Consider the following 55,139-nt stretch of genomic DNA (forward strand, 5'->3'; position numbering starts at 1 on the left):
CCCGAGGCGAGCTTCGACGACCGCATGTAGGTGCCGTCCGACCACAGCGCGCCGCCCGTGCCGGGGCCGCCGCCGGAGCCGTAGACCACGAGGTTGCCGTCGTCCTGCACCAGGAAGTAGGCGCCGGAGTGGCCGTTGGTGTGGGTGGACCACAGGGCGGTGCCGGTGCTGGAGTAGACGACGAGGTTGCCGTCGGCCTGCATGTACGCGTAGGCGCCGGAGTGGCCGGAGGTGCCGGTGGACCAGATCGCCGGGCCGCTGCCGCTGGTGCCGTTCGTCTTCAGGTACGCGACCAGGTTGCCGTCGCTGCCCATCGTCAGCGTGATGTCCGCGCTGCTCAGCTTGTGCCCGGCGGTGAGCTTCCGGCCGGGCTGGAGCGCGTTGACGGCGTTCGCGCCGGCCGCGAAGGCGGCGGTTCCGTTGGGCGTGCCGAGGCCGGTCGGGCCGTCGTAGCCGGTGCCCGCGGCGCACAGGTAGCCGGGGGAGCAGGTGCCGTCGCTGCCCGTGGTGACGTCGTTCAGGGCGGAGCTGTTCCCGTAGGGGTACGTCGACGGGTAGCTGTTCGCGGCAGGGGTGCCGGCGAGGGCGTAGGTGGCCGCGATGATCGGCGAGGAGGCGCTGGTGCCGCCGTAGACGTTCCAGCCGGAGGAGCCGCCGTAGGTGTCGTAGACGGCGACGCCGGTGGCCGGGTCGGCGACGGCGGAGACGTCGGCGACCGTGCGGCGGGAGCAGCCGGTGTCCGTCTGCCAGGTGGGCTTGGCCTCGTCCGCGGAGCAGCCGGAGCCGGTGCCCTCGGTGCTGCTGGTGGACCACACCGACTCGCTCCAGCCGCGGGCGCTGCCCGAGCGGGTGAGCGAGGTGCCGCCGACCGCGGTGACGTAGGGCGAGGAGGCCGGGTACTGGACGCCGTAGCCGTTGTCGCCCGAGCTGACCGTGATGGCGACGCCGGGGTGGTTGAAGAACTGGTCGTCGGCGTAGGCCTCGGTCGGGTCCTCGGGGCCGCCGAAGGAGTTGGAGACGTACTTGGCGCCGAGGCGGACGGCCTCGTTCTCGGCGATGCCGATGTCGGTCGTGCTCGTGGAGGAGGCCTCGACCAGCGTGATGTGGCACTGCGGGCAGACGGCGCTGACCATGTCGAGGTCGAGGGAGATCTCGCCGGCCCAGCTCGCGTTCGGGGTGGGGTAGTTCGTCCCGCCCGTCTGGTCGACCTTGTGGAAGCAGCCGTTGGCGGCGGTGCAGGCGGGCAGCCCGTACTGGGCCCGGTAGGCGGCGAGGTCGGACTCCGCGTTGGGGTCGTCCAGGGCGTCCACGATGGCGACGGTCCGGCCCGAACCGGCGCTGGCCGACGGCAGGTTGTAGGCGCTCTGCAGGTCCGCGGGGCCGTAGCCGGACGGGGTGGTGTCCGGGCTGACGGTCAGGTGCTGGACGAGGTCGGTGCGGGCCTCGGCGAGGCACGCGACATGGCCCGGCGTCGTGGCGTGGGAGCACAGGTGCTTGACGTGGGCCGCGCCCTTGGCCGCCGGTGCGGCGGAGGCGGTCGCCGTGAGCCATCCGGTGGACAGCGCGGTGGATATGAGTGCCGTGGTGGAAAGGACGGCGGCGGCGGATGCCGCCCGGCGTCTTCCTGAGAGCAAGGAAGTGCCCTTCTGGTGGATGGCGTTGCGGACCGGGTGGGTCTGCGGACAGTCGAATGCTGCCGACGCGCTCCGACCCCGGACAATGAGCCGGGAGTAAATCCTTGATCAGTTTTCCTTGATCACGTTTGCGGCGGTCAGGTCTCACGCGCGCAGCCGGCGGGCGATCTCCAGCGGGCGGTCCCCGATCGGCCGTCCGTCCGCCACGTGCCACAGGGCGTTCTGCAGCAGCCGGCCCAGCGTCCAGGCGCGGGCCCGCTCCCGGTCCAGGCCGAGGACGTCGGTCATCGCGTCGAAGCGCCAGGCGACCTCGGCCGCCTCGAACCGGTTGACCAGCGCGGGCCACAGCTCGAAGCCGGGGTCGCCGACCAGCGGTTTGGGGTCGATGGCGAGCCAGTCGGCGCGGTCGGCGGCGAGCACGTTGTCGAAGTGCAGGTCCCAGTGCAGCAGCCGGTCGCCGGGCTCGGCGGCGACCTCGCGCACGGCGGCCGCGCAGTCGGCGACGGCCTGGCGGGTGCGGGGGTCGGGTATCCGCTCCAGCGCCCACGGGGTCCGCTCCAGCATGGCGGCGGCGATGTCGCCGAGCCGGCGCAGGCCCGGCGGCGCCGGGAGGGCGGTCAGACGGGCGAGCAGCCCGGCGACGACCTCGACGGCGGCGCGCGGGCCGGCCGCCGAGGAGAGCGTCCGGGACGCGTCCAGGCGCTCCAGGAGCAGGGTGCCCGTCTCGGGGTCGTGGTCGAGCAGCCGTACGGCGCCGTCGCCGTTCCAGGCGCGCAGCGCGACCGGTTCTCCCTCGTTCTCCTCGTCCGGCAGCTGGAGTTTGAGCACGGCCGGGGTGCCGTCCTCGCGGGCGACGGGCAGGACCAGGGCGCCGACGCCGTGCATCGAAGGGCCGTCCGGCCGCAGCCGCCAGCGCGTCAGGAAGTCCGCCGCCAGCCGGGGCAGCGAGGCGATGAAGGCCCGGCCCGCCGCGCCGTTGTACCTCGCTTGCGCCTCGGCCAGGCCGGCGGGAATGTCGATCACGGACGGGACGATACCGGCGTGCGTGAATCGGCTCATGCGAATCAAGCCGGGCCTGAACAGAGTCCTGGGGAGAGCGTGGGACTGGATCCGCAGCGCTCCCGGCACGTATCTGTGGCTGGTGGTCCTGTTCGTCACGACCGTCGCGCTGCACCGCATGTCGCCGGAGTTCGAGCAGCACTTCCTGCGCCAGCGCTCGACCAACATCCACGAGCTGTCGCACAACCCGGTGCGGGTGCTGGTGGCGAGCGCGTTCTGGATCGACAGCGGGCACTGGATCCCGTACGCCTTCCTGTACACGGTGTTCCACGCGCCGGCCGAGCGCTGGCTGGGTACGGCCCGCTGGCTCGCGGTGTGCGCGGCGGCGCACGTGCTGGCGACCCTGATCAGCGAGGGCGCCCTGCTGATGGCGATCCGGGGCGGCATCGCACCGCACTCCGCCGTCAACACGCTGGACGTCGGCGTGAGTTACGCGCTGGCCGGGGTCGTCGCGGTGCTCACGTACCGGATCGCGCGTCCCTGGCGTTACGCGTATCTGCTGGTGGTGCTGGTCGTCTTCGGACTGCCGCTGGCCGAGGGGCGGACCTTCACCGATCTGGGCCACTTCGCCTCCGTGCTGATCGGACTGGCCTGCTTTCCGCTGGTCCGGGGGCGCGGAAAAGCATGGAATCCGAAGGAGACACCGGCGGGGAGGAGGGGTTAACGTCCGCGCATGAGCAGCTCGGCAAGCAGTGCCGTCCCCGGGTGCGCGGGCGGTGTCGTCAACGGCGGGATCTCCTTCTGGTACGCGGACGACGGTCTGCCGGCGGTGCGCGAGCCGCTGGCGGGGGACGCCACGGCCGACGTCGTGATCGTGGGCGGCGGGTACACGGGCCTGTGGACGGCGTACTACCTGAAGAAGGCCGCGCCCTTCCTGCGGGTCACGGTCCTGGAGCAGAAGTTCTGCGGCTACGGCGCCTCCGGACGCAACGGCGGCTGGCTCTACAACGGCGTCGCGGGCCGCGACCGGTACGCGCGACTGCACGGGCGCGAGGCCGCCGTACGCCTGCAGAAGGCGATGAACGACACCGTCGCCGAGGTGATCGCGGTGGCGCAGGCGGAGGGCGTCGACGCGGACATCCACCGCGGCGGGGTCCTCGAAGTGGCCACCACACCGGCCCAGTTGGCGCGGCTGAAGGCCTTCCACGAGCACGAGCTGTCGTACGGCGAGAAGGACCGGGAGCTGTACGGCGCCCGCGAGACGGCCGAGCGGATCAGGGTCGCGGACGCGGTCGGCTCGACCTGGACCCCGCACGGGGCCCGGCTGCACCCGGTGAAGCTGGCCAAGGGCCTGGCGGCGGCGGTGGAGGCGCTCGGGGTCACGATCCACGAGTCGACCCCGGTGACGGAGATCCGCCCGAAGCACGCCGTCACCCCCTACGGCACGGTCCGCGCCCCCTACGTGCTGCGCTGCACGGAGGGCTTCACGGCATCCCTGAAGGGCCAGCGGCGCACCTGGCTCCCCATGAACTCCTCGATGATCGCGACGGAGCCGCTGAGCGAGGAGCAGTGGGCGTCGATCGGCTGGGCGGGCCGCGAGACCCTGGGCGACATGGCGCACGCGTACATGTACGCGCAGGCCACCGCCGACGGCCGGATCGCGCTGGGCGGACGCGGAGTGCCCTACCGCTTCGGCTCGCGCACGGACAACGACGGCCGCACACAGCGGGCCACGATCGAGGCCCTGCGCGAGATCCTGACCCGCTTCTTCCCCTCCCTCGCCGGGGTCCGGGTGGCCCACGCCTGGTCGGGGGTGCTCGGCGTCCCCCGGGACTGGTGCGCCACGGTCACCCTGGACCGCTCGACGGGCCTCGGCTGGGCGGGCGGTTACGTCGGCTCCGGCGTCGCCACCGCCAACCTGGCCGCGCGCACCCTGCGCGACCTGGTCCAGCGGGACTCCGGCCAGGCCGGCCGCACCGAGCTGACGGACCTGCCGTGGGTGAACCACCGGGTCCGCAAGTGGGAACCGGAACCCTTCCGCTGGCTGGGCGTCCACGGCATGTACGCCACCTACCGCACCGCCGACCAGCGTGAACGCCTCCGCCCCGGCACGGAGTCCTCCCGCCTGGCGAAGGCCGCGGACCGGGTGGCGGGCCGGCACTGAGGGCGCCTCGGGGCAGCCCTGGGTCAGCCTCGCGCCATGATTCGTACCGCGACCCCCGCCGACGTTTCCGTCATCCACACGCTGATACGCGAACTGGCCGAGTACGAGAAGGCGTTGGAGGAGGCTCGGGCGAGCGAGGAGCAGCTGCGGGAGGCCCTGTTCGGCGAGCGCCCGGCCGTGTACGCGCACCTGGCGGTGGACGACGACAGCGGCGAGCCGGTCGGATTGGCCCTGTGGTTCCTCAGCTTCTCCACCTGGCGCGGGGTGCACGGCATCTACCTGGAGGACCTCTACGTCCGCCCGGCCGCCCGCGGCGCGGGCCACGGCCGGGCACTGCTGACCGAGCTGGCGCGGATCTGCGGGGAGCGCGCTTACGGCCGGCTGGAGTGGTCGGTCCTGGACTGGAACCGGCCCGCGATCGGCTTCTACGAGTCCCTGGGCGCCCGCCCTCAGGACGAGTGGACGATGTACCGGCTGTCGGGCGGGGCGCTGGCGGAGCTGGCCCAGGCGGCCCGCTGACGTCCCGGGGCAGGGCGATTGTCAGTGGCGGGGTGCAGCATGGGGGCATGGCGAGGAGAGCGACAGGTACGGGCGGGAACCGGCTGAGGCCCGCTCGGCGGCCGGAGCTGCGGCTGCCGCCGCTGGAGCCGTGGAGCGGCGGCGGGCTGGCCCCGGACGGGGACTACGACGGGCTGGAGTTCCGGGACGCGGACCTGGCCCGGCAGGACGGGGCCGGGGCCCGGTTCATGGACTGCGCGCTGCGGGAGTGCGCGGTGGGCGAGACCCGGCTGCGGCACGCCCGCGTCCTCGACACCGTGCTGCACGGGCTGCGCGGGGTCGGCACGGACCTGGCCGAGGCGACCCTGCGCGACGTCGAGCTGACCGATCCCCGCCTGGGCGGCACCCAGCTGCACGGCGCCACGCTGGAGCGGGTCGTCGTCCGCGGCGGCAAGGCCGACTACCTCAACTTCCGTGCGGCCCGCCTCACCGACGTCGTCTTCGACTCCTGCGTCCTCGTCGAGCCGGACTTCGGCGGCGCCACCCTGAACCGGGTCGAGTTCGTGAACTGCTCCCTGAAGGGCGCCGACTTCAAGGGGGCGACGCTGACGGACGTCGACCTGCGCGGGGCCGCCCCGCTGGAGATCACCCGGGGGCTGGACCGGATGTCCGGCGCGGTGATCAGCACGGGCCAGCTGCTCGACCTGGCACCGGCGCTGGCGGCGGCGCTCGGACTGCGGGTGGAGTAGCGGGCCGTACGGCCACCGGGCCGGCCTCGGCCGTAGGGCTACGGCACCCGGGGGAAGCGGGCCTGGAGGGTCCAGATCGCCGGGTTCTCGGCCAGGTCCTCATGGAGGTCGGTGAGGTCCGCGATCAGGTCGTGCAGGAAGTCGCGGGCCTCGCGGCGCAGCTCGGCGTGGCCGAAGCTGAGCGGCGCCTCCTCGGCCGGCATCCAGTCGGCCTCGATGTCCACCCAGCCGAAGCGGCGCTCGAACAGCATCCGGTCGGTGGACTCGGTGAAGTCCAGCTCCGCGTGCTGCGGCCGCGCGGCGCGCGAGCCCATCGGATCCCGGTCCAGCTGCTCCACGATGTCGCACAGCGCCCACGCGAAGTCCAGCACCGGCACCCATCCCCAGGCTGTGGACAGCTCACGGTCTGTCTCGGTGTCCGCGAGGTAGACGTCGCCGCAGAACAGGTCGTGCCGCAGCGCGTGGACGTCCGCGCGGCGGTAGTCGGTCTGCGGGGGGTCCGGGAACCGGGTGGAGAGGGCGTAGCCGATGTCGAGCACGCACCGATGGTGTCACGGGGCGTCCGCGGTCCCCGCGCGCCCCTTGACTTCCGACCGGATAAGTAAGACAGGCGCCCCATAGGATCGCTGGCGTGCCCCGATCCGTACGCCTCGCCGTGGCCGCCCCGGCCGCTGCGGCCCTGCTCACGTTCAGCCTGGCCCTGACCGGGACGGCGGCCGACGGTGTCCCGCACGGCACCCCGGGCGGCTCCGGTGTGCACGACCCGTACTTCCCGCTGGCCGGCGACGGCGGCTACCACGTCGAGCACTACGCGCTCACCCTCGACTACACCCCGGCCGCCCGCCGGCTCACCGGGACGGCGGTCATCACCGCCCGCGCCACGCAGGACCTGTCCGCCTTCGACCTCGACCTCGCCGGGCTGCACGTCGACTCGGTCGCCGTCGAGGGCAGGGCGGCCCCCTTCGGCCGGTCCGGGCAGGAGCTGACCGTCCGCCCGCACACGGACCTGAACGCGGGCGAGACGTTCCGCACGACCGTCCGCTACTCGGGCGTCCCGCAGACCCTCACCGACCCCGACGGCTCCAAGGAGGGCTGGCTGCCCACCGCCGACGGCGCGCTCGGCCTCGGCGAGCCGGTCGGCTCCATGGCGTGGTTCCCGGGCAACCACCACCCCTCCGACAAGGCGTCCTACGACATCACGGTCACCGTGCCGAAGGGCCTGCAGGCCGTCTCCAACGGCGAGTTGGCGTATCGGCGCACCCGGGGCGGCCGTACGACGTACCACTGGCACACCCCCGAGCCGATGGCGAGCTATCTGGTCACGGTCGCGATCGGCCACTACACCATCAAGCGCAGCTCCGGGCCGCACGGGCTGCCGGTCCTCACCGCCGTCCACCCGTCCCAGGCGGACGGCAGCGCGGACGTCCTGGCCAGGCTCCCCGACATCCTGAAGTGGGAGGAGGACACCTTCGGCCCGTTCCCCTTCTCCTCCGCCGGCGCGATCGTCGCCCCCGAGGGCGCCTCCGGATACGCCCTGGAGACGCAGGACCGGCCCACCTACCCCGGCGCCCCGGACGTCGGCACGGTCGTGCACGAACTCTCCCACCAGTGGTACGGCGACTGCGTCACCCCCAAGTCCTGGCGTGACATGTGGCTCAACGAGGGCTTCGCCACCTACGCGCAGTGGCTGTGGATGGAGGACCACGGCGGGCCCAGCGCCCAGCAGACCTTCATGGACACGTACAACGGGGACGACGACTCGGTCTGGGCCTATCCGCCGGCGAAGCCGTCGAGTGCCGAGCACATCTCCGACAGCCCGGTCTACCAACGCGGCGCGATGGTCCTGCACAAGATCCGGCAGAAGGTCGGCGACAAGGCCTTCTTCGCCCTCCTGCGCAGCTGGCCCGCCTCGCACCGCTACGGCAACGCCGACACGGCCGACTTCACGGCGTACGTGGAGAAACAATTCCCCGGCACGGACTTCTCCGGGATCTGGAAGGACTGGCTGTACGGCGACGGCAAGCCGGCCCAGCCCTGACGCCCCGGGCGCGGCCGCTCGGGACGGCGGGAGCCCCGCCCCGTGGGCCGGGGCTCCCGTCCGGTGCGCGGGTGTCAGACGTTCACGCCGAAGTCCTGGGCGATGCCGACCAGGCCCGAGGCGTAACCCTGGCCCACCGCGCGGAACTTCCACTCCGCGCCGTTGCGGTACAGCTCGCCGAAGACCATGGCCGTCTCCGTGGCCGCGTCCTCCGAGAGGTCGTAGCGGGCGATCTCGGCGCCGCCGGCCTGGTTCACGATGCGGATGTAGGCGTTGCGGACCTGGCCGAAGTTCTGGCCGCGGTTCTCGGCGTCGTAGATGGAGACCGGGAAGACGACCTTGTCGATGTCGGCCGGGAGGGCGGCCAGGTTGACGTTGATGGTCTCGTCGTCGCCCTCGCCCTGGCCGGTGCGGTTGTCGCCCGTGTGGACGATCGAGTTGTCCGGCGTCTGCTTGTTGTTGAAGAAGACGAAGTGGGCGTCCGAGTGGACCTTCCCCTGGGCGTTGACCGCGATGGCGGAGGCGTCCAGGTCGAAGTCCGTGCCGGTGGTGGTGCGGACGTCCCAGCCGAGCCCCACGGTGACGGCGGTCAGGCCCGGAGCCTCCTTGGTGAGCGAGACGTTGCCGCCCTTGGACAGGCTTACAGCCATTCTGGGAGTCCCTTCCCTTGGTTCGGTACGGCGGAAAAGCCACAGCTACCCCTATGAACGCCGGGCGGGGCCGGGAAGGTTCCGACTTCCTTTACTTTCTTTACCCGGCATATTTCGCGTGACGTGGACCTGCTCGCCGCGCGACCATGGGGGACATGTCCGGTCCCTACGTCATCCGTGGCTCCGTCTCGCTTCCCGAGGCCGAGCTGATGTGGCGTTTCTCCAGGTCGTCGGGGCCCGGCGGACAGCACGTCAACACCAGTGACTCGCAGGTGGAGCTGCGCTTCGACCTCGCGCGCACCGAGGCCCTGCCTCCGGTGTGGAAGGAGCGGGCGTTGCGGCGGCTGGCCGGCCGGCTCGTCGACGGAGTCGTCACCGTCCGCTCCTCCGAGCACCGCTCCCAGTGGCGCAACCGCGAGGCCGCCGCCGTACGCCTCGCCGCGCTCCTGGCGGAGGCCAGCGCGCCCCCGCCCAAGCCCCGCAGGCCCACCCGCATCCCGCGCGGCATCAACGAACGCCGGCTGCGCGAGAAGAAGCAGCGCTCGGACACCAAGCGCGGCCGCTCGGGCCGGGACTGGGGTTGAGCGGGTCCGTCACACTTTCCGGCCGCCGTACGTCAGGGTCGCAGACCCTGTACGGCGACGGAGAGGCTGGACGGAACGATGAGCGAGCACGAGCGGCGGCACGACCCCGACGCCCTCGCCGAGCGGTTCGAGGAGTACCGGGGCCATCTGCGGGCCGTCGCCCACCGGATGCTGGGCTCGGCCGCGGAGGCCGAGGACGCCGTGCAGGAGACCTGGTTCCGGCTGAGCCGGTCCGACGTGCGCGAGGTGGACAACCTCGGGGGCTGGCTGACGACCGTCGTCGGCCGGGTCTGCCTCGACATGCTCCGCTCCCGCCGCACCCGGGGCGAGCGGCCCCTGGACGCCTGGCAGCCGGCGGCCGCGGCCGGGCCGGACCCCGCGCAGGACGCCCTGCTGGCCGACTCGGTCGGCACGGCGCTGCTCGTCGTCCTCGACACGCTGGGCCCGGCCGAGCGGCTGGCGTTCGTGCTGCACGACCTGTTCGGGGTGCCGTTCGAGGAGGTCGGCGGCATCCTCGGGCGCACCCCGGCCGCGGCCCGGCAGCTGGCCAGCCGGGGCCGGCGCAGAGTGCGGGGCGCGGCCGTGCCAAAGACCGATCTGGCCCGGCAGCGCGAGGTGGTCGACGCCTTCCTGGCGGCGGCGCGCGACGGCGACTTCGAGGGACTGCTGGCCGTCCTCGACCCGGACGTGCTGGCCCGCGGCGCCGCCGGTACGACCATCGGCGCGAGCGGCGTCGCCTCCGGCGCGAAGAACTTCGCCCACCTGGCCGCCGTGGCCCGCCCGGCCCTGGTGGACGGCGCGACAGGCCTGGTCGTACGCGTCGGGGACCGGCTGGAGCGTGTGGTGACATTCACTTTCGTCGGTCGCCGGATCGCCACGATCGATGTCGTCACGGATCCGGCGCGGCTGGCGGAGCTGTCGGTGGAGGCGGTGTAGGCGGTGACGGTCTTCCCACGTCACCCGCGAGCGCTCCCCCGGCGGGCCACGCCGGCGCCTAGCCCACGTGCCGGTACCGCCCGCGGAAGTACAGCAGTGGACCGCCCTCGGCGCTCGGTACGTGGGCGGTGAGGACGCGGCCGATGACCAGCGTGTGGTCGCCGGCGGTCACTCGCTGCTCGGTGCGGCACTCCAGGGTGGCCAGGGCGCCGCCCACCAGGGGCGCGCCCGTGACCTCGCCGCGGACGTAGGGGATGTCCTCGAAGAGCAGCCGGTCGCTGATGCGGCCCTTCATCGCGAAGCGTCCGGCGATGTGCCGCTGGCTCTCGGCGAGGACCGAGACCGCCCACAGGGGCTGTTCGGCCAGCAGGTCGTCCATGCGGGAGCCCTCGCGCAGGCTGACCAGGACCAGGGGCGGGTCGAGCGAGACCGACAGGAAGGCGGTGGCGGTCATGCCGACGTCCTCCACGCCCGGCGCCTGCGGGTCGTCCGGGTCGAGCGGCGGTTCCTGCGCGGTCACCAGGACCACGCCCGCGGCCAGCCGGGACATCGCGGCCCGGAACTCGTCGTTGCTCACCCCCTCAGCATGCCCGGAAGCGGGGAGGGTGGCGGTGGAGGCGGTGTTCAGCACGTCCGAAACGCTAACCGCCGCCCCGCGCCGGCCGCATCGGGCCCGCGCCCGAGCCGGGTCCTAGGACCAGCGGACGACACACGGCAACTTCGTGCATCATGTGCGCACGCTCGCAAAGCTTGCGTTCAGTAAACGCACGGGGTAATCGCAGAAACTCCACTCAATTGTTCACGTTTCCTTGTGACTTGAGTCACAAGGGGCAGTAATTGTTGACCCTGTGTACCGAGTGGGCAGCGCGCTGTGATTCAGTGGCAAGGAAGCTGAGAGATCCCTGATTCGCTGCGAGGTCGCGGGGGGAGAGCGAGCATGGAGACCGAGTCGGAGCCGTATGTCCGTCTTGCGTCCCTGCGGCAGCTCCACCAGGTCATGGCCGACATGAACACGGCGCGCAGCCTGGCGGACACACTGCAGACCGTCGCCGACGGCGTCGTACAGGCCCTCGGCTACGAGATGGCGTGCGTGAACCTCGTCCGCCAGGACGGTGACCTCGTCGTCGCCGCGTTCTCCGGCAACCCCGCCGCCGAGGCCCTGATCACCGGCCGGGTCGGCTCCCGCGAGTCCTGGGACCGGCGGCTGCACATGGGCGAGCGCTGGGGCGACCTGATCTTCATCCCGCACACCGAGGGCTGGGTGCTGGACGACGACGACGTCCCCCAGTGGTACACGGACGGCCCGGCGCCCCGCTTCGAGGACGAGTGGCACCCCTCGGACCGCCTCTTCGCCCCCATGTACACGCCCGGCGTGCAGGGCGGCTCGTGCGGTGAACTGCTCGGCGTCCTGTCCGTCGACCGGCCGCGCAACGGCCGCCGGCCGGGCGCCTGGGGCCGCGAGGCCCTGCAGATGTACGCGTTCCAGGCCGCCATCGCCATCAGCAACGCCCGGCTGCGGGCCAACATGCAGCGCGCCCTGGTCCGCCTGGAGCGCGAGCAGCAGGCCCTGCGCGCCAGCGAGGAATCCTTCCGGCAGGCCTTCGAGTACGCCCCCTCCGGCATGGCCATCGCCGAGATGGGCGGTGACCAGCACGGCCGCATCCTGCGCACCAACGACGCTCTGTGCCGCCTGCTGGGCCGCCCGGCCTCCGCGATGCGCCGCTACTCCTTCTCCGACCTCGTCCACCCCGAGGACATCGGTACGCTGCTGCGGACCTCCGCCGAGGGCGGCCGCGCGGAGCTGCGCCTCGGCCGCCGCGACGGCACGTACGTCTGGGTCTCCCTGCGCAACAGCGTCGTGGCCGACGCCGCCGACGGCCCCCGCTTCCTGCTCACCCACGTCGAGGACATAGAGGAGCGCAAGCGCCGCGAACTGCAGCTCGCCCACCGCGCCTCCCACGACTCGCTGACCGGCCTGCCGAACTCCGCCGAGCTGCGCTCACGCCTGTCGGCCCGCCTGTGCCAACGCCCCGCGCAGCCCGGCGACATGGAGTCCCTGGACGCGGCCTACGGCCACCCGGTCTTCGACGCCCCGGGCAGCCACGGCAGCCACGGCGGCTTCGACTTCCGGCCGGGCACGGAGGGTTACGACGCCTTCGACCACCACGTGCACACCGTCGCCCCCGAGGACGGCCGCGACGACGGCACCAAGGGCCTCGCGGTGCTCTTCTGCGACCTCGACGGCTTCAAGTCCATCAACGACCGCTTCGGCCACAACGCGGGTGACGCGGTGCTCATCGAGGTGGCCCACCGGCTGTCCCGGGGCGTGCGCGACGGCGACACGGTCGCCCGGCTCGGCGGCGACGAGTTCGTGATCCTCGCCGACGGACTCGGCCGCGCCGACGCCCAGGACCTCGCCGCACGGCTGCGCAACGAGATCATCCAGCCCATCCGGGCCGAGGGACGGGCCGTCCGGGTGGGCGCGAGTTTCGGCATCGGGTGGGCACACTGCGGGATGACGGCGGACGAGGTGTTGAAGTCAGCCGACGAGCGGATGTACGTAGAGAAACGATCTCGTCCCAAACAGCACCGGCGTGCTGGATGAGCCGCAGGTCAGCGAGTTGATGCGGTCCTGGTCACCTGTTTGGCTCAGCCAGAGCGGGTAGGCTCGCTAGTCCATACCCCCTATCGCATCCGCCCGCACCTGCTGAGGAGTACCAGGGATGACGCCCGGCGACAACGGCGCGAGCACGCCCGAGGACGACGACCCGTTCGGCTACCTGTACGCCGACGGCCAGGCCAGAGGAGCCCAGCCGCCGTCCGGCGGTTACGGCTACCCGAATTCGGTCAGCAGGGTGCGTACGGTCGGCGAGCGCCAGTACGGCCAGCAGCAGCCCGCGTACGGCCAGGGCGTGCCCCAGGGCGCCTACACCCAGCCGAACGCGCACTACCAGGCCCCCGAGACGCTCCCCGGCGGTCCCCAGGCCGGCGGCCGCGCGCCCCAGCCCGCCCCGCCCCGCCGCGGCCCGAACACCAAGGGCCTGCTGATCGGCGCGATCGCGGTGGTCGCGGCGGTCGTCATCGGCATCGGCGTGGCGATGCTGAACGACAGCTCGGGCGGCAAGAAGACCGACAACCAGGCCGACACCACCCCGACGCAGTCCCAGAGCAGCGGACCGAGCCCCTCGGGGAGCGCCTCGGCGGCGAGCGGGCCGTTGCAGACCGACGCGGGTGCCCTCCAGCTGGCGGGCGGCGCGGCGAAGACCTCGGCCGTCCAGGGCGCCAAGTCCTCCGACGGCAGTTACGTGGGCAACCTCAACCAGCCCGGTACCTCGATCACCTGGTCGGTCGACAACATCCCGGCGGACGGCCCGTACACCCTGTTCACGTACTACAGCGCGACCGGCGCCGATCAGGCGATGTCGGTGACCGTGAACGGAACCAAGTTCGGCAGCCCGCTGGGGCTGAGGAACTGGACGGGCGCCAAGGACGGTGACTTCGCCCACGGTTGGACCCGCTCCTACGTGTGGCCGACTCTCAAGAAGGGCCACAACACGATCTCCGTCTCCTGCGAGCCGGGCGACAAGTGCAACGTCCTGATCAGCAGCTTCAAGCTCAAGCAGGGCCAGGTCACGAGCGACAGCTAGTGCCCGGGCAGGCGACGTTCGCCCCGTCGCGACGCCCGGCACGCTCCGCCGCTGCGCGGGAGGTGCCCCCACTCGCCGCACCGGCCGAAAGCCCAAGTACGCCAGTACGAGGACTTCCGGCCGGCACGCCGACAGCACGCACCGGACGCCGCTCCTTGACGGGCAAACGTTGCCTGCCGGGGCACTAGGCCGCGCTGGTCCAGCCGTTCACCGTCACCTGGTCCAGCAGCTCCTCGTAGGCCGCGCGGTCGAACTCGCCCGCTGCCGTGGCCCGTACGGTCGCCGCCGACAAGGCGACCGCGCGGGCCAGGCGCTGCGGCCAGGGGAGGTGTTCCACCAGGCCCGACAGCAGGCCGGCGACGGCGGAGTCGCCCGCGCCGGTCGGGTTGCCGTGGAGCGGTGCGGGCGGGGTGGCGCGCCAGCGGCCCTCCGGGGTGGCGGCCAGCAGGCCGTCCGGGCCGAGGGAGGCGACGACCGCGTGGGCGCCGCGCCGGCGGGCGTCCTGGGTGGCGCGCAGCGGCTCGTGGGAGCCGGTCAGCTCGGCCAGTTCGTCGGCGTTCGGCTTGACGATGTCCGGGCGCGCGGCGACCCCGCGGCGCAGGGCTTCGCCGCTGGTGTCCAGGAGCACGGGGACGCCCGCGGAGCGCGCGGCCCGCACGAGGCCCGCGTACGCGCCCACCGGCACGCCCGGCGGCAGGCTGCCGCACAGGGCCACCGCCGAGGCGGTGGGGAGCAACTCCTCGTAGCGGTCCAGGAAGGCGCCCCACTCGGCCGGTGTGATCTGCGGACCCGGCTCGTTCAACTGCGTGGTGTCGCCCGACAGCTGGTCCACCACGGCGATCGTGCGCCGGGTCGCCCCGGCCACCGTCAGCAGCGCGTCCGTCAGCAGCGGGACACCGGTGAGGTGGTCGCGTACCTCCCGGCCGGTCGCCCCGCCCGCGAAGCCCGTGACCGTCACCTCGTGGCCCAGCGCGGCCAGCACCCGGGCGACGTTCACGCCCTTGCCGCCCGGTCGCTCGATGACCTCCGAGACCCGGTGCGAGGCGTGCGGCCGCAGCGACCGTACGCGATAGGTCAGGTCGAGAGCCGTGTTCAGCGTGACCGTGAGGAGCACCCGGGCCGACCTCCCTCGAAGTCCGTGTGACCGGCGATGTGCCCGTCGTCGATTTCCGGGGCCTGATCATGCCAAACAGACGGCGGCCGGCCCAGTCGCCGGTCGGCCGCCCTCCAGGGAAAAGACGGTCACATCAGGCCAGTTGGGGCGGTACCACCACCCATTCGCCGTGTCGCATCACGCCCTTCAGGGCGAAGTCCGCGTCGAGCACGACCAGGTCGGCGTCCTTGCCGGGTTCCAGGGAGCCGATGCGGTCGGACAGCCCGAGCAGGCGGGCCGGGTTCACGGACAGGGCCGTCACGGCGTCCTCGACCGAGAGCCGGTCGACGGTGACCGCCCGCTGGAAGGCGCGGTCCAGGGTCAGCGTGGAGCCCGCGATCGAACCGCCGTCCACCAGCCGGGCCACGCCCTCGCTGACCTCGACCTCCAGCGGGCCGAGCATGTAGCGGCCGTCGCCGATGCCGGCCGCGTCCATCGCGTCCGTGATGAACGCGACCCGGTCCGCGCCCGCGTGATGGAACGCCAGTTCCAGCGCGGCCGGGTGCAGGTGCGTGCCGTCGTTGATCAGCTCCACCGTGACCCGCTCGTCCTCCAGCAGGGCGGTGATCGGGCCGGGGGCGCGGTGGCCGAGCGGGGGCATCGCGTTGAAGAGGTGGGTGGCGACCGTGGCGCCCGCGTCGATGGCCTCGACCGTCTGCTCGTACGTGGCGTCCGTGTGCCCGATCGCCGCGATCACGCCGTGCTCGGCGAGCAGCCGTACGGAGTCGATGCCGCCCGGCAGCTCGGTGGCGAGGGTGACCATCCTCGCCCTGCCGCGCGCCGCGTCGATCAGCTTGCGGACCTCGGCCGGGTCCGGGTGGCGCAGCAGCTTCTCGGAGTGGGCGCCCTTGCGGCACGGCGAGATGAACGGCCCCTCGAAGTGGATGCCGGCGATCTCGCCCTGCTCGGCCAGCTCGCTCAGCAGCCCGGCCTGGGTCGCCAGGAGGTCCATCTCGTCGGTGACGGTGGAGGCCACCAGGGTGGTGGTGCCATGGGTGCGGTGGGTGTGGACGGCCTTGAGGACGTCCTCGGCCGTGCCGGAGAAGGAGGCGCCGCCGCCGCCGTGGTTGTGGATGTCGACGAAGCCGGGGACCAGCCAGCAGCCGGTGAGGTCGACGGCCCGGGCGCTTTCGGGGGCCGCGGCGGAGATCTTCGTACCCTCGACGGACACGCGCCCGCCGTCGACCACTCCGCCGGGCAGCACCACCCGAGCACCTGTGAGAACCAAGCTGCGAGCCATCAGGCGCTTACCTCCGGAGTCGTAGAAGCGGTCGTCGTCAGCAGATCCCGGGCGAGCAGACCCGCGCCCAGGCAGCCCGCGGTGTCGCCGAGGGCGGCGGGGACGATGGCCGGCAGTTTCTGGAACGTGACGCGGCGCCGGACGGCGTCGCGCAGCGGCGAGAACAACACTTCCCCGGCCTCGGCCAGTCCGCCACCGATGATCAGCGTGCGTGGGTCCAGCAGGGTGAGCGCCGTGACCAGGCCGTCGGCGAGCGCGTCCACCGCGTCCTGCCAGACCCGGACGGCGTTCGGGTCACCGGACGCGACGGCATCGGCGCAGCCGGCGGCGTCCGCGTCCGGGTCCGCGCTGGCCGCCGCCCAGGCCTCGCTGACGGCGGAGGCGGAGCCGTACCGCTCCAGGCAGCCGTGCTGTCCGCAGGGGCACGGGGTGCCGCCCGGCCGTACGACGATGTGGCCGATCTCGCCCGCGAAGCCGTGTGCGCCCGCCTCCACCCGGCCGTCGATGCCGATGGCGCCGGCGATCCCCGTGCCGAGCGGGACGAACAGGAAGCGGTCGGCGCCCCGGCCGGCGCCGATCCGGCCCTCGGCGAGCCCGCCGGTGCGCACGTCGTGCCCGAGGGCGACGGGGACACCGAGGCGTTCGGCGAGCAGGGCGCGCAGCGGTACGTCCCGCCAGCCGAGGTTGGCCGCGTAGGCGGCGACGCCCCGCTGCTCGTCGACGATGCCGGGGACCGCGATGCCGGCGGCGCGAGCGGGGCTGCCGTAGCGCTCGACGCCGTACGCGCGCAGCTCGGCGGCGAAGTCGAGGATCGTCGCGACCACCGCGTCCGGTCCGCGCTCGCGGCCGGTGGCGCGGCGGGCGCGGTGGAGCAGGGCGCCGTCGTCGCCGATGAGGGCGGCCTTCATCCCGGTACCGCCCACGTCGAGGGCGATGACATGTCTCACCACGGCCCTAGTGTGGCCCGCCCACCCGCGAGAGGTCTAGTCCACTCGCGTGGTGTAGACCTTGTGAGTCCACATATTGAACGGTCAGACGGCAGGGTTGGGGCGTTGAGCGTGCGTCGGCGTACGGTAGGAATGATCGCGGCAGTGTCTGCCATGGGCATGACAGCGATCCTGTGTGGCTGCGGGAGCACGGGGGCGTCCGGCGTGACCCTGAGACTCGTCGCCGCCGACTACGGCGACTCGCCCGCCAACAGCTCCAAGAAGTACTGGGACTCCCTGGCCAGGGCGTACGAGGCCCAGCACTCCGGGGTGAAGGTCGACGTCAGCGTCTACTCCTGGAACGACGTCGACGCCAAGGTCAAGGAGATGGTCGCCGCCGGCCACGCCCCCGACCTGGCGCAGATCGGCGCGTACGCCGACTACGCGGCCGCCGGCAAGCTGTACCCGGCCTCGGACCTGCTCTCCATCCGCACCCAGGCCGACTTCCTGTCCCAGCTGTCCGACGCGGGCCAGTGGAACCACACGCAGTACGGCATCCCCTTCGCCGCGTCCACGCGCGTCCTCTTCTACAACAAGGACCTCTTCGCCAAGGCCGGCATCAACCCGCCCACCACCTGGGACGAGCTGGCCTCCGACGCCAAGGCGCTCAAGGACAGGACCGGCGTGAAGTACCCCTTCGCGCTGCCGCTCGGCCCCGAGGAGGCCCAGGCGGAGACGATGCAGTGGCTGCTCAGCGGCGCCACCCCCGGCAGCGGCGGCAACGGCTACACCGACGACGTCGGCACCTACACCATCGACTCGGCGCAGAACGTCGACACCTTCACCTGGCTCAGGGACGACCTGGTCGGCAAGGGGCTGACCGGTCCGGTCGCCCCGGGCAAGCTCAACCGCGCGGACGCCTTCGCCGCCTTCGCCGACGGCCAGGTCGGCATGCTCAACGGACACCCCACGCTGATCCAGCAGGCCGAGAAGAAGGGCGTGAAGTTCGGCATGGTGCCGATGCCGGGCCGTAACGGTGCCGCCCGGGCCTCGATGGGTGTGGCCGACTGGATGATGGCGTTCAAGCAGAACGGCCACCGCGACCGGATCGGCGACTTCCTGAACTTCGTCTACAGCGAGCAGAACGTCCTCGATTTCTCCCGCGACTACGGCCTGCTGCCGGTCACGGGCTCGGCGTCGACGGCGATGAGTGCGTCGAACGCCGCCCCCGACAAGGCCCTGCACCCCTTCCTGGACCAGCTGCCCACCTCCGAGCTGTACCCGGTCGGCAAGACCTCCTGGGCGGCGGTCGCCGCGGCCGTGAAGCAGAACATCGGCCAGGCCGTCGCCCCCGGCGGCGACCCCTCCGCCGTCCTCACCCGCCTGCAGGCGACGGCCACGGCGGCGGACAGCGGCGCGAAGGACTGAACGGCCGGTTGTCGGTGCCGGGCGTTACGGTGACTGCCATGGCACACATGGCGGAGCTGGGCACCCGGGAGAAGTCCGTCCTCGCCCTGGAGCGCCGGAGCTTTCCCGGCCCCGGCGCGAAGGAGCGGGCGATACGCGAGGAGCTGGGCCTGGCCCCCGTGCGCTACTACCAGCTCCTGAACGCCCTCCTGGACGACGAGCGCGCCCTGGCCCACGACCCGGTCACGGTGAACCGGCTGCGCCGGGTGCGGGAGCGGCGCCGCTCGGAGCGCTGAAACGGGGTCGGGGTTCCGGCACCAGGAGTGGCGGCGGGCCGCGCTGGATAGTGTCGGTTCATGGACCCTTTGCCGACCCCGGCCACCCCTGCCGGCCGGGAGGGGCTCGCCGCCCTTCTCGCCAAGCCGAGCGCAGCGGTGGTCGGCCTCGACTTCGACGGCACACTCGCCCCCATCGTCGCCGACCCCGAGCAGGCCCGCGCCCACCCCGACGCCGTACCGGCCCTCGCCGCGCTCGCGCCCAAGGTCGCCTCGATCGCCGTGATCACCGGCCGGCCGGCCGGGGTCGCGGTCCGCTACGGCGGCTTCGCCGGCGTCCCCGGCCTGGACCACCTCACCGTCCTCGGCCACTACGGCGCCGAACGCTGGGACGCCGCCACCGGCGCGGTCACCGCCCCCGCCCCGCACCCCGGCGTCGCCGCGGTCCGCGCGGAGCTGCCGGGCGTCCTGGAGCGGGCCGGTGCCTGGCCCGGCACCTGGATCGAGGAGAAGGGCCGGGCGGTGGCGGTGCACACCCGCCGCGCCGCCGACCCCGAGGCCGCGTTCGAGGCCCTGCGCGGCCCCCTCACCGGTCTCGCCGCCCGCCACGGCCTGATCGTCGAGCCCGGCCGCATGGTCCTGGAGCTGCGCCCGCCCGGCATGGACAAGGGCGTCGCCCTAGGCGAGTACGTCCGCAGGACAGGCGCCGGCGCGGTCCTCTACGCGGGCGACGACCTCGGCGACCTGCCCGCCTACGACGCCGTGCAGCGGCTGCGCGCCGACGGCGTCCCCGGCGTGCTGGTGTGCAGCGGCAGCACGGAGGTCACGGAACTGGCCGACCGCGCGGACCTCGTGGTCGACGGTCCCGCGGGGGTCGTTCGTCTGCTGCGCGGCCTGGCCGGTCAGCTGGGCTGAGGCTCGCCGGACCGCTGGGGCGGGGCGGGGTGGTGGTTGTCGCGGCGAGCCTTGTGGGGCTGGCGCAGGGCGCGGGTGTCGTGGTCGACGGTCCCGCGGGGGTCGTTCGTCTGCTGCGCGGCCTGGCCGGTCAGCTGGGCTGAGGCTCGCCGGACCGCTGGGGCGGGGATGGGCGGTGGCTGCCGGGGCAGAACGTTGTCCGCAGGGGGTCGTCCCCTGTTGCGCGGCTCGGCCGGTCAGCTGGGCTGAAGCTCGCGAAGTGCCCGCAGCTGGTCCACGAACCACTGGGCCGGGGGCAGGACGGTGGCCGCCGCGGCGAGCCGCGCGGAGCGTGCCGCCCGGTCCCGCGGGTCCAGGGACAGCGCCTCGTGCAGGGCCCGCGCGGTCTGCAGCACGTCGTAGGGGTTCACCGCGAACGCGTCGGCCCCCAGCTCCTCGTACGCCCCCGCCTCCCGCGACAGCACCAGCGCGCACCCCGCGTCGGAGACGACCGGCACCTCCTTGGCGACCAGGTTCATGCCGTCCCGGATGGGGTTGACCAGGGCCACGTCGGCCAGCCGGTACGCGGCCAGCGAGCGCGCGAAGTCGTCCTTGACGTGCAGCACCACCGGTGTCCAGCCGGGCGTCCCGTAGCGGGAGTTGATCTCCTCCGCCACCCTCCGCACCTCGGCCGTGTAGTCCCGGTACACCGCGAGGTCCTGCCGGGAGGGGTACGCGAACGCCACGTGCACGACCCGCTCGCGCCACTCGGGACGCTCGTCCAGCAGCTGCCGGTACGCCAGCAGCCCGCGCACGATGTTCTTGGACAGCTCGGTGCGGTCCACCCGGACGATCGTCCGGCGGCCGGCGCCGATCTCCTCGCGCAGCGCCGCCATCCGCTCGGCCACGTCCGGCTCGTGCGCCCGCTTGCGCAGGAAGTCCGCGTCCGCGCCGAGCCCGTGCACCCCGATCGCCGTGTCCGAGAGGCTGCCGGGGCCCAGCACCGCCGTACAGCACGCCGTGAACGCGTCCGCCCAGCGCCGGGTCAGGAAGGCCGTCCGGTCCGCACCCAGCATGCCGGTCAGCAGCGCGGCGGCGATGTCGTCGGGCAGCAGCCGGAAGTAGTCCGGCGGGGCCCACGGGGTGTGCGAGAAGTGGCCGATGCGCAGGTCGGGGCGGAGCGCGCGGAGCATGCCGGGCACCAGGCACAGGTGGTAGTCCTGCACCAGGACCGCCGCCCCCTCGGCCGCCTCCTCGGCCAGCGCCTCGGCGAACGCCCGGTTGTAGGCCTCGTACGACGCCCACTGCCGCCGGAACTCCGCGTCGAAGACCGGCTCCAGCGGGGTCTGGTACAGCATGTGGTGGACGAACCACAGCACCGAGTTGGCGATCCCGTTGTACGCGTCGGCGTGCACCCGCGCGTCGATGTCCAGCATCCGCACCCGCTGCCCGCCGGTGTCCTCGGCCGGCAGCAGCCCGCCGCCCGCGCGCCGCACGGCCTCGCGGTCGCCGTCGCCGAGCGCGGCGCACACCCACACCGAGCCCGCGTCCGGGCCGATGGCCGACAGTCCCGAGACCAGCCCGCCACCGCCCCTCCTGGCGTGCAGCGAGCCGTCCTCGTCCGCCGTGTACGAAACCGGGCCGCGATTCGACGCGACCAACACCTCGGCACCGTGCGGGGAAACCGTGGAAACCATGGTCCTCAACCTAGCCCGCCCCGGAAACGCTCAAACGTACGGCCACGCCCGAGGGCACGGCCGTATACGAAGACCCGCCGGACTCAGGCCACCCGGCGCTCGGCGTACTCGGCGATCTCCACCATGGGCGGTCGTTCCTCGGTGTCGACCGAGTAGGTGCGCGGCTCGAAGCCGTCCTCGCCGCGTTCGAACTGGGTGAGGGAGGGCCGGATCAGGTGGCCGCGGGCCAGCCGCAGCTGTGCGGTGCGGTAGATCGCCGCGGCCATCCGGCCGAGCGCCTGCCCGTCCTGGTGGCGGTGCTTGCGCACCCCGACGTCCACCTGTGCCAGCGCGTCCAGCCCCACCAGGTGCAGGGCGTCCACCAGCATGCCCAGCTCCACGCCGTACCCGACCGGGAAGGGGAGCTGTTCCAGCAGGCTGCGCCGGGCCGCGTACTCGCCGCCCAGCGGCTGCACGAATCCGGCGAGCTGCGGCCAGTGCATGTTCAGCAGCGGGCGGGCCATCAGCTCGGTGACCCGGCCGCCCTGGCCGGCGGACCCGGCGAGCGGGCGGTCGTACATCGCCTTGACCAGGTCCACGCCCGGCTCGGTGAGCAGCGGGCCGACGATCCCGGAGACGAAGTCGGAGGAGAAGTCGCGCAGGTCGGCGTCGATGAAACAGACGATGTCCCCGGTGGTGACCAGGAGCGAGCGCCACAGCACCTCACCCTTTCCGGGAACGGCGGGGACGCGGGGCAGGATCTCGTCCCGGTGGACGACCCGCGCGCCCGCGGCGGCGGCGACCGCGGAGGTACGGTCGGTGGAGCCGGAGTCGACCACCACGATCTCGTCGACGAGCGGTACCTGCTCCACGAGGTCGTGGCGGATGACCGCGACGATGTCGCCGACCGTCTCCTCCTCGTTGAGCGCGGGCAGCACGACGGAGACCGACTGGCCGGCGCGCTGCTTGGCCGCCAGGATCTTGTGCAGCGGGCGGTCGGTCACGGACCAGGAGCGGGTGGCCAGCCAGCGCTCGACTTCTTCCAGCACAGTCAGCGGCTCCTCACGTGTCTCGCGGTTCGGACGACTATCTCAACTGTCCTGGCCTTCGGTTACAGTCTTGAACAACGCCGATGACCATCGCATGTCGGGGGTCGCGCGCGGACACAACCGCTCATACAACCGCATACCGCTCATCCAGAGGGGCAGAGGGACACGGCCCGATGAAGCCCCGGCAACCCTCCAGTCGGTTCTTGTCACGTTGACGTGGTGAGGCTCCCGGCTAGGGAAGGTGCCAAATCCGTCTCACGGCGAGATGCGCCGTGAGGAAGATGAGGAGAAAGGGCCTCGCCTCCATGGCTGTGCAGACCGTCGCAAGCACCTCCGCCTCCCCCGTCGACCTCGGCCCCGCCGCGGCCCTGAGCTGTCGCGAGTGCGGTCACCGCGTCCCGCTCGGCCCGGTCTTCGCGTGCGAGGAGTGTTTCGGCCCGCTGGAGATCGCCTACGACTTCTCCGGCTACGACGCCGAAGAGCTGCGGGCCCGCATCGAGTCCGGCCCCGCGAACATCTGGCGGTACGCGCCCCTGCTGCCCGTCCCGGCCGACGTCGCCGACAAGCCGAACCTGAACCCCGGCTGGACCAAGCTCGTCAAGGCCGACCACCTCGCCGCCGAACTCGGCGTCACCGGGGGCCTGTTCGTCAAGGACGACTCCGGCAACCCGACGCACTCCTTCAAGGACCGGGTCGTCGCCCAGGCCCTGGAGGCCGCGCGCGCCTTCGGCTTCACCACCCTGTCCTGCTCCTCCACGGGCAACCTGGCCGGTGCCGTCGGCGCCGCCGCCGCCCGCGCCGGCCTGCGCTCCTGCGTGTTCATCCCGCACGACCTGGAGCAGGGCAAGGTCGTCATGGCCGCGATCTACGGCGGCGAACTGGTCGGCATCGAGGGTAACTACGACGACGTCAACCGCTTCTGCTCCGAACTGATCGGCGACCCGGCCGGCGAGGGCTGGGGCTTCGTCAACGTCAACCTGCGGCCGTACTACGCCGAGGGCTCCAAGACGCTGGCGTACGAGATCTGCGAGCAGCTCGGCTGGCGGCTGCCGGACCAGATCGTGGTCCCCATCGCCTCCGGCTCCCAGCTGACGAAGATCGACAAGGGTCTGCAGGAGCTGATCAGGCTCGGCCTGGTCGAGGACAAGCCGTACAAGATCTTCGGCGCGCAGGCCGAGGGCTGCTCGCCGGTGTCGACGGCCTTCAAGGCCGGGCACGACGTGGTCCGCCCGCAGAAGCCGAACACGATCGCCAAGTCCCTCGCCATCGGCAACCCGGCCGACGGCCCGTACGTCCTGGACATCGCCCGGCGCACCGGCGGCGCCGTGGAGGACGTGACGGACGAGGAGGTCGTGGACGCCATCAAGCTGCTGGCCCGCACCGAGGGCATCTTCGCCGAGACGGCGGGTGGCGTGACGGTCGGCGTGACGCGCAAGCTGCTCAAGGCCGGCGTCCTGGACCCGGCGAAGACCACGGTCGTCCTCAACACCGGCGACGGCCTGAAGACCCTCGACGCGGTGGCCGGCACGGGGCTCACCGCCACCATCCGTCCGAACCTGGACTCCTTCCGAGAGGCTGGCCTCGCATGAGCGTGACCGTTCGCATCCCCACCATCCTGCGCACCTACACCGGCGGTCGGGCCGAGGTCGCCGCCGAGGGCGCGACCCTCGCCGAGGTCATCGAGGACCTGGAGAAGAACCACACCGGGATCGCCGCGCGCGTCCTGGACGACCAGGGCAAGCTGCGCCGGTTCGTGAACGTGTACGTCAACGACGACGACGTGCGCTTCGAGCAGGGTCTTCAGACCGCGACCCCCGACGGTGCCGGTGTCTCCATCATTCCGGCGGTCGCCGGCGGCTGAACCCGCGGCGATCCGCGGCGATCATTACCGTCGGTAACCGCGGTTACCGACTGTTCATCGAATGGCCCTCTCCGGGATAGAACCGGAGGGGGCCATTCAGTGTGATTGAGCGCGGTACAGTTGGGGAACGCGTGCCGCACCAGCGGGTCGCGTCTCCCGGATTTCACGCCGCGCACCCGATGAGAAGTGGCCAAAGTGCCCGGCCCATCCGCGGCTTTCGTTCCATTTTGCACGGCCCGACTTGCCCTGAATTCGGCGTAATTCTAGGGAGATTCCGGACCGGGGTCGTCCAGAATTCTCGTCCGATTGACCTGTTGCAGACGGCAGTTGGACAGATACATTCAGCCGCGGTCGACGCGTTCCGGCGCACGCCCCCGACCGATGGGGGGTGAGGTCTGACCCGGGTCCGCGAAGTGTGGATCTGTGCAAGGGCCAGTAATAGGGGAGTTAGGCATGGCTCAGGGCACCGTCAAGTGGTTCAACGCGGAGAAGGGGTACGGCTTCATCGCGGTCGACGGTGGTGCGGACGTCTTCGTCCACTACAGCGCGATTCAGATGGACGGCTACCGCACCCTGGAAGAGGGCCAGCGGGTCGAGTTCGAGATCTCGCAGGGTCAGAAGGGCCCGCAGGCCGACATGGTTCGCGTCACCGCCTGAACGTTTCTTGTCCGAAGGGCCCGCACCTCACCAGGGGTGCGGGCCCTTCGCCGTGCCCGGGGAGCCCCCGGCTCCGCTTGTTCGCGCGCGGCTGACGACGGTCCCCAGGACCCGAGAGGCGCTTGCGCCCGCCCGTCGCCCGACCATCACCCCTCCACGAGCCGGCTTCGCGGGCGCTGTCTTGCACTCGGGCATGCCGAGTGCTAATCATTGCGTTAGCACTCTGAAGGTGAGAGTGACAAAGAGGGACCGGGTCGGTGAGGCCCGGCGGCCAGGTGGGGCAAGGAACCACAGGCCGTCGAGCCGTCCGTCGCGGGCGCGGGCGCGGTCCGAAGGAATCACCCCCAGTCCTGGAGGGACCACTTCACATGGCCAAGATCATCGCGTTCGACGAGGAGGCGCGGCGCGGCCTCGAGCGCGGCATGAACCAGCTCGCGGACGCCGTGAAGGTGACGCTCGGCCCCAAGGGCCGCAACGTCGTCCTCGAGAAGAAGTGGGGCGCCCCCACGATCACCAACGATGGTGTCTCCATCGCCAAGGAGATCGAGCTCGAGGACCCGTACGAGAAGATCGGCGCCGAGCTGGTCAAGGAAGTCGCCAAGAAGACGGACGACGTCGCCGGTGACGGTACGACCACCGCGACCGTGCTCGCCCAGGCCCTGGTCAAGGAAGGCCTGCGCAACGTGGCCGCCGGCGCCAACCCGATGGCCCTCAAGCGCGGTATCGAGAAGGCCGTCGAGGCCGTCTCCGCCGCCCTGCTGGAGCAGGCGAAGGACGTCGAGACCAAGGAGCAGATCGCCTCCACGGCCTCCATCTCCGCCGCCGACACCCAGATCGGCGAGCTGATCGCCGAGGCCATGGACAAGGTCGGCAAGGAAGGCGTCATCACCGTCGAGGAGAGCAACACCTTCGGTCTGGAGCTCGAGCTCACCGAGGGCATGCGCTTCGACAAGGGCTACATCTCCGCCTACTTCGCGACCGACATGGAGCGCATGGAGGCGGTGCTGGAGGACCCGTACATCCTCATCGCCAACTCCAAGATCTCCTCGGTCAAGGACCTGCTCCCGCTGCTGGAGAAGGTCATGCAGTCCGGCAAGCCGCTGGTGATCATCGCGGAGGACGTCGAGGCCGAGGCCCTGTCCACGCTGATCGTCAACAAGATCAAGGGCACCTTCAAGTCCGTCGCCGTCAAGGCCCCGGGCTTCGGTGACCGCCGCAAGGCCATGCTCGGCGACATCGCCATCCTCACGGGCGGCGAGGTCATCTCCGAGGAGGTCGGCCTCAAGCTGGAGAACGCGACCCTGGACCTCCTGGGCCGCGCCCGCAAGGTCGTCATCACCAAGGACGAGACCACCATCGTCGACGGCGCCGGCTCCTCGGAGCAGGTCAACGGCCGCGTGAACCAGATCCGCGTCGAGATCGAGAACAGCGACTCGGACTACGACCGCGAGAAGCTCCAGGAGCGCCTGGCCAAGCTCGCGGGCGGCGTCGCGGTCATCAAGGCCGGTGCCGCCACCGAGGTGGAGCTGAAGGAGCGCAAGCACCGCATCGAGGACGCCGTGCGCAACGCCAAGGCGGCCGTCGAGGAGGGCATCGTCGCCGGTGGTGGCGTGGCCCTGCTGCAGGCCTCGGCCGTCTTCGAGAAGCTGGAGCTGGAAGGCGACGAGGCGACCGGCGCGCAGGCCGTGAAGCTCGCGCTGGAGGCCCCGCTGAAGCAGATCGCCGTCAACGCCGGCCTCGAGGGCGGTGTCGTGGTGGAGAAGGTGCGCAACCTGACCCCGGGCCACGGCCTGAACGCCGCGACCGGCGAGTACGTCGACCTGGTCGCCGAGGGCATCATCGACCCGGCGAAGGTGACCCGTTCCGCGCTGCAGAACGCCGCCTCCATCGCCGCGCTGTTCCTCACCACCGAGGCCGTCATCGCCGACAAGCCGGAGAAGGCCGCCGCGCCGGCCGGCGGCGGCATGCCGGGCGGTGACATGGACTTCTGATCGGCCTCACGGTTGATCGCCTGTCCCGGTACCGAGGGCGGCACTCCCAGCTTCCGGCTGGGGGTGCCGCCCTCGGGCGTGTCCGGGGTCACAGACGGGCGGTGTCCCCGCTGGGGAATGTGGGCCACCCCATAGGGTGTTACTTCAGGTGCTGCAATAATGCGCAATCACATACCGATCGGTTAACCGAGCCGTACCGCACCGAGCCGTATCCCCCACCGAGCCCTTCCCCAGGAGCCCTCACGTGACCGCCACCCCGCCCCCCGCCTCCCGCGCGGCCCAGATCCTCTCCCGTCCGATCACCCTCAACGGCCTGACCGTGCCCAACCGGATCGTGATGGCGCCGATGACCCGGATGTTCTCGCCGGGCGGGGTGCCCGGTGAGGACGTGCGCGGCTACTACGCGCGCCGTGCCGCCGCCGGTGTCGGCCTGATCGTCACCGAGGGCACCTACGTGGGCCACGAGTCTGCGGGCCAGAGCGACCGCGTCCCGCGCTTCCACGGCGAGGAGCAGCTGGCCGGCTGGGCGAAGGTCGCCGAGGACGTGCACGCGGCGGGCGGCACCATCGTCCCGCAGCTGTGGCACATCGGCATGGTCCGCAACGACGGCGACGCGCCGTACCCGGACGCCCCCGCGATGGGCCCCTCCGGCCTGGTGACGGCGGGTGCCGAGCAGACCGGCAAGGCGATGACGCAGGCGGACCTGGACGACGTGATCGCCGCGTTCGCCCGCGCCGCGGCCGACGCCGAGCGCATCGGCTTCGACGGCGTGGAGATCCACGGCGCCCACGGCTACCTCCTCGACCAGTTCCTGTGGGAGGGCACCAACCGCCGCACCGACGCCTACGGCGGCGACCCGGTCGCCCGCGCCAGGTTCTCCGCCGAGATCGTCGCGGCCGTCCGCGAGGCCGTCTCGCCCGAGTTCCCGATCCTCTTCCGCTACTCGCAGTGGAAGCAGCAGGACTACTCCGCCCGCCTCGCCGAGACCCCCGAGGAGCTGGAGGCGATCCTGACCCCGCTCGCGGCGGCCGGTGTCGACGTCTTCCACGCCTCCACGCGCCGCTACTGGCTGCCGGAGTTCGACGGCTCGGACCTCAACCTGGCCGGCTGGACGAAGAAGCTCACCGGCAAGCAGGTCGTCAGCGTGGGCTCGGTCGGTCTCGACGGCGAGTTCATCAAGGCGTTCCAGGGCGAGGGTTCGCAGGTCAAGGGCATCGACGACCTCCTGGACCGGTTGGAGTCCGAGGAGTTCGACATGGTCGCCGTCGGCCGTGCGCTGCTCCAGGACCCGCAGTGGGCGGCCAAGGTGCTCGCCGGCCGCTTCGACGAGCTGAAGCCGTACGACGCGGCGTCGCTGAAGTCCCTCAGCTGACGGCCCGCTTCCGGGCACTTGTGATCGCCGCCGCGCGTTCCCCTGATGAGTGGTCATGCCGAAGTCAGGGGAGCGAGCGATGACGAAGAGCGGGTCCGGCCCTGTGGTGCGCACCGCGTCCGGCGCGGTGCGCGGGCGGTGCGAGCAGGGGCTGTCGGTGTTCCGGGGCATCCCCTTCGCCGCGCCCCCGGTCGGCGAGGACCGCTTCCAGGCCCCGCGCCCGCCCCGCTCCTGGGACGGCACACGCGAGGCGTACGCCTTCGGCCCGCCGCCCCCGCAGGACGCGGGCTTCCTCGGCGGCGCGGCCCAGCCCCCGCAGCCGGAGGGCGACGACTGGCTGACGGTGAACGTCTGGTCCCCCGACACCGACCCCGCAGCCGCCCGCCCGGTGCTGGTGTGGATCTACGGCGGCGCGTACAAACTGGGCCACGGCGGCCAGCCGGGCTACGACGCGCAGCGCATAGCCCGCGAGGGCGACGCCGTCGTGGTCACCTTCAACTACCGCGTGGGCATGGAGGGTTTCGCCCTGTGGGACGGCGCCCCCGCCAACCGGGGCCTGTTGGACCAGGTGGCGGCCCTCCAGTGGGTCCAGGAGAACATCACGGCGTTCGGCGGCGACCCCGCGCAGGTCACCGTCTTCGGGGAGTCGGCGGGCGCGGGCTCCGTCGCCTCCCTCCTGGCCATGCCGAGAGCGCGTGGCCTCTTCCGCCGCGCGATCGCCCAGAGCGTGCCCGGTACGTTCTTCGCGCCGGACCTGGCCCGCGACATCGCCGAGGCCCTGGCGGCGGAGGCGGGCCGTACGCCGACCGCGGCCGACCTCGCGCAGACGGACCCCCGGCAGCTGACGCGGGCGGGGGCGACGCTGGGCACCAGGATGCAGGCGTACGCCCGCTGGGGCCAGGCGGCCCCCACCTCGGTCCCCTTCTCGCCGGTGGTGGACGGCGAGGTGCTGCCGCAGACGCCCTGGGCGGCCCTGGCCTCCGGCGCCGCCCGGGACGTGGACCTCCTGGTGGGCCACAACCGCGACGAGTTCCGCCTCTTCCTGGTCATGGCGGGCCTGCCCGGCATGATCACGGACGACATGGCGGCTGACACCCTGCGCCTGTACGCACCGGGCGGTGAGACGGGCGAGAAGGCCTACCGCTGCGCCTTCCCCGAGGCGAGCGCGGAGCGGCTCTTCGAACGCGTCCAGACGGACTGGCTGTTCGCGCTGCCGACCCTGCGCCTGGCGGAGGCCCAGCGGACGGGCGGCGGCCGCGCCCACTTCTACGAACTGACCTGGCCCGCCCCCGACCCCGCCGGAGTGCTGGGCGCCTGCCACGCCCTGGACATCCCGCTCCTCTTCGGCACGTTCGCCGCCGACCTGGGACCGCTGCTGTTCCCCGGCGGCGAGCCCACCCCGGAGGCGGAGGAGCTGTCGGCGTTCGTGCGGGGCGCCTGGACGGCGTTCGCGCGGACCGGCGACCCGGGCTGGCCGCAGTACGACACGGACGCCCGCCTGGTGCAGATCCTGGACGCGGGGGAGGCGCGAACGGTGGCGCCGTACCCGGAGGAGGCGAGCCGGCGCATCTGGGAGGGGTACCAGTTCGGCGCCCTGCCCCTCCTGTAGGCGCTCGGGGCTACAGATTGCCCATCGGCTCGATGTCGACGCGTACGGGGGTGCCCCAGACGCGGAGCACCTCGTAGTCGGTGAACTCGTGCACGAGCCGGTAGGCCATGGCGGGCCGGGACGAGCGCCGCTGCGCGGCGAGATACGCCTCGGCCTCGCGCCGGTCCCGGCGGGGCGTGCCGCACAGCTGCCACTCCTGCCCGTTCCAGGCCTCGGGCAGCCAGCGCTGCTGCGGCTGGGGGCGGTCGGCGCGGACGCCGTAGCGGGAGGGGGCGGTGGCGACGGGTTCGGGCTCCGCCCGCCCGCTCTGGTACTCCGACCGGCGGGCCGCCCGGCGCCGGGTCTCGCAGAGCAGACACAGGTCGGGGGCGCTCTCGTCCACGGGCCCCTGCGGGTGCTCGGGGCAGCGGGTGGTGGGCGCGCCGGCGGTGACACTCTCGTCCAGCAGATCGAGCGCCCGGCGCAGATCCGCCTTGATCTCGTGCAGTCGGGAGTCCGGGGTGTCGCCGCTCAGCGCCTCCCCGTGCTCCCCGATCAGCCGCAGCGCGCGGCCGAGGGAGGTGAGCTGGGCGTGGTTCATGTCAGTCCGCGTAGTCCTTCAGCTTCTCGGTGTCCAGGGTGATGCCGACTGGGGGCGGCAGTTCGACGGTAGCGTCCCAGGGGTAGCGGGGGGACAGGAGGTAGCGGCCTTCCTTGGGCTCGCTGAAGACGGTGAGGGTCTGGTTGTCGCGGTCGATGAGGAGGTAGACCGGGATACCGGCTTCGGCGTAGCCGACGGGCTTGTCGATGCGGTCGCGCTGGTTGGTGTCGCGGTCGCGTGACGTGATTTCCACGGCCACCTCTGGGACCACAACGCCCACTACCACCGCTGGCTGCTGCGGCGGTTGCCGCGCCGGTTCGGCAGCGCGCTGGACGTGGGGTGCGGGAGCGGGGAGCTGGTGAGGCGGCTGGGCGGGCGGGCCGCGCGGGTGCTCGGGGTCGACGCCGACTCCGGGATCCTGGAGCGGGCGCGCGAGGCGACACCGGCGGACGCGCCCATCGCCTACGCCCTCGCCGTCGCCCCGCAGGACCTGCCGCCCGGCCCCTACGACGTCATCACCTGCGTCGCGGTACTCCACCACCTGCCCTTCGCCGAGACCCTCGCCCGGTTCCGGCGGGAGCTGGCGCCCGGCGGCACGTTGGTGGTCGTGGGGTGCGCGCGGCCGCAGGGGGCCCTCGATCACGCGATCGGGCTGACGGCCGTACCGCTCAACCTGCTCATGGGGTGGGTGAAGAACCGGGGGCGGGCCACGGCGCACCGGCCGGTTTCCATGACCGCCCGCGTGCGGGATCCGGAGATGACCTTCGCGGAGGTTCGTCGTGAGGCCCGCCGGATACTGCCCGGTGCCCGGCTCCGCCGCCGGCTCTTGTGGCGGTACACCCTGCTCTGGCGGGCGCTGTAGGGGGCGGCCCTCCGAGGCCGCCGAAGAGGTACGTCGCCGCGAAGCCCACGGCGTAGCCGGTCAGCAGGCCGCCCGCGTAGACGGCGACGGCCGTGCCCGCGCCCCTGTTGCCGGTCAGCAGCGGGAACAGGGCCCAGCCCGAGGGGCCGATCGCGGTCGCGCCGACCTTGGTGCCGAGCATCGCGAAGAAGCCGACGAACGCCCCGCCCGCCGCGCCGCCCGCGCAGGCCGTCAGGAAGGGGCGGCCGAGCGGGAGGCAGACGCCGTAGATCAGGGGCTCGCCCACGCCGAGCAGGCCCGCCGGGAGGGCCGAGCGGATCGTCGTCCGCAGGGTGGTGTCGTGGCGCAGCCGGACGTACACGGCGAGCGCCGCGCCCACCTGGCCCGCGCCCGCCATGGCCAGGAGGGGAAGGAGGACGGTGTAGCCCTGCTGGGTGATCAGGGTGGTGTGGACGGGGATGAGGGCCTGGTGCAGGCCGAGCATGACCAGGGGGAGGAACAGGCCGCCCAGCAGGAGTCCGGCCGCGGCGCCCGCCGTGCCCAGGAGCCAGTTCGCCGCCGTGCCGATCGCGCCCGCCACCGCTCCGGCCGCGTACATCAGGCCGTACAGCGTCACGAGGCCCGGGACGAGCACGGTGAGCGTCGGGGTGAGCAGGACGTCCAGCGCGCCCGGCACCCGGCCCCGGACCCACTTCTCCACGCGGGTCGCCAGGAACGCGGCCGCCAGCGCGCCCAGGACACCGCCCTGGCCCGGTGCCAGGTGGGCGCCGAACGCCGTCACCTTCGCCACGCCCGGGTGGACGACGACGGCCGCCACGGCCCCGCCGAGCACCGGGGTGCCGCCGAACTCGCGCGCCGTACTGACCCCGACGAACACCGCGATCAGCGCCAGGAAGGCGGAGGCGACGGCGGACAGGGCGGGGGTCAGGCCGGGCAGCCAACCGGCGTTCAGCAGCAGCCCGTGGAGACCGGAGAGGATGCCGCAGCCGATCAGGGCGGGGATCAGGGGGACGAAGACGTTCGCGATGCGGCGCAGGGCTGTTCTCAGCCGGTTGCCGTCCTGGGTGCCGGTGCCGGTCGGCTGTGGCGGCGGCGCGGCGGTGACCCGCTCCGCCACCTCCTCCGCCACCTTCTCCGTGACCTCCTCGACCACCCCGGGTCCGAGGACGATCTGCCAGCTGGGCCCGGCGACCACCAGGCCGAGCACCTCGGGCACCGCCCGCAAGGCCTCCTCGTCCGCCGCCGCCGGGTCGGCGAGGGTCAGCCGCAGGCGGGTCATGCAGTGGGTGACGGCGGTGACGTTGGCCGGGCCGCCGACCAGGTCGAGGACGGCGGTTGCGGTGGAGGCGGGGTCGATGCGCACGCCCCGAGCGTGCGGGTCAGCGGGGCGCGTGCGCCAGCGCGGCGCGCAGATGGCCGCCGGACTCCTCCAGAAGGCGGGCGGCCGTCGGGCCGTCGACGCCGGCGAGGAGGGCGAGGATCGCGTTCTTCACCTCGCCGCCCGACTCGGCGAGAGCCCGCCCGACCTCGTCGTCGGCGGCGCCCGTGGCGAGCGAGACGATCCGGCGGGAGCGGGCCCGGAGCTTGTCGTTGGAGGCCCGCACGTCGACCATCAGGTTCCCGTACGTCTTGCCCAGCCGGATCATCGTGATCGTCGAGAGCATGTTGAGGACCAGCTTCTGGGCGGTGCCCGCCTTCAGGCGCGTGGAGCCGGTGAGCAGCTCGGGGCCCACCACGACCTCGATGCCGTGCTCGGCGGCGGCGGCGAGCGCGCTGTGCTCGTTGCAGGCCAGGCCGATGGTCAGGGCACCCTGGGCGCGGGCGTGTTCGACGGCGCCGATCGCGTAGGGGGTGCGGCCGGAGGCGGAGATCCCGACGACGCTGTCGTCCGCCGTGAGCCCCAGCGCGTCCAGGTCCTGGTGGGCCAGCTCCCTGGAGTCCTCGGCGCCCTCGACCGAGGTGACCATGGCCGGCGGGCCGCCCGCGATCAGGCCGACGACCTGGGCGGGGTCGGTGTTGAAGGTGGGCGGGCATTCGGAGGCGTCCAGCACGCCGAGCCGTCCCGCCGTACCGGCGCCGGCGTAGATCAGCCGTCCGCCGCGCGCCATCCGCTCGGCGACGGCGTCGATGGCGGCGGAGATCTGCGGCAGCCGGGTGGCGACGGCCGTGGGCACGGTGGTGTCCTCGCCGTTCATCAGGCGGGCGATGTCCAGGGTGGGCAGGCGGTCGATGTCGGCGAGTTCGGGACGGAAGGCCTCGGTGGTCAGGGAGGCCAACTGGCTGCGCAGGTCGGGGGAGGTCATGAGGGTCAGGCGGCTCTCTCGGGTCTGTCAGGTTCGGGTTCGCGTGCTGGCGCTCACCTGGCGCCCGTGCGGTGCCGGTGAGCCAGCGCCTCGTACGAAGCGGCCAGCGCGGGCGCCGCCGTCTCGTAGGTCCGCTGGGCCACTCCCACGAACAGGCAGTCCACCACGAGCAGTTGGCTCGTCCGCGAGGACATCGCGGCCGGTCGCAGCTCGCTCTCCCGTGAGGTGGACGTGGTCAGTACGTGGTCGGCGTACTGGGTGACCGGCGAGTCGGGCCGGCCGGTGATGGCGACGGTCGTGGCCCCGCGCTCGAACGCGGCCCGCAGCGGCTCGATGACGTCCCCCGTCGAGCCGGAGTGGGTGATCGCGATCGCCACGTCCCCCGAGCGCAGCTGCACCGCGTTGGTGACGGCGAGGTGCGGGTCGCTGTGGGCGTGGGCTATGAGGCCTATGCGGAGCAGCTTCTGCGTGAGGTCCTGGGCGACCAGCCCCGACGCCCCTATGCCGTACACGTCCGTCCGCCGGGCGGCGGCCAGCGCGGTGACGGCGGCGCCGAGCTGGCCGGTGTCGAGTCCGGCGGCGGTGTCGGCGAGGGTCTGCTGCTCCTCGTAGGCGAGCTTGGCGACGACGTCGGAGAGGGGGTCGTCCACCGCGATGTCCGTCGTGATCGCGGGCGCCCGCCCGGACTGCTGCTGCGCGGCGAGGCCCGCGAGGGCGAGGCGCAGGTCCCGGTAACCCGGATAGCCCAGCAGGCGGGCGGTGCGTACGACCGTGGCCTCGCTGGTGCCGGTCAGTTCGGCGAGGCCGGTGACCGTGAGGGCGGCGCAGCCGGCCGGGTCGTTCGCGACGGCCTCGGCGACGCGCTGCATGGACCTGGTCATGGAAGGGGCGAGCGTGCGCACCTTCGCGGCGAGGGAGCCGCCCGGAGTGCCGAAACTTTCCTTCACGTCCTGGGTCACGGGTGAAAGCTATTTTCGGTTCGATGGGGCGGTCAAGAGTGCGCACAATGGGTTCCATGGAACCCGCCGATCCCGTCCCCGGTCCCGCCCCCGAACCCGCCCCGCTCGTCAGCCCCCTCGAACAGACCCTGCACGCGGCCCGCGCGCTCGTGCTGGCCGACCTGGTCGCGGGCGAGGTCGCCCACGCGGACGTGGTCTCGCTGGTCGAGGACTCCGTCGCGGAGCGGCGCTGGTGGGCCGAGCAGTGGCCGGACGGGATGGCCTACGTCGCCGGGCTGGTCGCCCAGGACGTGCAGGACGCGCTGCTGGAGCGGTACGGCCGCTGGCCGCTGTGCCCGGTGTGCGGCTCGGGCGACCCGCACGCCCTCGACGTGGAGCCGGAGCTGGGCCCCGACCCGCACTGGGTCTGCCACAAGGCGGGCGTGAAGGTCGCGGCGGTGGGCTCCCTGGGCTCCGCCACCGGCAAAGGGGCCTCGTCGTGAGGCGCGCGTGACCCTGTACATCGACCCACCCGCCTGGCCGGGCCACGGACGCATGTGGTCCCACCTGGTCAGCGATGTGTCGTACGACGAACTCCACGCGTTCGCCGAGAAACTGGCCGTCCCGAGACGCGCCTTCGACGGCGACCACTACGACGTGCCCTCGCACCGGTACGCGGAGGTGGTCGCGGCGGGGGCGGTGGAGGTCAGCAGCCGCACGGTGGTGCGGCTGCTGCACGGCGCGGGGCTGCGGCGCAGGAAGACGAGGGGGCTTCGGGACGCTGACGGTCCTCAGGAGCGCCGGACGTAGAGCCGGAACCCCGCGTCCATGCCGTGCTCCTTCTGCGCCGTCCGTTCCTCCTCCACGGTCGCCCGGGTGAAGCCCGCGCGGGTGACGACGGCCTGTGAGGCGGTGTTGGTCTCCTCGATGGTCGCGACGACCATGCCGACGTCGTCGCGGGCCAGCGCCCACTGCGCCAGGGTGTTCAGGGCCTCCGTGGCGTAGCCCTGTCCCCGGGCGGCCTCGACCAGGTCGTAGCCGACCTCGACCCAGCCCTCCTCGTTCGGGGCGCCGTGGAAGCCCATGCCGCCGATCGCGCGGCCGTCCTCGTGCCGGACGAGGGCGAAGACCCCGAACTCCGGCCGGTGCACGCCCGCTTCGTACGCCTTCATCATGAATCCGGCGGCCTGCCGGGTGCCCTCGTACGGGCCGCCGTCGAGCCAGTCGAGGCCGCCGTCGCCGCCGAGGCGCAGATCGTGGGCGACCGCCGGGCGGATGCCGGTGAGGGTGAGGCGGTCGGTGGGGATGACGAGGTTGTTGTACCAGTTCCAGTCGGTGACCGGGGCGCGGCCGGGCAGCTCGCCGCGCCCGGTGGCCCACAGCAGGGTCGGCCAGGGCTCGGAGCCGGGCTGGACGTGCGGGAAGAGCCAGGTCAGGACGGACTCGGCGAGTTCGGCCGGCGGCTCGTAGGGAATGCCGAGGCCCCGGGCGATGTCGTGGGTGTGCAGGAGGGTCTCGGTGACGGCCATCGCCGCGAAGCCCTCGCGGTCGGCGCTGCCGAAGGGGTGCGAGTGGAAGGCGCGGGCGCCGGGCGGCGCGGTGCGGACGGCGGCGGCCAGCAGGGCGCCGGTCGCCTCGATCACCTGGAGCACGCCGGCGTTGTCGGTGTCGTCGGGGACGGTGAGGCTGAGCGGGAGGCGGTGCGGGGCGCGGGTGGCCAGCCGGGTGGAGTAGCCGACGAAGGCACCGGCGACGTGGAGCGCGGTGGTGCGGCAACTCCACTCCATGCCCGGCGGGCTGGCCGCCGCCCAGTCCCTGTCCACCGCGTGCCGCAGTGCCGCCGTGCAGCCGGCCACGGCCGCTTCCACCTGATCCCCGCCCATGATGCGCATGCGCGCACCCTAGGTCAGCGGGTCCGCTCGGGTCGACAGCAATTCCAGCTCGGCGGCCAGGTTGTAGCGGGCCGTGGCCTCCCAGTGCTCCTGGCCGTAAGGGGTGCTGAACAGCCTGGGCAGGTCGAGGAGTTGGCGCAGGACCGCCGAACGCCCTTCGCGGAAGGCCTCGTTCGGCACGAAGTGGTACTCCTCGCGCACCTCGGCGGCGTAGGCGGCGTACGCCGACGGGGGCGCGGCGAGGATCGCGAGGTCCGCGTCGCACAGCACCTGGCCGTCGCGGTCGTCGTCGGCCGGGTCGTGGGTGACGGTGAGCCGCACCAGCCGGGCCACCTCGGCCGTCCTCGCCCGCGGCACCCCCGCCTCGGGCAGGGCGCGCTCGGCGAGCCGCGCCGACCGCTCCTCGTTCTCGGACCGCTCGGGCAGGTAGACGGCGTCGTGGAACCAGGCGGCCAGCCGTACGACGTCCGGGTCGGCGGCGTGCCCGGCCAGGGTGTCGACGTGGTCGAGCACCGCCATCAGGTGGGCCACCGTGTGGTACCGGCGCTGCGGCTCCTGCCAGCGGGCGAGCAGGTCGTCGGCGTAGGGGGCGGGGTCGGGACCGCCGCCGGGGGCGCGGGCGGCTTCCAGGGCGCGGGCGAAGCGCAGGCGCAGGGCGCCGGGGTCGAGGTCGGCCATGGGCTCATTCTCGCCGGTGTGGGCCGGGGTGCGCGGTGCGGCGTGTGGTCCGGGGGCGGTGGGGCGTACTCTAGGAATTGGACTAGACCTGTTGACGGCCGATGGCGGATGCCGACGCCTACCGATGAATGGGGTGCCATGAGCAAGCGTGCGGTCCTGGAGGTGATCGCGCTCGACGTCGCGGACGCGGTCGCCGCCCAGGCGGGAGGCGCGGATCGCCTGGAGCTGGTCACCGAGATGGCGGCCGACGGGCTCACCCCCGCGCCCGCCACCGTCGCCGGCGTCCGGGCCGCCGTCGACATCGACCTGCGCGTGATGCTGCGGCTGGCGGACGGGTTCGCGGCCGGGGACGTCGAGCGGCTGGTGCGGGTGGCGGGCGAGCTGCGCGACGCCGGGGCCGACCAGTTCGTGCTCGGGTTCCTCGGCCCGGACGGCGAGGTCGACCTCGCGGCGGTGGAGCGGGTCGTCGCCGCCCTGGACGGCTGCCCCTGGACCTTCCACCGGGCCATCGACCGCGCCGCCGACCGCGACGCCCTGCGCAAGCAGCTCGCCGACCTGCCCGGCCTGGACACCTACCTCACGGCGGGCTCGGCCGGCGGGGTCGACGAGGGGCTGGCGACGCTGGCCGCGGAGGCGGGCCGCAGCGGCGAGCCGGGGTACGCCCAGACCGTCCTCGTGGGCGGAGGGCTGCGCCTGGAACACGTACGCCCGCTGCGGGACGCCGGCCTCGACGCCTTCCACATCGGCGGCGCGGCGCGCCGCGGGGGGTGGGCCGGGTCCGTCTCCGAGGAGGCGGTGCGTCAGTGGCGGACGGTGCTGGACGGGGAGTAGGACGGCCCCGTCCACCGTCGTCACGCCGTCGCGAGCACGACCAGCACGAACAGGAACGACACCGCGAAGCCGGTGAGCGGCACCAGGCCGATCATTCCGGCCGGGCGGCTCAGCACCGGGCGGCCGGGGTCCAGACCGGGTCCCAGGGGCGCCGACGGGGCCGGCATCTTGCGGATCCTGGACAGGGTGAAGAGGTTGATCAGCAGCGTGATGGGCGTGATGAGCATCGACATCGGACCCCACCAGCCCTGCGCCATGGTGTCCGACTGCATCTTGCGGAAGACGGCGAGCGCACACGTCCGGCAGAAGGTGCCCTTGCGCCACAGGTTCCGCATCACGATGAGCATGCCCTGGTGGCCGCGGACCGTCACCCGCGCGGCGGGCGCGGCCCCGCACACGTCGCAGCCGGGTCCGGCGGGCGCCTGCTGGTACGCGGCCGGCCGGCCGTAGTCGACGGGCGCCTGCCCGTACGCCCCGGGCGCGGCCTGCTGGGCCTGCTGGGGCGGGTACGGCGCCGCGGGCGCGGCCTGCTGGTACGGACCCGGCGCGGGCTGCTGGTAGGGGCCGGGCGCGGGCTGCTGGTACGCGCCGGGCGGCGGTGCGTACGGCCCCGGAGCCTGCTGGTACGGACCCGGCTGCTGCGGATACGGCCCCGGAGCCTGCTGGTACGGCCCGGGCGCCTGCGGGTGGCCGGGGTGCGGGGACGGCGGTGTGCTCAACGGAGGCCTCTCCATGGGGACGGGGTGGAACGGAGCAGCACCCTACTCACCGTCTTCCCCGGCGAGTTGCGCGGGCACCGGTGCCGTGTGCGTCACGATCAGCCCGGACACCGCTCGCGTGAGCGCCACGTACAGCCGCCGCAGGCCCGTGCGTTCGTCCGGTTCGCCGTCCACCACCGCCTGCGGCTCGTCCAGGGCGACGTAGTCGTACTCCAGGCCCTTGGCCAGCGAGGCCGGGACCAGGGTGAGGCGGGTCTCGCGGGTGGTCTCCTCACCGGGGGCGAGGTAGCCGATGCCCGCCGCCGTCAGGGCCTCGGCCAGGGCCGGGACGCGCGCGTCGGCGGCGATGAGGCCGGTCGAGCCCTCGTTGCGGAGCAACTCCTCGCAGGCGGCGACCACTTCGGCGGTGTCCGCGACCGTGCGGACCTCGAAGAAGCCGGGGTTCTCGCGGACCGAGGCGACCGGGGTGAGACCGGGCGCGATGTGCGGCAGGAGCCGGGAGGCGTAGCGGATGACGTCCGTCGGCACCCGGAAACCGGCCGTCAGCTCCTCGATCACGCCGTCGCGCTTGCCGAGGTGGGCCAGCGCCTCGTCCCAGCCGCGGGTCGCCCACGGGGTGGTGCCCTGGGCCAGGTCGCCGAGGACGGTCGCGCTGCCGGTGGTGCAGCGGCGGCCCACCGCGCGGTACTGCATCGGGGACAGGTCCTGCGCCTCGTCCAGGACGACGTGGCCGAGCGAGTGCGTGCGCTGGATCAGGTCCGTCGCCTCGTCGACGAGCACCGCGTCCGCCGCCGACCACTTCGCCGACTTCACGCTGCGCACCGGCCTGTCCCACAGGATCGTCTTCTGCTCGTCCTCGTCGAGGATCCCCTCGGCGTGCTCGGCGAGGAAGCCGGCGTCGGTCAGCAGGCGCAGCACCAGCTTCGCGGGGTCCACGGCCGGCCAGACCGCCTTCACCGCCGCCTTGACCGCGCTGCTGCGGGCCACCGCGTCCTGCACCCGGTCGTCCGGCGCCTCCCCGGCCCGCTCCATCTGCACCAGCACCGCGTGCGCGATCCGCTGCGGCAGCGCCTCGCGGGCGGCGCCGTAGCGGATGTCGCGCTGCAGCAACTCCCGTACGACCTCTTGCAGTTCGTACGCCGGCACCCGCCAGCGGCGCGAGCCGCGCACGACCACGACCGGCTCGGCCGGCAGGGTCACGTGGGAGTACAGGGCCCGGCGCAGCACCTCGGCCATCCGGGCGTCGCCCTTGACCACGGCCGCCGCCGCGTCGTCCGTGCCGCGCACCTCCACGTGTGCCACCAGGTCGTCCACGGTGGCCTGCTGCACCGCCAACTCGCCCAGCGCGGGCAGGACCTGCTCGATGTAGTGCAGGAAGGACCGGTTCGGCCCGATGACCAGCGTGCCGGTGCGCGCCAGCCGCTCCCGGTGGGCGTAGAGCAGATAGGCGACCCGGTGCAGACCGACGGCCGTCTTCCCGGTGCCCGGCCCTCCCTGCACGCAGACGGTCCCGCCCAGCCCGCTGCGGACGATCTCGTCCTGCTCGGGCTGGATGGTCGCGACGATGTCCCGCATGGGACCGACGCGCGGCCGCTCGATCTCCTGCTGGAGCAGCTTGCTTGCCTTCGCGGTCTCCTCGGGGTCGGACAGGTGCTCGTCCTCGTACGCCGTGAGGTCGCCGCCGGTGTAGCCGAAGCGGCGGCGCAGTGCGACGTCCATCGGGTCCTTCTTCGAGGCCCGGTAGAACGGCTGCGAGACCGGGGCGCGCCAGTCGATGACCATGGGGTCGCCGCCGGCGTCGTGCACATGCCGGCGCCCGATGTAGAACTGCTCGCCTTCCGCGCCCTCGGCCCGGTCCGCGCCCGGGGCGTGCAGGTAGTCGAGCCGGCCGAAGAACAGCGGGGTGTCGCTGAGGTCGGCCAGCGCCTTGATCCGGTCGTCGATCTGGCGGGCCAGCACCTCGGCGTTGACCCAGTTCGCGGTGACGTCCCTGATGTCCAGCGCCTCGACGTCCTCGCGCATGGCGCGCAGGGCGGCGCGGGAGGCGGCCAGATGGGCGCGTTCCCGGGCGAGGGGGTCGTCGAGCGGGGCGGCGGACGGGGCGGCGGGCGGCTCTGGGGCGGACGTGGACAAGGGGGTGCCTCCGGTAGACCTGCTGGGTGACCACGGGACGTGCTGGGTGGCCGCGACGATGCCGCACGGTTTCCGACCGGGCGGCGGCACTCCGCTGGCGGGAGGCGGGCAAGAGCGGGGATTTTAGTCGGGGGGCTGAGGCGGGCGCCAACGAATTACCGTGCCCCGGCTGCCTCCGGCCGTCCCCTAGGGGACGCGTGAGCCCTGAAGCAGGGGCCGGGGTCCACCCGTGGGCCTAGTCGGAGCCGTCCGGAATTGGCTCCGCAGACCGATGCGGCTCTTATGCCCCGCGATCCACCATGGAGACATGAGCGCAGCAACCATCTCCCCGTCGCCGGGCCCCGCCCGGCCCCCGTCCGGCGCCACCGCCGTAGACGGCCCCCACCACCACCCGCTCGGCAACGCCCTGCGCGCCGTCAAGGTGTTCGCGGAGGCCGCGTTCAACGTGATCATCCTCGGTGAGTACGGCGAGGAAGCGGGCATACGCCACAAGTAACCGGCTCAGTCGGTGCTGTCCTCCGCGAGGATCTCGTCCGCGTCCACGATCCGGTAGGCATAGCCCTGTTCGGCCAGGAAGCGCTGGCGGTGCGCCGCGAAGTCCTGGTCGATCGTGTCGCGGGCCACGACCGAGTAGAAGTGCGCCTGGTGCCCGTCGGCCTTCGGCCGCAGCACCCGCCCCAGCCGCTGGGCCTCCTCCTGACGCGAGCCGAAGGTGCCGGACACCTGGATGGCGACCGTCGCCTCGGGCAGGTCGATGGAGAAGTTCGCGACCTTCGAGACGACCAGCACGCTGATCTCGCCCTCCCTGAAGGCGTCGAAGAGCTTCTCGCGCTGCGCGTTGGAGGTCTCGCCCTTGATGACGGGTGCGTTCAAGTGCTCGCCCAGCTCGTCGAGTTGGTCGATGTACTGGCCGATGACGAGGATCTGCTGGCCGGCGAAGCGGCGGACGATCGCCTCCGTGACCTTCCGCTTGGTGTCCGTCGTCGCACAGAAGCGGTACTTCTCCTCCGTCTCGGCGGTGGCGTACGCCAGCCGCTCGGAGTCGGTCAGGTTCACCCGTACCTCGACACAGTCGGCCGGTGCGATGTACCCCTGCGCCTCGATCTCCTTCCAGGGCGCGTCGAACCGCTTCGGCCCGATGAGGGAGAACACATCCGACTCACGGCCGTCCTCGCGCACCAGCGTGGCCGTCAGCCCCAGCCGCCGCCGCGCCTGCAGATCGGCGGTGAACTTGAAGACAGGAGCGGGCAGCAGATGCACCTCGTCGTAGACGATCAGACCCCAGTCCCGGGAGTCGAACAGCTCCAGGTGCGGATAGACACCCTTCCGCTTCGTCGTCAGCACCTGGTAGGTGGCGATCGTGACCGGCCGGATCTCCTTCCGCGTGCCGCTGTACTCGCCGATCTCCTCCTCCGTCAGCGACGTGCGCTTCACCAGCTCGTGCTTCCACTGCCGCGCCGAGACGGTGTTGGTGACGAGGATCAGGGTCGTCGACTTCGCCTGCGCCATGGACCCGGCGCCGACCAGCGTCTTCCCGGCGCCGCAGGGCAGCACCACGACCCCGCTGCCGCCGTGCCAGAAGTTCTCCACGGCCTGCTTCTGGTACGGCCGCAGCGCCCAGCCGTCCTCCAGCAGCTCGATCGGGTGCGCCTCACCGTCGACATATCCGGCGAGGTCCTCGGCCGGCCAGCCCAGCTTCAGCAGCACCTGCTTGATCTGCCCGCGCTCCGACGGGTGCACGACCACGGTGTCCGGATCGATCCGGGCGCCCACCAGCGGGGCGATCCGCTTGGACCGCAGCACCTCCTCCAGCACCGGCCGGTCCGTGCTGGTGAGCACCAGCCCGTGCGCCGGATGCTTGGACAGGGTCAGCCGGCCGTAGCGGTCCATCGTCTCGGCGATGTCGACCAGCAGCGCGTGCGGCACCGGGTACCGGCTGTACTGCACCAGCGCGTCCACGACCTGCTCGGCGTCGTGCCCCGCCGCGCGCGCGTTCCACAGCCCCAGCGGGGTGACCCGGTAGGTGTGGATGTGCTCCGGCGCCCGCTCCAGTTCGGCGAACGGCGCGATGGCGCGCCGGCAGTCGTCGGCCCGCTCGTGGTCGACTTCCAGGAGCAGGGTCTTGTCGGACTGGACGATGAGGGGACCGTTCACGTACAGCACACACCCTTTCCACAGCGGCCAAACGTCCAGTGTGCCCTAAACGCCGACGATCACCCTCAGTCTTCCGCCAGCTCCGCCACCCCCGTGATCCGGTGCAGCGGGTAGGTGCGGACCTCGTCCGCCGTGTGGTCGTAGGCCGTGACGAAGCCGCCCTCCACCTTGACCGGGGCGATGACGCGCTGGCTGGCGGAGCCCTCGGCGTTGACGTAGCCGATCCAGAGGGAGTCGCCGGTCAGGACGGCGGCCTGCATCGTCGCCAGGGTCTCGGCGGAGGAGGTGCGCGGCAGCCCACCGCCCGCGAGCGGCGCGCCCTCGCTCTCGCCGACCGGCTTGCGCGGGGCGGTGGCGGCCAGGTCGCCCGCGCGGATCGCGCGGATCGCCGCCGTGAGCAGCGTGGCGTCGGGCGGCGGCGGCCCGTCCGGGACCGGTTCGGGAGCGGTGCGCGGCGGGGTGCGGTGGGCGTGCGCGCGGGCGATCAGGACGTCGCCCTCGGCGGACTCGGCCGCCGGTGCGAAGCCCAGCGCGCGCAGACCCTCCAGCAGCGTCGCCGGGTCGCACTGCGCGGCCAGCACGGTCGGCGCCAGACGGCGCAGGCGCAGACCGGCGGCGCGCTTGTCGGCCAGGATCTCGTTCAGCAGGGCGTCGTCGTCGCAGCGCACGTACGCCGAGGCCGCGCCGACCCGCAGGTGGCCGTGTTTGCGGGCCACGTCGTCGATCAGGTACGCCAGTGGTTGCGGGACGGGGGTGCGGGAGTGCTGGGTGAGGAAGGCGTGCAGGTCGGCGGCGGTGCGCCCGGCGTCCAGGGCGCGGCGGACCGAGGCGGGCGTGAAGCGGTAGACCGTCGCCCCGCCCTTGGACTCCACGTCCGCGAGCACGTCCAGGGTGTCGGCGAGCGGCCGCTGGAGCGGGCCCGGCGCCACCGCCGTCAGGTCGGCCTGGAGCAGGACGTGGTCCAGGGGCTCGGGCAGCAGCGGGGCCAGGACGCGGGCGGCGGCCGCCGTCGCCGTCGCCCGCTCGGCGGGGGAGAGGAGGGCCGGGGCGGGGGCGGGCGCGTGGTGGTGGACCGGGAGCTTGGCGCCCGGCCCGGCCGGCTCGTCGGCGGCCGGGGCCGCGGCCGGCGCCGGCACGCCCAGCAGCGCCCGCCCGTGCGCCGACAGCGCGCCCCTGCCCGTGATGCCCAGCAGCTCCGCCTCCGACAGCGTCCAGCGGGCGAGCCGGGAACGCAGATCCTCCTCGCCGCCGCGCTGCTGGGGCCCGCGCAGGGGCCGCTCCCAGCGCAGCCGGGCCAGCACCGCCTCGGTGTCCGGGGCCGTGCCCGTCGGCAGCCCGGCCAGCAGGGTCAGCACCCGGTGCCGTACCTCGGAGGCGGCCGAGCGGTCCAGGCCGGGGCCGAGCGCGGAGAGCGCACGGTCCTTCGCGTCCCGCCCGCCGACCAGCCCCGGCGTCCGGGTGGCCGCGAGCCAGGCCTCCGCGAGCCGGGTCCAGCGCTCGGCGGCGGGGCGCTCCAGCCACTCGTCGTAGGCGGGCGTGGCCGCGTACCGCTCGTCGGCCTCGCCGTCGGAGGCGACCAGTCCGGCGGCGTACGCCAGTTCCACCCAGAACGCGGCGACCGGTTCGGGCACGTCCAGCGCGACGGCCGTCCGCTTCAGGTCGCGCACGCTCAGCCCGCCGGCCCGCAGCACGGCCGGGCCGCCCTCGTCCCAGTCCTTCAGCAGCTCCTCGACGGTGGCGAGCGCGGTGTACGCCTGCCCCGCCGCCGTCGCGTCCACCACCTGCGGGCTGTGCGTGGCGGCCGGCTCCACCGCCGGCGGCAGCGGCTCGGGCACCCGGTGCGCGCGGCCCGCGCGCAGATGCAGGGCCACCTCGCGCGGCAGGACGACCGTGCCGGGGGTGGTGGGCAGCAGCAGGCCCCGGTCCAGCAGCCAGCGCAGATGGGCGGCCGGCTCCGGGGTGACCTGCCCGTACGGCGGACCCCACACCAGCCGGTTCAGCACCTCGCGCGCCGCCTCCGGGGCACCGGCGAGCAGCTTGGCCATCTTCCGGCGGTGACCGAACAGCGCGGTGAGCGCGGCCACGGCGGACACCGAGTCGTGCGTCGAGGGCAGCCCGGCCGTCGCGACGATCTCCTGTATCCGGCCGGGCGACATGCCCGAGGTGGCCTCCTGCACGGTCGGGCCGAGCCCGGTAGGGGAGGGGTGCTGCGGGGCCGGGGCGAGCAGTTCACGGGCGGTGCGCACGAGCCGCAGCCGCTCGTCGTCGCCCCACACCAGCGCCTGCTCGCGCAGGGTGGCGACGGCCTGCGGCAGCGCGGCGGCCACCGTCTCCTCGCCCGCGTCGCCCGCCATCAGCCCGAGCAGCGTGCCGTACGACGCCGGGTCCGGGGCCACGGCCAGCGCCTCCGCGGTCTGCAGGGCGAACCGGTCCAGCCGCTCCAGCGCGCGCAGCACCGAGGCGCGGGTGCCGGCCCGGGTGGCGAGCTGGGTGAGGTCGGTCGGCACGGGCGTGATGAGGTCGGGCCGGCTGCGCAGGAGCGCGGACAGGGAGGCGTCGTCCCTGGCGCGCAGCGCTTCCGCGAGGGAACGGGGAGCTGGTCGGGCCGCTTGGCTCATCTGACCCACGGTAGCGGGTGCGCCCGTTCCCGCCGAGTGCGTCGGGCGGCGGCGGGCAGGCGGTACCGTCCTCAGCGGGGTTCCAACACCGTCGCCCCGGAGGGGTTTGCGTTGGGGATCGAGAGTGACAAGGTCGTCTACGAGTACCTGAGCCGTGTCGGAGACATCGCTCAGCAACGGCAACTGCCGTCGGCCACGCGGATGCGGCTCGTCTCGGAGCTGCGCAACGAGATCGACCGGCACCGGGCCAAGGCGACGGTGGACTCTCCGGCCGCCGTCCGCCGCATCCTGGACCGGCTCGGCACCCCCGACGAGGTGGTCGGGGCCGCAGGCGGCACCACGAGCACCGGGCCCGGCACCGGCCCGCAACCGCCCGCCCCGGCCGTGCCGGTCCAGCCCGCGCCGCCCGAGCGCGCGCGCCGGCCGAAGCCCGCCGGTGCCGGCACCGACGGCGCCGCCGGGAGCGCCGCCGACGGCAAGGCGCGCCTGAAGGGCCTGCGCCGGATGGTCCCCCGTCCCCGCCCCGCCGCCCCCGGTCCCGAGCCCGCGGCGCCGTCCGTCCCGCGCGACGCGCCGTCCCCGACGCGGACCGGCCCCGCCTACGACTTCGGGGACGACCTCCCCCAGCCCGACTGGTGGCGCGTGAGCGGCGGCCCCTGGCGCAGCGCCGAGACCGACTCCGTGCCGGGGTTCGTGGGCGGCGTGGAGATCCCGGAGATGCTCCGGCGGCCGGCCGGGGAGACGGCGCCGGAGGCGAGGAAGGGGCAGGACGACGAGGCGGCACAGGACGCGGCGACGGAGGCCGCCGCGGACACCGGGGCGCAGGACGCGTCCGCCGCGCGCCGCCGTGCGCTGCCCCTCGGCCCCGCCGCCGGCTGGACCAACCCCCTCCTGCTGCTCGCCGCCGCCGCGCTGCTCGCGGGCGCGGTGCTCGGCAACTGGTTCGCGCTGCTGCTCGGCTGGGCCATCGCCTACGGCTCCCGGCGCCTGACCGCCGGGGAGACGAAGACGGCGGTGATGATCCTGCCCGGCACGGCGGTGGCGGCGGGAGTGGTGTGGCTGTGGGGGCGCCAGAACGGCCGCTGGGGGCAGCCGATCGCCCAGGGCCACATGGGGGACGCCATAGCGGGGACGTGGCCGTGGGTGGTCAGGGGAGCGGCGGTGGCGTCGGCGTTGTTCCTGCTGTGGCGGTCGCAGCGGCGCGGGTGAGGCCCCGGCGCCCTCCCGGGCATCCGGCGGGCAGCCGCCACCCGGCACAATGAGCGACATGACTCTCACCGTCGGCTTCGACCTCGACATGACCCTGATCGACTCGCGCCCCGGCATCCGGGCCTGCTACGTGGCGCTGGCGGAGCGGACAGGGACGTACATCGACGCCGATCTGGTGGTGACGCGGCTGGGCCCGCCGCTCGCCGACGAGCTGATCAACTGGTTCCCCGAGGAGCGGATCGCCGAGATGGCGGAGCTGTACCGGGAGATGTACCCGGAGTTCGCCATCGAGCCGACCCTCGCCATGGCCGGCGCCCGGGAGGCCATGGCCGCGGTGCGGGCGGCCGGCGGGCGGACCATGGTCGTCACGGCGAAGTACGAGCCGAACGCCAAGCTGCACCTCGCGCACCTCGGCATCGAGCCCGACGTCGTCGTGGGCGACCTGTGGGCCGAGCGGAAGGCGGAGGCGCTGCGCGAGTACGGCGCGAGCGTCTACGTCGGCGACCACACCGGGGATGTGCGCGGGGCGCGTACGGCGGGCGCGCTGTCCGTCGCCGTCGCCACCGGCCCGTGCCCCGCGGACGAACTGCGGGCGGCCGGCGCGGACGTCGTCCTGGCCGACCTCGCCGCGTTCCCGGGCTGGCTCGACGGCTACCGCTCGGCGGCCGCCGCCCGCGCCTGACGCCGGCCGGCCGTCACCGAGCGCACGACACCGGCGCCGGCGAGCAGGAATCCGACGCCCATGAGCATGCTCAGCAGGTACATGTACGTCGGAAAGGGCTTCGCGCCGAGGAAGAGCGGGGCCACCGTGACCAGAGTGGCCAGCGCTCCGACGAAGAACACGACGGCACCGGCACGGATCAGTCGGTCACCGGGCGCGGCGGAATTCGTTTGGGTTTTGTCACGCACCCGACCAGGGTAGTTCCCAGCCACAGCGAACAACCGGGGAACGTCTTGTCACCCGCTCCAAGACCATTAGCCTTGGTAGCGCTAGGTAGCGGCGGGTCACGGTCGACCCGCTCCAGTGCTATCAAGAGCCGTTTCCGAAGTAGTTTTCCCGACGAGACACGAGGACGAGGACAGACGTGCCTACCGGCAAGGTCAAGTGGTTCAACAGCGAGAAGGGCTTCGGCTTTCTCTCCCGCGACGACGGCGGTGACGTCTTCGTCCATTCCTCGGTTCTCCCCGCCGGAGTCGACGTACTCAAGCCGGGACAGCGCGTGGAGTTCGGCGTCGTCGCCGGTCAGCGCGGTGACCAGGCCCTTTCGGTGACCGTGCTCGACCCGACGCCGTCGGTCGCGGCCGCCCAGCGCAAGAAGCCGGACGAGCTGGCCTCTATCGTGCAGGACCTGACGACCCTCCTGGAGAACATCACCCCGATGCTGGAGAAGGGCCGCTACCCGGACAAGGCCTCCGGCAAGAAGATCGCCGGCCTGCTCCGCGCGGTCGCCGACCAGCTGGACGTCTAGCAACCCGTCGGAGAAGAGCACACACATCCCGGCCGAGGGGCACCCAGCCCCTCGGCCGCCGCGTGCGCGTCAGGGGAATGCCAGTGCCTGCGGGGGCAGCGCGGGCAGGAGGCCTTCGGCCGCGGCGCGGGTGAGCAGGCCGCGGATGGCGGCGTAGCCGTCTTCGCCGAGGTCGGCGGTGAACTCGTTGACGTACAGCCCGATGTGCTGGTCGGCGACCGCCGGGTCCATCTCCTGGGCGTGCGCCATGACGTACGGCCGGGAGGCCTCGGGGTCGTCCCAGGCGGCCCGCACGGAGGCGCGCAGGGAGTCGGCGAGCCGCGTCAGCGTGTCCGCGCCCAGCGAGCGCTTGGCGATGATCGCGCCCAGCGGGATCGGCAGCCCGGTGCTGTGCTCCCAGTGCTCGCCCATGTCGGCGAGCTTGTGCAGGCCGTAGTTCTGGTAGGTGAAGCGGGCCTCGTGGATGACCAGTCCGGCGTCCACCTTGCCGTCCCGCACGGCCGGCATGATCTCGTGGAACGGCATGACCACGATCTCGCCGACCCCGCCGGGGAGCACGTCGGCCGCCCAGAGGCGGAAGAGCAGGTACGCCGTCGACTTCTCGCTCGGGACGGCCACCGTACGGCCCGTGAGGTCCGCGCCCGGCTCGCGCGTGAGCACCAGGGGCCCGCAGCCCCGGCCCAGCGCGCCGCCGCACGGCAGCAGGGCGTACTCGCCGAGCACGTACGGCAGGACGGCGTACGACACCTTCAGCACGTCGAACTCGCCGCGCTCGGCCATGCCGTTGGTGATGTCGATGTCGGCGAACGTCACGTCCAGCGCGGGAGCGCCGGGGACGCGGCCGTGGGCGACGGCGTCGAAGACGAAGGTGTCGTTCGGGCAGGGGGAGTACGCGATCTTCAGCGCGTTGCGCGCCTGCTGCTGCTCACTGGTCGTCATGTGGGTACCAACTCTCCAATGCGGGGGCGAGCTTCCCGAACGCCTCGGTGAGCGCGGCCAGGGCGTCGCCGATGCGCCATGCGGCGCGGTCGCGGGGGCCGACCGGGTTGGAGACCGCGCGGATCTCCAGTACGGCCGTCCGGTGCGCGTCGGCCGCCTCGGCCACCCCGAAGCCCTCCATGCCCTCGGCGAGGGCACGCGGGTGCCGGGCGCGCAGCTCGGCGGCGCGGGCGGCGGTGCCGGTGACCGTGGAGACGGTCAGGATCGTGCCGGCCGGGGCGCCGGTGGCCTCGCGGGCAGCCCGTACGAGTGATCTCGGGGGGTGGTGGTGGACGGTCCCGAAGCCCAGCTCGGTGACCGGGAGGAAGCCCTCGGCGGTCTCGGCGCCCAGGTCGGCGACGGTGATCCGGTCGGCGACGACGAGCGAGCCGACGGGCGCGTCCGGCTGGAAACCGCCGCCGATCCCGGCCGAGACGACCAGGTCGTAGGGGGTACCGGCGAGCCGGGCCGCGGTGAGCGCGGCGGAGACGGAGGCGGCGGCGAGGGCCGGGCCGACCCCGGCGGCGAGCAGATCCCAGCGGCCGGCCGCAGGCGCCGTGCTCGTCGTACCCGCCGGGTTCGTCGTACGGGTCAGCTCCGCGCCGGGCAGGTGGACGCGCTCGGCGGGGGAGTCCGGGAACGCCCGTGCCACCGCGTCCCGTTCGGCGGGGACCGCGGTGGCGACGAGGATGCGTGCGGAAGGCGTGGTCAGGAGGCCTTCTTCAGCTTGAAGGACCACAGGCCCTTGCCCGGGCTGCTGGTGCCCATCTGGATGGAGACCGTGTTGGTGTCGCCCTGGGTGCCGTACTGGGCGTTGAAGAAGGCGCTGCCCGGGATGGTGCGGTACGTCTTCTTGCTGGAGTCGGTGAACTGGCGGCCGTTGACGAGGATGACCCAGCCCGCGTCCGCGATCTTCGGGTCGACGCCGAAGCGGACGCTCTCGTCCGTGTCAACGGTGATCGACTTGACGTCGTTGATCTTCTTGGCGCACTTCGCCAGCGACGTGGCGTCCAGCGCGTTGCCGTTGTTGTAGCAGAGAGCCTCGGAGTTGACCGAGCTCCGCCCGACGGTGATCGTCGCGACGGGCGACGGCTTGTCGCAGGCCGACAGCAGAAGCAGTCCGGCGGAAACGGCGCCGGCGGCGGCGACGGCGCGGCGGCGTCGCACAGCGGATTGCAGCGTGGTCATGGCCGAAGGCTATCGGGCGCCCCGAGCCGCCCGGCCACGCGGGGTACGGCGTGCCCGGTTCGTTACGCCACGCGGGCCCGGGGACGGCCGCCGTGCCGCGCGGAGGCGAGCAGTCCCTTCAGGGTGCCGAGCCAGCCGACGGCGACGAACGCGGCGCCGATCAGCAGGCCGAGGGTGCCGTCGAGGGGCAGCACGATGCCCACCGCGCCGCCGAACACCCAGGCCATCTGCAGCAGCGTCTCGGAGCGGGCGAACGCCGAGGTGCGCACCTGCTCCGGCACGTCCCGCTGGATCAGCGCGTCCAGGGCCAGCTTGGCCAGCGCCTGCGCGAACCCGGCGACGGCCGCGAGACAGGCCACCAGGAACGCGCCGAAGAAGACGGCGGCCACGACCGCCGTGCCGAGCACCACGGCGACGACGGTCACGATGATGATCTCCGGGGGGCGTGATCTCAGCCAGTTCCCCGCGGCCGTACCGAGGGCGTTGCCCGCGCCGGCGGCGACGCCGACTATGCCCAGCGAGACCGCCGCGCTCTCCCCGGTCAGCGGGTGCTCGCGCAGCAGGAAGGCGAGGAAGAAGATCAGGAAGCCGGACAGGCAGCGCACGGCGGCGTTGGCGCCGAGGGCGTGGGTGACGGCGGGCCCGACGGTCCGCAGCCCCGGCCGCCGCGCCTTCTCCGCCCGGCGCGGGCCGCGCACATGCTCCTCGTCGGCCGCCAGCAGGGCCACGCCCTCGCCCTTGGCCGAGTCCACCTTGGGCGGCAGGGTGAAGGAGAGGAACGTTCCCGCGACGAAGATCACGAAGGCGCCGTAGAGCGGCCAGGGGTCCCCGATCCGGTGCAGCCCCGCCGCGACCGGCGCGGCGGCGCCGGTGGCCAGCAGACCGGCGAGGGTGACCCGGGAGTTGGCCTTCACGAGCGAGAACCGGGGCGGCAGCAGCCGCGGTACGACCGCGCTGCGCACCACGCCGTAGGCCTTGGACGCGACCAGTACGCCCAGCGCGGCGGGGTACAGCTCCAGGCTGCCGCTCGCCACGGCGCCCGAGATGATCAGCGCGAGCAGGGCGCGGGCCAGCATGGCGGCGGCCATCGCGGCGCGCCGCCCGTGCGGCAGCCGGTCGAGGAGCGGACCGATGACCGGGGCGAGGACGGTGAAGGGCGCCATGGTGATGGCGAGATAGAGCGCGACGCGCCCGCGCGCCTCGTCGGTGGGCACGGAGAAGAACACGGTGGAGGCGAGCGCGACGGTGACCATCACGTCACCGGCCCCGTTCACCGCGTGCAGCTCGATCAGCTGGCCCAGCCCCGACTCGCCCGCTCCCTGGGCGTGCGTGGCCCGGCGGATGCCCCGGGCGGCGCCGGTGACCGGAAAGTGCAGGGCACGCCCGACGGAGCGGACGGCCCCGCCGACGCGCGCCGTACCGCCGCTGCGATCACTCGCCCCACTCGCCTTGTCCGCGGCTGCCACGACGTTCATAGTGCCCCGAGAAGAGGGCCGATAGTGCGAGGCCGGGCGAGTCGGGTGCGTGGTGGGGTCCGGGGGTGGTGCGCGACGGGGTGCGGGGGTGGGTGGGAAAAAACCACGAATCTCGTTCGGTGTAGCGTGCCTATCTCAGCCATAACGCAGAATGGATGGCAGAGGTGCGCCCAGCGCGCGGATGCAGACGTCGATGCGGCCCCACGGTCCGCTCCGTCGGCAGGCCCGCCGGTGGCAGGCCCACTCGTGAGACGGCGTAGGAGAGAAGCGATACCTGTGAGCGCAGCGACAACGCGAAGCCGCACCCCCGACCGTCTGTGCGCCGAGGCGGTCGATCTCGCCCGCGCCGCCGCCGAGGAGGCCGCCGCTCCCGGCGTGGTCGGCGAGCACGCCGGCCTGGTGTCGGAGGGCGACCGCGTTGTCACGCACTTCTTCGAGTGCAAGGAGCTGGGCTACCGCGGCTGGCGCTGGGCGGTGACGGTGGCCCGCGCCTCCCGCGCCAAGATCGTCACCCTCGACGAGGTCGTCCTGCTCCCCGGCCCCGACGCGCTCCTCGCCCCCGAGTGGGTCCCGTGGAGCGAGCGGCTGCGCCCCGGCGACCTCGGCCCCGGCGACCTCCTGCCCACCGACCAGGAGGACCTGCGTCTGGAGCCCGGCTACACGGCCGAGGAGGAGCCGCCGCCGAACTCGATGGTCTCCCACGAGATGGAGGAGCTGGCGGAGGCGGAGGACGCCGACGTCACTCCCGGCGCCCCCGCCGTCCAGCCGACGGCTCCCTCCCGTGGCTCGATCGCGGCCGTCGCCGAGGAACTGGGCATGCGCCGTGCCCGCGTCCTGTCCCGCTACGGCCTGCACACCGCGGCCGACCGCTGGGAGGAGGCCTTCGGTCCGAAGACCCCGATGGCCCAGGCGGCCCCGGCCACCTGCCTGACCTGCGGCTTCCTCGCCCCGATCGGCGGCTCGCTGGGCCAGGCGTTCGGCGTGTGCGCCAACGAGTTCGCCCCGGCCGACGGCCGCGTGGTCTCCCTCGCCTACGGCTGCGGCGCCCACTCGGAGGCGGCGGTCATGCCGAAGCCCCCTCAGGTGGCTCCGCCCGTCATCGACGAGACGAGGGTCGACGCCTTCCCCCTGCGCCCCGCCCGCGACTCGGGCTCGGTCCCGGAACCGGCCGACGAGGAGACGGCCGAACTGGGCCACTCCTGAACGGCCTTCCGGACGCCGTCCGCCGCTGCGACACTGAGCGGACGATCATCCGACTCGCGCGGCGGCGGGACCTCCCCGGGTTCCTCCGGCTGGCGGCCCAGGTGGAGCACTGGTTCGGCCCGATGGTGGACGATCCCGGCTTCACCGCCGCCGTCGACGAGCACGTCAGCCGTGGCACCGCACTGGTCGCCGAGGCCGAGGCCGAGACCGGGGGCGGCCCCGGCACGGCCCCGCTCGGCGGCCTGCTCTTCGGGGGAACGGCCCCGGTCCACAAGGTCCACTGGCTGGTGGTCGCGGAACAGGCCCGGGGCACGGGCGTCGGCCGCGCCCTGATGTCCGACGCGATCCGCAGGCGGGTCCACGGCCCCGGCTCCCTCGATGCCCGCCCTCTCCCCGCCCACCCCGGCATCCGCCAGGCGCCGCGAGCGGTACCTTCGTCCTCACGTAGGTGAGGAGAGTGAACGTGAGCAGCAAGTTCGTGCGGCCGGCGGCCGAGGGCGCCGATCCCTTCGGTACCGCTCGGCTGCGGCGCGGGGTGCTCGACGCCTGGGCCACCAGTGCCGCCCGGTTCCGGGAGGACGCCAACGCCGAGGAAGACCTGGTCCTGGGCGGATACCGGGACCGGCTCGTGGTGGAGCTGGCGCAGAACGCCGCCGACGCCGCCGCCCGCGCCAAGGCGCCGGGCCGGCTGCGGCTCACCCTCCGGGACGGGGTCCTCGTCGCCGCCAACACCGGCGCCCCGCTGGACGCGGCCGGTGTCGAGTCGCTGTCCACGCTGCGGGCCTCCGCCAAGCGGGACGCCGAGGGCTCCCGAAGTGCCGTGGGGCGGTTCGGCGTCGGGTTCGCCGCCGTACTCGCGGTGACCGACGAGCCCGCGATCGTCGGGCGGCACGGCGGGGTCCGCTGGTCGCTCGCCGAGGCGCGCGAGCTGGCCGCCGAGACCGCGCGGCACAGCCCGGCACTGGGCGACGAGGTCCGGCGGCGGGACGGCCATGTGCCGCTGCTCCGGCTGCCGTTCGCCGCCGAGGGCTCCGCCCCGGACCCGTACGACACCGCCGTCATCCTGCCCCTGCGCGACGCGGCCGCGGCCGACCTCGCCGAGCGGCTCCTGGACGCCCTGGACGACGCGCTGCTCCTCGCCCTGCCCGGGCTGGAGGAGGTCGTCGTCGAGATCGACGGCCGGAGCCCGCGCACCCTCCGCCGCCGCGGCGACGGCGCCGTCACCGTCGTCGAGGACTCGCGGGAGGGCACCACACGGTGGCGCACGGCCGTCGCGCACGGCGCGCTCACGCCCGACCTGCTCGCCGACCGGCCCGTCGAGGAACGGCTGCGGCCCCACTGGTCCGTCACCTGGGCCGTGCCCGAGGACGCGGCCGGGCGCCCGGTGCGCCCGCGCACCGCGCCCGTCGTGCACGCGCCCACCCCCAGCGACGAACCCCTCGGCGTGCCCGCGCTGCTCATCGCCTCCTTCCCCCTCGACACCACCCGCCGGCACGCCGCCCCCGGCCCCCTGACCGACTTCCTGGTGCAGCGGGCGGCCGACGCCTATGCCGAACTCCTCGCCGCCTGGCGGCCGGTGACGGAAGGGATCATCGACCTCGTGCCCGGACCGCTGGGCAAGGGCGAGCTGGACGGCGCCCTGCGGCAGGCCGTACTGGAGCGGCTGCCGCGCACCGCGTTCCTGCCCCCGGCCCTCGCCCCCACGGGCGAGGACGAGCTGCCCGAGGTGCTGCGGCCCCGCGACGCGGAGATCGTGGAGGGCGCCGGGGCCGACACCGTACGGGTGCTCGCCGAGGTGCTGCCCACCCTGCTGCCCGCCGGCCTGGAGCGCCGGGCCGAGCTGCGCGGCCTCGGTGTCGACCGGGTGCCGCTCGCCGACGCCATCGACCGGCTCGCCGGA

Annotated in this window: 54 protein-coding genes, 1 pseudogene and 1 riboswitch (2 of these 56 running past the window's edge); of the genes and pseudogenes, 29 read left to right on the top strand and 26 right to left on the bottom strand. The window is 73.3% G+C overall.

The window, feature by feature from the left end:
• Together ACZ60X_RS27640 and ACZ60X_RS27645 are read right to left on the bottom strand one after the other, a co-directional pair.
• Positions 1-1,634, bottom strand: partial view of a hypothetical protein gene (locus tag ACZ60X_RS27640; RefSeq protein WP_469603819.1) — the 5' portion only. The gene continues 340 nt to the left of window position 1, outside the view; the window shows 1,634 of its 1,974 coding nt (coding positions 1-1,634); its start codon is at positions 1,632-1,634; its stop codon lies off the left edge, out of view.
• Positions 1,635-1,778: 144 nt separating this feature from the next.
• The gene (locus ACZ60X_RS27645; protein ID WP_469603821.1) at positions 1,779-2,693 is read right to left on the bottom strand and encodes an aminoglycoside phosphotransferase family protein; all 915 of its coding nucleotides are present in this window, start codon (positions 2,691-2,693) and stop codon (positions 1,779-1,781) included.
• Here ACZ60X_RS27645 and ACZ60X_RS27650 point away from each other — a divergent pair.
• Genes ACZ60X_RS27650 through ACZ60X_RS27665 form a run of 4 tightly spaced genes read left to right on the top strand, consistent with a single transcriptional unit; the run spans position 2,692 to position 6,044 of the window.
• Positions 2,692-3,357, top strand: coding sequence for a rhomboid-like protein (locus ACZ60X_RS27650; RefSeq protein ID WP_469603824.1), 666 nt, complete (start codon positions 2,692-2,694; stop codon positions 3,355-3,357). The two genes, ACZ60X_RS27645 and ACZ60X_RS27650, sit on opposite strands and share 2 nt — an antisense overlap.
• A 9-nt stretch (positions 3,358-3,366) precedes the next feature.
• Positions 3,367-4,797, top strand: coding sequence for an NAD(P)/FAD-dependent oxidoreductase (locus ACZ60X_RS27655; RefSeq protein ID WP_469603827.1), 1,431 nt, complete (start codon positions 3,367-3,369; stop codon positions 4,795-4,797).
• A gap of 36 nt (positions 4,798-4,833) precedes the next feature.
• The gene (locus tag ACZ60X_RS27660; protein WP_469603830.1) at positions 4,834-5,316 is read left to right on the top strand and encodes a GNAT family N-acetyltransferase; all 483 of its coding nucleotides are present in this window, start codon (positions 4,834-4,836) and stop codon (positions 5,314-5,316) included.
• A gap of 47 nt (positions 5,317-5,363) precedes the next feature.
• Positions 5,364-6,044, top strand: coding sequence for a pentapeptide repeat-containing protein (locus tag ACZ60X_RS27665; protein ID WP_469603832.1), 681 nt, complete (start codon positions 5,364-5,366; stop codon positions 6,042-6,044).
• Positions 6,045-6,082: 38 nt separating this feature from the next.
• Here ACZ60X_RS27665 and ACZ60X_RS27670 read toward each other — a convergent pair whose 3' ends face one another.
• Entirely contained in the window at positions 6,083-6,583 is a 501-nt protein-coding gene (locus ACZ60X_RS27670; RefSeq protein WP_469603835.1) for a hypothetical protein, read from the bottom strand.
• A 92-nt stretch (positions 6,584-6,675) separates the two neighbouring features.
• Between ACZ60X_RS27670 and ACZ60X_RS27675 the strand changes: the two genes are divergently transcribed.
• The gene (locus ACZ60X_RS27675) at positions 6,676-8,082 is read left to right on the top strand and encodes a M1 family metallopeptidase (protein ID WP_469603838.1); all 1,407 of its coding nucleotides are present in this window, start codon (positions 6,676-6,678) and stop codon (positions 8,080-8,082) included.
• Between the two features lie 74 nt (positions 8,083-8,156).
• Here ACZ60X_RS27675 and ACZ60X_RS27680 read toward each other — a convergent pair whose 3' ends face one another.
• Complete coding sequence (locus ACZ60X_RS27680; protein ID WP_469603840.1) at positions 8,157-8,732, bottom strand: TerD family protein; 576 nt, start codon at positions 8,730-8,732, stop codon at positions 8,157-8,159.
• 155 nt (positions 8,733-8,887) lie between these two features.
• Between ACZ60X_RS27680 and arfB the strand changes: the two genes are divergently transcribed.
• Both arfB and ACZ60X_RS27690 read left to right on the top strand, forming a co-directional pair.
• Positions 8,888-9,316: an alternative ribosome rescue aminoacyl-tRNA hydrolase ArfB gene (arfB, locus tag ACZ60X_RS27685; protein ID WP_469603843.1), complete on the top strand. Its 429-nt coding sequence runs from the start codon at positions 8,888-8,890 to the stop codon at positions 9,314-9,316.
• Between the two features lie 78 nt (positions 9,317-9,394).
• On the top strand, positions 9,395-10,252 hold the full coding sequence (locus tag ACZ60X_RS27690; protein ID WP_469603846.1) for a sigma-70 family RNA polymerase sigma factor: 858 nt from the start codon (positions 9,395-9,397) through the stop codon (positions 10,250-10,252).
• Positions 10,253-10,310: 58 nt separating this feature from the next.
• Here ACZ60X_RS27690 and ACZ60X_RS27695 read toward each other — a convergent pair whose 3' ends face one another.
• Positions 10,311-10,802 (bottom strand): flavin reductase family protein, encoded by a 492-nt coding sequence (locus tag ACZ60X_RS27695; protein WP_469604330.1) that lies wholly within the window; start codon positions 10,800-10,802, stop codon positions 10,311-10,313.
• Positions 10,803-11,189: 387 nt separating this feature from the next.
• On the opposite strand from ACZ60X_RS27695, the gene cdgB reads away from it, so the two are divergent.
• Both cdgB and ACZ60X_RS27705 read left to right on the top strand, forming a co-directional pair.
• Complete coding sequence (cdgB, locus tag ACZ60X_RS27700; protein ID WP_469603849.1) at positions 11,190-12,857, top strand: diguanylate cyclase CdgB; 1,668 nt, start codon at positions 11,190-11,192, stop codon at positions 12,855-12,857.
• A gap of 118 nt (positions 12,858-12,975) precedes the next feature.
• Positions 12,976-13,899, top strand: coding sequence for a carbohydrate-binding protein (locus ACZ60X_RS27705; RefSeq protein ID WP_469603852.1), 924 nt, complete (start codon positions 12,976-12,978; stop codon positions 13,897-13,899).
• A gap of 184 nt (positions 13,900-14,083) precedes the next feature.
• Here ACZ60X_RS27705 and ACZ60X_RS27710 read toward each other — a convergent pair whose 3' ends face one another.
• The 3 genes from ACZ60X_RS27710 to ACZ60X_RS27720 form a co-directional block, all read right to left on the bottom strand.
• On the bottom strand, positions 14,084-15,013 hold the full coding sequence (locus ACZ60X_RS27710) for a 1-phosphofructokinase family hexose kinase (RefSeq protein ID WP_469603856.1): 930 nt from the start codon (positions 15,011-15,013) through the stop codon (positions 14,084-14,086).
• Between the two features lie 133 nt (positions 15,014-15,146).
• Positions 15,147-16,292, bottom strand: a complete 1,146-nt coding sequence (gene nagA / locus ACZ60X_RS27715) for an N-acetylglucosamine-6-phosphate deacetylase (RefSeq protein ID WP_469603859.1) — start codon at positions 16,290-16,292, stop codon at positions 15,147-15,149.
• The gene (locus ACZ60X_RS27720) at positions 16,292-17,239 is read right to left on the bottom strand and encodes an ROK family protein (protein ID WP_469604333.1); all 948 of its coding nucleotides are present in this window, start codon (positions 17,237-17,239) and stop codon (positions 16,292-16,294) included. Before ACZ60X_RS27720 ends, nagA begins: the two co-directional genes overlap by 1 nt.
• 111 nt (positions 17,240-17,350) lie before the next feature.
• On the opposite strand from ACZ60X_RS27720, the gene ACZ60X_RS27725 reads away from it, so the two are divergent.
• The 3 genes from ACZ60X_RS27725 to otsB are packed head-to-tail and all read left to right on the top strand — an operon-like array spanning position 17,351 to position 19,815.
• Positions 17,351-18,646, top strand: a complete 1,296-nt coding sequence (locus ACZ60X_RS27725) for an extracellular solute-binding protein (RefSeq protein ID WP_469604336.1) — start codon at positions 17,351-17,353, stop codon at positions 18,644-18,646.
• 38 nt (positions 18,647-18,684) lie between these two features.
• Positions 18,685-18,921 (top strand): DUF3263 domain-containing protein, encoded by a 237-nt coding sequence (locus ACZ60X_RS27730; protein WP_469603863.1) that lies wholly within the window; start codon positions 18,685-18,687, stop codon positions 18,919-18,921.
• Between the two features lie 60 nt (positions 18,922-18,981).
• A complete protein-coding gene (gene otsB, locus ACZ60X_RS27735) occupies positions 18,982-19,815 on the top strand; it encodes a trehalose-phosphatase (RefSeq protein ID WP_469603866.1) in 834 nt (277 codons plus the stop codon).
• Between the two features lie 236 nt (positions 19,816-20,051).
• Here otsB and ACZ60X_RS27740 read toward each other — a convergent pair whose 3' ends face one another.
• Both ACZ60X_RS27740 and ACZ60X_RS27745 read right to left on the bottom strand, forming a co-directional pair.
• Entirely contained in the window at positions 20,052-21,458 is a 1,407-nt protein-coding gene (locus ACZ60X_RS27740) for an alpha,alpha-trehalose-phosphate synthase (UDP-forming) (RefSeq protein ID WP_469604339.1), read from the bottom strand.
• Positions 21,459-21,574: 116 nt separating this feature from the next.
• Entirely contained in the window at positions 21,575-22,519 is a 945-nt protein-coding gene (locus ACZ60X_RS27745; protein WP_469603868.1) for a glucosyl-3-phosphoglycerate synthase, read from the bottom strand.
• Positions 22,520-22,659: 140 nt separating this feature from the next.
• Positions 22,660-22,807: riboswitch (SAM riboswitch) on the top strand.
• Positions 22,808-22,824: 17 nt separating this feature from the next.
• Here ACZ60X_RS27745 and thrC point away from each other — a divergent pair.
• From thrC to ACZ60X_RS27775, 6 genes are all read left to right on the top strand, one after another.
• The gene (thrC, locus tag ACZ60X_RS27750; protein ID WP_469603872.1) at positions 22,825-24,108 is read left to right on the top strand and encodes a threonine synthase; all 1,284 of its coding nucleotides are present in this window, start codon (positions 22,825-22,827) and stop codon (positions 24,106-24,108) included.
• On the top strand, positions 24,105-24,380 hold the full coding sequence (locus tag ACZ60X_RS27755) for a MoaD/ThiS family protein (protein ID WP_363213747.1): 276 nt from the start codon (positions 24,105-24,107) through the stop codon (positions 24,378-24,380). The genes thrC and ACZ60X_RS27755 overlap by 4 nt, the downstream gene beginning before the upstream one ends.
• Before the next feature lie 453 nt (positions 24,381-24,833).
• A complete protein-coding gene (locus ACZ60X_RS27760; RefSeq protein ID WP_004986573.1) occupies positions 24,834-25,037 on the top strand; it encodes a cold-shock protein in 204 nt (67 codons plus the stop codon).
• Between the two features lie 368 nt (positions 25,038-25,405).
• Positions 25,406-27,028 carry a chaperonin GroEL gene (gene groL / locus ACZ60X_RS27765; RefSeq protein WP_469603875.1) on the top strand — a complete coding sequence of 541 codons (1,623 nt, stop codon included), beginning with the start codon at positions 25,406-25,408 and terminating at the stop codon, positions 27,026-27,028.
• Between the two features lie 244 nt (positions 27,029-27,272).
• Positions 27,273-28,400 carry an NADH:flavin oxidoreductase gene (locus tag ACZ60X_RS27770; RefSeq protein WP_469603878.1) on the top strand — a complete coding sequence of 376 codons (1,128 nt, stop codon included), beginning with the start codon at positions 27,273-27,275 and terminating at the stop codon, positions 28,398-28,400.
• A 79-nt stretch (positions 28,401-28,479) separates the two neighbouring features.
• Positions 28,480-30,009, top strand: a complete 1,530-nt coding sequence (locus ACZ60X_RS27775) for a carboxylesterase/lipase family protein (protein ID WP_469603881.1) — start codon at positions 28,480-28,482, stop codon at positions 30,007-30,009.
• Between the two features lie 10 nt (positions 30,010-30,019).
• Here the strand turns inward: ACZ60X_RS27775 and ACZ60X_RS27780 are convergent, their stop codons facing one another.
• Both ACZ60X_RS27780 and ACZ60X_RS27785 read right to left on the bottom strand, forming a co-directional pair.
• Positions 30,020-30,589, bottom strand: coding sequence for a hypothetical protein (locus tag ACZ60X_RS27780; protein WP_469603884.1), 570 nt, complete (start codon positions 30,587-30,589; stop codon positions 30,020-30,022).
• A gap of 1 nt (position 30,590) precedes the next feature.
• Entirely contained in the window at positions 30,591-30,842 is a 252-nt protein-coding gene (locus tag ACZ60X_RS27785; RefSeq protein WP_469603886.1) for a Uma2 family endonuclease, read from the bottom strand.
• 81 nt (positions 30,843-30,923) lie between these two features.
• Here ACZ60X_RS27785 and ACZ60X_RS27790 point away from each other — a divergent pair.
• Positions 30,924-31,148 (top strand): annotated as a pseudogene (locus ACZ60X_RS27790) (class I SAM-dependent methyltransferase); the annotation flags it as partial.
• A gap of 118 nt (positions 31,149-31,266) precedes the next feature.
• On the opposite strand, the gene ACZ60X_RS27795 reads toward ACZ60X_RS27790, so the two are convergent.
• From ACZ60X_RS27795 to ACZ60X_RS27805, 3 genes are read right to left on the bottom strand one after another with little or no spacing between them, the layout of a single operon-like run.
• Entirely contained in the window at positions 31,267-32,814 is a 1,548-nt protein-coding gene (locus tag ACZ60X_RS27795) for a PTS transporter subunit EIIC (protein WP_469603889.1), read from the bottom strand.
• A gap of 16 nt (positions 32,815-32,830) precedes the next feature.
• Positions 32,831-33,754, bottom strand: coding sequence for an N-acetylmuramic acid 6-phosphate etherase (murQ, locus tag ACZ60X_RS27800; protein ID WP_469603892.1), 924 nt, complete (start codon positions 33,752-33,754; stop codon positions 32,831-32,833).
• Positions 33,755-33,807: 53 nt separating this feature from the next.
• A complete protein-coding gene (locus ACZ60X_RS27805) occupies positions 33,808-34,713 on the bottom strand; it encodes a MurR/RpiR family transcriptional regulator (protein WP_469603895.1) in 906 nt (301 codons plus the stop codon).
• 56 nt (positions 34,714-34,769) lie between these two features.
• Between ACZ60X_RS27805 and ACZ60X_RS27810 the strand changes: the two genes are divergently transcribed.
• Positions 34,770-35,195: a hypothetical protein gene (locus ACZ60X_RS27810; RefSeq protein ID WP_469603897.1), complete on the top strand. Its 426-nt coding sequence runs from the start codon at positions 34,770-34,772 to the stop codon at positions 35,193-35,195.
• Positions 35,196-35,202: 7 nt separating this feature from the next.
• The gene (locus ACZ60X_RS27815; protein WP_469603900.1) at positions 35,203-35,502 is read left to right on the top strand and encodes a DUF4031 domain-containing protein; all 300 of its coding nucleotides are present in this window, start codon (positions 35,203-35,205) and stop codon (positions 35,500-35,502) included.
• On the opposite strand, the gene ACZ60X_RS27820 is transcribed toward ACZ60X_RS27815, so the two are convergent.
• Both ACZ60X_RS27820 and ACZ60X_RS27825 read right to left on the bottom strand, forming a co-directional pair.
• The gene (locus tag ACZ60X_RS27820; RefSeq protein WP_469604342.1) at positions 35,484-36,575 is read right to left on the bottom strand and encodes a GNAT family N-acetyltransferase; all 1,092 of its coding nucleotides are present in this window, start codon (positions 36,573-36,575) and stop codon (positions 35,484-35,486) included. The genes ACZ60X_RS27815 and ACZ60X_RS27820 overlap by 19 nt on opposite strands.
• An 18-nt stretch (positions 36,576-36,593) precedes the next feature.
• Entirely contained in the window at positions 36,594-37,262 is a 669-nt protein-coding gene (locus ACZ60X_RS27825; protein WP_469603903.1) for an HD domain-containing protein, read from the bottom strand.
• Between the two features lie 138 nt (positions 37,263-37,400).
• Here ACZ60X_RS27825 and ACZ60X_RS27830 point away from each other — a divergent pair, with 138 nt between their 5' ends.
• Positions 37,401-38,093 (top strand): copper homeostasis protein CutC, encoded by a 693-nt coding sequence (locus tag ACZ60X_RS27830; protein ID WP_469603906.1) that lies wholly within the window; start codon positions 37,401-37,403, stop codon positions 38,091-38,093.
• A 20-nt stretch (positions 38,094-38,113) separates the two neighbouring features.
• On the opposite strand, the gene ACZ60X_RS27835 is transcribed toward ACZ60X_RS27830, so the two are convergent.
• Complete coding sequence (locus tag ACZ60X_RS27835) at positions 38,114-38,812, bottom strand: LppU/SCO3897 family protein (RefSeq protein WP_469603908.1); 699 nt, start codon at positions 38,810-38,812, stop codon at positions 38,114-38,116.
• A 42-nt stretch (positions 38,813-38,854) separates the two neighbouring features.
• Entirely contained in the window at positions 38,855-40,945 is a 2,091-nt protein-coding gene (locus ACZ60X_RS27840) for a HelD family protein (RefSeq protein ID WP_469603911.1), read from the bottom strand.
• 307 nt (positions 40,946-41,252) lie between these two features.
• Here ACZ60X_RS27840 and ACZ60X_RS27845 point away from each other — a divergent pair, with 307 nt between their 5' ends.
• Entirely contained in the window at positions 41,253-41,441 is a 189-nt protein-coding gene (locus ACZ60X_RS27845; protein ID WP_469603913.1) for a hypothetical protein, read from the top strand.
• A 5-nt stretch (positions 41,442-41,446) separates the two neighbouring features.
• Here ACZ60X_RS27845 and ACZ60X_RS27850 read toward each other — a convergent pair whose 3' ends face one another.
• Positions 41,447-43,099: a DNA repair helicase XPB gene (locus ACZ60X_RS27850; protein WP_469603916.1), complete on the bottom strand. Its 1,653-nt coding sequence runs from the start codon at positions 43,097-43,099 to the stop codon at positions 41,447-41,449.
• Positions 43,100-43,164: 65 nt separating this feature from the next.
• Positions 43,165-45,717: a helicase-associated domain-containing protein gene (locus ACZ60X_RS27855; protein ID WP_469603918.1), complete on the bottom strand. Its 2,553-nt coding sequence runs from the start codon at positions 45,715-45,717 to the stop codon at positions 43,165-43,167.
• Between the two features lie 111 nt (positions 45,718-45,828).
• Here ACZ60X_RS27855 and ACZ60X_RS27860 point away from each other — a divergent pair, with 111 nt between their 5' ends.
• Together ACZ60X_RS27860 and ACZ60X_RS27865 are read left to right on the top strand one after the other, a co-directional pair.
• On the top strand, positions 45,829-46,926 hold the full coding sequence (locus tag ACZ60X_RS27860; protein WP_469603921.1) for a hypothetical protein: 1,098 nt from the start codon (positions 45,829-45,831) through the stop codon (positions 46,924-46,926).
• 58 nt (positions 46,927-46,984) lie between these two features.
• Positions 46,985-47,608, top strand: a complete 624-nt coding sequence (locus tag ACZ60X_RS27865; RefSeq protein ID WP_469603925.1) for an HAD family hydrolase — start codon at positions 46,985-46,987, stop codon at positions 47,606-47,608.
• Here the strand turns inward: ACZ60X_RS27865 and ACZ60X_RS27870 are convergent.
• Positions 47,578-47,835 (bottom strand): hypothetical protein, encoded by a 258-nt coding sequence (locus ACZ60X_RS27870; RefSeq protein WP_469603928.1) that lies wholly within the window; start codon positions 47,833-47,835, stop codon positions 47,578-47,580. The two genes, ACZ60X_RS27865 and ACZ60X_RS27870, sit on opposite strands and share 31 nt — an antisense overlap.
• Positions 47,836-48,011: 176 nt before the next feature.
• Here ACZ60X_RS27870 and ACZ60X_RS27875 point away from each other — a divergent pair, with 176 nt between their 5' ends.
• The gene (locus ACZ60X_RS27875; protein WP_158922086.1) at positions 48,012-48,395 is read left to right on the top strand and encodes a cold-shock protein; all 384 of its coding nucleotides are present in this window, start codon (positions 48,012-48,014) and stop codon (positions 48,393-48,395) included.
• A gap of 69 nt (positions 48,396-48,464) precedes the next feature.
• Here the strand turns inward: ACZ60X_RS27875 and ACZ60X_RS27880 are convergent, their stop codons facing one another.
• The 4 genes from ACZ60X_RS27880 to ACZ60X_RS27895 all read right to left on the bottom strand — a co-directional run bounded on the left by ACZ60X_RS27880 (position 48,465) and on the right by ACZ60X_RS27895 (position 52,036).
• Positions 48,465-49,334 (bottom strand): 1,4-dihydroxy-6-naphthoate synthase, encoded by an 870-nt coding sequence (locus ACZ60X_RS27880; RefSeq protein WP_469603931.1) that lies wholly within the window; start codon positions 49,332-49,334, stop codon positions 48,465-48,467.
• Positions 49,321-50,112: a futalosine hydrolase gene (locus ACZ60X_RS27885; RefSeq protein WP_469603934.1), complete on the bottom strand. Its 792-nt coding sequence runs from the start codon at positions 50,110-50,112 to the stop codon at positions 49,321-49,323. The genes ACZ60X_RS27880 and ACZ60X_RS27885 overlap by 14 nt, the downstream gene beginning before the upstream one ends.
• Positions 50,082-50,561 carry a DUF2771 domain-containing protein gene (locus tag ACZ60X_RS27890; protein ID WP_469603936.1) on the bottom strand — a complete coding sequence of 160 codons (480 nt, stop codon included), beginning with the start codon at positions 50,559-50,561 and terminating at the stop codon, positions 50,082-50,084. Before ACZ60X_RS27890 ends, ACZ60X_RS27885 begins: the two co-directional genes overlap by 31 nt.
• A gap of 62 nt (positions 50,562-50,623) precedes the next feature.
• Positions 50,624-52,036 (bottom strand): MFS transporter, encoded by a 1,413-nt coding sequence (locus tag ACZ60X_RS27895; protein WP_469603939.1) that lies wholly within the window; start codon positions 52,034-52,036, stop codon positions 50,624-50,626.
• Positions 52,037-52,312: 276 nt separating this feature from the next.
• Here ACZ60X_RS27895 and ACZ60X_RS27900 point away from each other — a divergent pair, with 276 nt between their 5' ends.
• The 3 genes from ACZ60X_RS27900 to ACZ60X_RS27910 all read left to right on the top strand — a co-directional run.
• Positions 52,313-53,239 (top strand): DUF3027 domain-containing protein, encoded by a 927-nt coding sequence (locus tag ACZ60X_RS27900; RefSeq protein ID WP_469603942.1) that lies wholly within the window; start codon positions 52,313-52,315, stop codon positions 53,237-53,239.
• A gap of 122 nt (positions 53,240-53,361) precedes the next feature.
• Positions 53,362-53,691, top strand: coding sequence for a hypothetical protein (locus ACZ60X_RS27905; protein WP_469603945.1), 330 nt, complete (start codon positions 53,362-53,364; stop codon positions 53,689-53,691).
• Between the two features lie 11 nt (positions 53,692-53,702).
• Positions 53,703-55,139, top strand: partial view of a sacsin N-terminal ATP-binding-like domain-containing protein gene (locus ACZ60X_RS27910; protein ID WP_469603948.1) — the 5' end (the start) only. Its footprint extends 1,695 nt past the window's final position; 1,437 of the gene's 3,132 nt are visible here — the first part of the coding sequence; the start codon lies at positions 53,703-53,705; the stop codon falls past the right edge of the window.

This window comes from Streptomyces sp. NPDC104106, from assembly GCF_055584345.1.

Bases quoted from the DNA above. Each gene is read 5' to 3' on its own strand.
- ACZ60X_RS27755 (WP_363213747.1), top strand. From the start codon at position 24,105: ATGAGCGTGACCGTTCGCATCCCCACCATCCTGCGCACCTACACCGGC.
- ACZ60X_RS27780 (WP_469603884.1), bottom strand. From the start codon at position 30,589: ATGAACCACGCCCAGCTCACCTCCCTCGGCCGCGCGCTGCGGCTGATC.
- ACZ60X_RS27865 (WP_469603925.1), top strand. From the start codon at position 46,985: ATGACTCTCACCGTCGGCTTCGACCTCGACATGACCCTGATCGACTCG.
- ACZ60X_RS27690 (WP_469603846.1), top strand. From the start codon at position 9,395: ATGAGCGAGCACGAGCGGCGGCACGACCCCGACGCCCTCGCCGAGCGG.
- ACZ60X_RS27695 (WP_469604330.1), bottom strand. From the start codon at position 10,802: ATGTCCCGGCTGGCCGCGGGCGTGGTCCTGGTGACCGCGCAGGAACCG.
- ACZ60X_RS27665 (WP_469603832.1), top strand. From the start codon at position 5,364: ATGGCGAGGAGAGCGACAGGTACGGGCGGGAACCGGCTGAGGCCCGCT.
- otsB (WP_469603866.1), top strand. From the start codon at position 18,982: ATGGACCCTTTGCCGACCCCGGCCACCCCTGCCGGCCGGGAGGGGCTC.
- ACZ60X_RS27890 (WP_469603936.1), bottom strand. From the start codon at position 50,561: ATGACCACGCTGCAATCCGCTGTGCGACGCCGCCGCGCCGTCGCCGCC.
- ACZ60X_RS27905 (WP_469603945.1), top strand. From the start codon at position 53,362: ATGGTGGACGATCCCGGCTTCACCGCCGCCGTCGACGAGCACGTCAGC.
- ACZ60X_RS27825 (WP_469603903.1), bottom strand. From the start codon at position 37,262: ATGGCCGACCTCGACCCCGGCGCCCTGCGCCTGCGCTTCGCCCGCGCC.
- ACZ60X_RS27775 (WP_469603881.1), top strand. From the start codon at position 28,480: ATGACGAAGAGCGGGTCCGGCCCTGTGGTGCGCACCGCGTCCGGCGCG.
- nagA (WP_469603859.1), bottom strand. From the start codon at position 16,292: ATGGCTCGCAGCTTGGTTCTCACAGGTGCTCGGGTGGTGCTGCCCGGC.
- groL (WP_469603875.1), top strand. From the start codon at position 25,406: ATGGCCAAGATCATCGCGTTCGACGAGGAGGCGCGGCGCGGCCTCGAG.
- ACZ60X_RS27810 (WP_469603897.1), top strand. From the start codon at position 34,770: ATGGAACCCGCCGATCCCGTCCCCGGTCCCGCCCCCGAACCCGCCCCG.
- arfB (WP_469603843.1), top strand. From the start codon at position 8,888: ATGTCCGGTCCCTACGTCATCCGTGGCTCCGTCTCGCTTCCCGAGGCC.
- ACZ60X_RS27760 (WP_004986573.1), top strand. From the start codon at position 24,834: ATGGCTCAGGGCACCGTCAAGTGGTTCAACGCGGAGAAGGGGTACGGC.
- ACZ60X_RS27680 (WP_469603840.1), bottom strand. From the start codon at position 8,732: ATGGCTGTAAGCCTGTCCAAGGGCGGCAACGTCTCGCTCACCAAGGAG.
- ACZ60X_RS27660 (WP_469603830.1), top strand. From the start codon at position 4,834: ATGATTCGTACCGCGACCCCCGCCGACGTTTCCGTCATCCACACGCTG.
- ACZ60X_RS27650 (WP_469603824.1), top strand. From the start codon at position 2,692: ATGCGAATCAAGCCGGGCCTGAACAGAGTCCTGGGGAGAGCGTGGGAC.
- ACZ60X_RS27880 (WP_469603931.1), bottom strand. From the start codon at position 49,334: ATGACGACCAGTGAGCAGCAGCAGGCGCGCAACGCGCTGAAGATCGCG.
- ACZ60X_RS27645 (WP_469603821.1), bottom strand. From the start codon at position 2,693: ATGAGCCGATTCACGCACGCCGGTATCGTCCCGTCCGTGATCGACATT.
- ACZ60X_RS27730 (WP_469603863.1), top strand. From the start codon at position 18,685: ATGGCACACATGGCGGAGCTGGGCACCCGGGAGAAGTCCGTCCTCGCC.
- ACZ60X_RS27705 (WP_469603852.1), top strand. From the start codon at position 12,976: ATGACGCCCGGCGACAACGGCGCGAGCACGCCCGAGGACGACGACCCG.
- thrC (WP_469603872.1), top strand. From the start codon at position 22,825: ATGGCTGTGCAGACCGTCGCAAGCACCTCCGCCTCCCCCGTCGACCTC.
- ACZ60X_RS27830 (WP_469603906.1), top strand. From the start codon at position 37,401: ATGAGCAAGCGTGCGGTCCTGGAGGTGATCGCGCTCGACGTCGCGGAC.
- ACZ60X_RS27845 (WP_469603913.1), top strand. From the start codon at position 41,253: ATGAGCGCAGCAACCATCTCCCCGTCGCCGGGCCCCGCCCGGCCCCCG.
- murQ (WP_469603892.1), bottom strand. From the start codon at position 33,754: ATGACCTCCCCCGACCTGCGCAGCCAGTTGGCCTCCCTGACCACCGAG.
- ACZ60X_RS27655 (WP_469603827.1), top strand. From the start codon at position 3,367: ATGAGCAGCTCGGCAAGCAGTGCCGTCCCCGGGTGCGCGGGCGGTGTC.
- ACZ60X_RS27895 (WP_469603939.1), bottom strand. From the start codon at position 52,036: ATGAACGTCGTGGCAGCCGCGGACAAGGCGAGTGGGGCGAGTGATCGC.
- ACZ60X_RS27855 (WP_469603918.1), bottom strand. From the start codon at position 45,717: ATGAGCCAAGCGGCCCGACCAGCTCCCCGTTCCCTCGCGGAAGCGCTG.
- cdgB (WP_469603849.1), top strand. From the start codon at position 11,190: ATGGAGACCGAGTCGGAGCCGTATGTCCGTCTTGCGTCCCTGCGGCAG.
- ACZ60X_RS27820 (WP_469604342.1), bottom strand. From the start codon at position 36,575: ATGGGCGGGGATCAGGTGGAAGCGGCCGTGGCCGGCTGCACGGCGGCA.